General features: G+C 58.0%; 40 protein-coding genes and 1 tRNA gene (1 of these 41 running past the window's edge). 17 read left to right on the forward strand and 24 right to left on the reverse strand.

The features are described 5' to 3' along the window. Positions 1–311: 311 nt before the first annotated feature. The 6 genes from ACP7AJ_RS19380 to ACP7AJ_RS19405 all read right to left on the reverse strand — a co-directional run bounded on the left by ACP7AJ_RS19380 (position 312) and on the right by ACP7AJ_RS19405 (position 5,947). Complete coding sequence (locus ACP7AJ_RS19380; RefSeq protein ID WP_426061856.1) at positions 312–740, reverse strand: hypothetical protein; 429 nt, start codon at positions 738–740, stop codon at positions 312–314. Positions 741–926: 186 nt separating this feature from the next. Beyond that, positions 927–2,195: an adenylosuccinate synthase gene (locus tag ACP7AJ_RS19385; protein WP_426061857.1), complete on the reverse strand. Its 1,269-nt coding sequence runs from the start codon at positions 2,193–2,195 to the stop codon at positions 927–929. Positions 2,196–2,319: 124 nt separating this feature from the next. Further along, a complete protein-coding gene (locus ACP7AJ_RS19390; RefSeq protein WP_426061858.1) occupies positions 2,320–2,670 on the reverse strand; it encodes an STAS domain-containing protein in 351 nt (116 codons plus the stop codon). After that, positions 2,667–3,272, reverse strand: a complete 606-nt coding sequence (locus ACP7AJ_RS19395; RefSeq protein ID WP_426061859.1) for a Fur family transcriptional regulator — start codon at positions 3,270–3,272, stop codon at positions 2,667–2,669. Before ACP7AJ_RS19395 ends, ACP7AJ_RS19390 begins: the two co-directional genes overlap by 4 nt. A 132-nt stretch (positions 3,273–3,404) precedes the next feature. Beyond that, positions 3,405–3,737: a CHY zinc finger protein gene (locus tag ACP7AJ_RS19400; protein ID WP_426061860.1), complete on the reverse strand. Its 333-nt coding sequence runs from the start codon at positions 3,735–3,737 to the stop codon at positions 3,405–3,407. Further along, positions 3,734–5,947 carry a RelA/SpoT family protein gene (locus ACP7AJ_RS19405; protein WP_426061861.1) on the reverse strand — a complete coding sequence of 738 codons (2,214 nt, stop codon included), beginning with the start codon at positions 5,945–5,947 and terminating at the stop codon, positions 3,734–3,736. The genes ACP7AJ_RS19400 and ACP7AJ_RS19405 overlap by 4 nt, the downstream gene beginning before the upstream one ends. A gap of 140 nt (positions 5,948–6,087) precedes the next feature. On the opposite strand from ACP7AJ_RS19405, the gene ACP7AJ_RS19410 reads away from it, so the two are divergent. From ACP7AJ_RS19410 to ACP7AJ_RS19420, 3 genes are all read left to right on the forward strand, one after another. Beyond that, positions 6,088–6,169: transfer RNA gene (locus ACP7AJ_RS19410), tRNA-Leu, on the forward strand. An 87-nt stretch (positions 6,170–6,256) separates the two neighbouring features. Further along, a complete protein-coding gene (gene tig / locus ACP7AJ_RS19415; protein WP_426061862.1) occupies positions 6,257–7,585 on the forward strand; it encodes a trigger factor in 1,329 nt (442 codons plus the stop codon). Positions 7,586–7,731: 146 nt separating this feature from the next. Next, a complete protein-coding gene (locus ACP7AJ_RS19420) occupies positions 7,732–8,439 on the forward strand; it encodes a ClpP family protease (RefSeq protein WP_092677162.1) in 708 nt (235 codons plus the stop codon). Positions 8,440–8,559: 120 nt separating this feature from the next. Here the strand turns inward: ACP7AJ_RS19420 and ACP7AJ_RS19425 are convergent, their stop codons facing one another. Next, positions 8,560–9,312, reverse strand: a complete 753-nt coding sequence (locus tag ACP7AJ_RS19425) for a hypothetical protein (protein WP_426061863.1) — start codon at positions 9,310–9,312, stop codon at positions 8,560–8,562. A 387-nt stretch (positions 9,313–9,699) separates the two neighbouring features. Here ACP7AJ_RS19425 and clpX point away from each other — a divergent pair, with 387 nt between their 5' ends. Then, positions 9,700–10,923: an ATP-dependent Clp protease ATP-binding subunit ClpX gene (clpX, locus tag ACP7AJ_RS19430; protein WP_092677166.1), complete on the forward strand. Its 1,224-nt coding sequence runs from the start codon at positions 9,700–9,702 to the stop codon at positions 10,921–10,923. An 89-nt stretch (positions 10,924–11,012) separates the two neighbouring features. On the opposite strand, the gene ACP7AJ_RS19435 is transcribed toward clpX, so the two are convergent. From ACP7AJ_RS19435 to ACP7AJ_RS19460, 6 genes are all read right to left on the reverse strand, one after another. Further along, complete coding sequence (locus tag ACP7AJ_RS19435) at positions 11,013–14,762, reverse strand: reprolysin-like metallopeptidase (protein WP_426061864.1); 3,750 nt, start codon at positions 14,760–14,762, stop codon at positions 11,013–11,015. 323 nt (positions 14,763–15,085) lie between these two features. Further along, complete coding sequence (gene lpxB / locus ACP7AJ_RS19440) at positions 15,086–16,198, reverse strand: lipid-A-disaccharide synthase (RefSeq protein WP_426061865.1); 1,113 nt, start codon at positions 16,196–16,198, stop codon at positions 15,086–15,088. Positions 16,199–16,334: 136 nt separating this feature from the next. Next, complete coding sequence (locus ACP7AJ_RS19445) at positions 16,335–16,751, reverse strand: 6-pyruvoyl trahydropterin synthase family protein (protein ID WP_426061866.1); 417 nt, start codon at positions 16,749–16,751, stop codon at positions 16,335–16,337. A 96-nt stretch (positions 16,752–16,847) separates the two neighbouring features. Continuing rightward, positions 16,848–17,849 carry a FecCD family ABC transporter permease gene (locus ACP7AJ_RS19450; RefSeq protein ID WP_426061867.1) on the reverse strand — a complete coding sequence of 334 codons (1,002 nt, stop codon included), beginning with the start codon at positions 17,847–17,849 and terminating at the stop codon, positions 16,848–16,850. A gap of 32 nt (positions 17,850–17,881) precedes the next feature. Continuing rightward, complete coding sequence (locus ACP7AJ_RS19455) at positions 17,882–18,946, reverse strand: serine hydrolase domain-containing protein (RefSeq protein WP_426061868.1); 1,065 nt, start codon at positions 18,944–18,946, stop codon at positions 17,882–17,884. A gap of 98 nt (positions 18,947–19,044) precedes the next feature. After that, entirely contained in the window at positions 19,045–19,959 is a 915-nt protein-coding gene (locus tag ACP7AJ_RS19460; protein ID WP_426061869.1) for an ABC transporter substrate-binding protein, read from the reverse strand. Between the two features lie 74 nt (positions 19,960–20,033). On the opposite strand from ACP7AJ_RS19460, the gene rfaD reads away from it, so the two are divergent. Both rfaD and ACP7AJ_RS19470 read left to right on the forward strand, forming a co-directional pair. Beyond that, positions 20,034–21,002, forward strand: coding sequence for an ADP-glyceromanno-heptose 6-epimerase (gene rfaD, locus ACP7AJ_RS19465; RefSeq protein WP_426061870.1), 969 nt, complete (start codon positions 20,034–20,036; stop codon positions 21,000–21,002). 143 nt (positions 21,003–21,145) lie between these two features. After that, entirely contained in the window at positions 21,146–22,540 is a 1,395-nt protein-coding gene (locus ACP7AJ_RS19470; protein ID WP_426061871.1) for an FAD/NAD(P)-binding protein, read from the forward strand. Positions 22,541–22,637: 97 nt separating this feature from the next. Here the strand turns inward: ACP7AJ_RS19470 and ACP7AJ_RS19475 are convergent, their stop codons facing one another. From ACP7AJ_RS19475 to ACP7AJ_RS19490, 4 genes are all read right to left on the reverse strand, one after another. Continuing rightward, complete coding sequence (locus tag ACP7AJ_RS19475; RefSeq protein WP_426061872.1) at positions 22,638–22,922, reverse strand: hypothetical protein; 285 nt, start codon at positions 22,920–22,922, stop codon at positions 22,638–22,640. A gap of 167 nt (positions 22,923–23,089) precedes the next feature. Further along, positions 23,090–24,097, reverse strand: a complete 1,008-nt coding sequence (locus ACP7AJ_RS19480; RefSeq protein WP_426061873.1) for a zinc-binding dehydrogenase — start codon at positions 24,095–24,097, stop codon at positions 23,090–23,092. Positions 24,098–24,214: 117 nt separating this feature from the next. Then, complete coding sequence (locus ACP7AJ_RS19485) at positions 24,215–25,087, reverse strand: rhomboid family intramembrane serine protease (RefSeq protein ID WP_426061874.1); 873 nt, start codon at positions 25,085–25,087, stop codon at positions 24,215–24,217. Between the two features lie 138 nt (positions 25,088–25,225). Continuing rightward, positions 25,226–26,071, reverse strand: coding sequence for a hypothetical protein (locus ACP7AJ_RS19490; RefSeq protein WP_426061875.1), 846 nt, complete (start codon positions 26,069–26,071; stop codon positions 25,226–25,228). 150 nt (positions 26,072–26,221) lie between these two features. Here ACP7AJ_RS19490 and ACP7AJ_RS19495 point away from each other — a divergent pair, with 150 nt between their 5' ends. From ACP7AJ_RS19495 to treF, 3 genes are all read left to right on the forward strand, one after another. Further along, positions 26,222–26,491: a hypothetical protein gene (locus ACP7AJ_RS19495; RefSeq protein WP_426061876.1), complete on the forward strand. Its 270-nt coding sequence runs from the start codon at positions 26,222–26,224 to the stop codon at positions 26,489–26,491. Between the two features lie 329 nt (positions 26,492–26,820). Next, positions 26,821–28,638 carry a family 10 glycosylhydrolase gene (locus tag ACP7AJ_RS19500; protein WP_426061877.1) on the forward strand — a complete coding sequence of 606 codons (1,818 nt, stop codon included), beginning with the start codon at positions 26,821–26,823 and terminating at the stop codon, positions 28,636–28,638. A 325-nt stretch (positions 28,639–28,963) separates the two neighbouring features. Then, positions 28,964–30,586 (forward strand): alpha,alpha-trehalase TreF, encoded by a 1,623-nt coding sequence (treF, locus tag ACP7AJ_RS19505; protein WP_426061878.1) that lies wholly within the window; start codon positions 28,964–28,966, stop codon positions 30,584–30,586. Positions 30,587–30,695: 109 nt separating this feature from the next. On the opposite strand, the gene ACP7AJ_RS19510 is transcribed toward treF, so the two are convergent. From ACP7AJ_RS19510 to ACP7AJ_RS19520, 3 genes are all read right to left on the reverse strand, one after another. Continuing rightward, positions 30,696–31,964, reverse strand: coding sequence for a hypothetical protein (locus ACP7AJ_RS19510; RefSeq protein ID WP_426061879.1), 1,269 nt, complete (start codon positions 31,962–31,964; stop codon positions 30,696–30,698). Between the two features lie 70 nt (positions 31,965–32,034). Next, positions 32,035–33,588, reverse strand: a complete 1,554-nt coding sequence (locus ACP7AJ_RS19515) for a SusD/RagB family nutrient-binding outer membrane lipoprotein (RefSeq protein ID WP_426061880.1) — start codon at positions 33,586–33,588, stop codon at positions 32,035–32,037. A gap of 102 nt (positions 33,589–33,690) precedes the next feature. Next, positions 33,691–36,825: a SusC/RagA family TonB-linked outer membrane protein gene (locus tag ACP7AJ_RS19520; RefSeq protein WP_426061881.1), complete on the reverse strand. Its 3,135-nt coding sequence runs from the start codon at positions 36,823–36,825 to the stop codon at positions 33,691–33,693. Between the two features lie 377 nt (positions 36,826–37,202). On the opposite strand from ACP7AJ_RS19520, the gene nagB reads away from it, so the two are divergent. Further along, on the forward strand, positions 37,203–39,137 hold the full coding sequence (nagB, locus tag ACP7AJ_RS19525; protein WP_426061882.1) for a glucosamine-6-phosphate deaminase: 1,935 nt from the start codon (positions 37,203–37,205) through the stop codon (positions 39,135–39,137). A 223-nt stretch (positions 39,138–39,360) separates the two neighbouring features. Beyond that, the gene (locus ACP7AJ_RS19530) at positions 39,361–40,572 is read left to right on the forward strand and encodes an anhydro-N-acetylmuramic acid kinase (protein WP_426061883.1); all 1,212 of its coding nucleotides are present in this window, start codon (positions 39,361–39,363) and stop codon (positions 40,570–40,572) included. 90 nt (positions 40,573–40,662) lie between these two features. On the opposite strand, the gene ACP7AJ_RS19535 is transcribed toward ACP7AJ_RS19530, so the two are convergent. Continuing rightward, positions 40,663–41,955, reverse strand: a complete 1,293-nt coding sequence (locus ACP7AJ_RS19535) for a RagB/SusD family nutrient uptake outer membrane protein (protein WP_426061884.1) — start codon at positions 41,953–41,955, stop codon at positions 40,663–40,665. An 86-nt stretch (positions 41,956–42,041) separates the two neighbouring features. Continuing rightward, positions 42,042–45,251 carry a SusC/RagA family TonB-linked outer membrane protein gene (locus tag ACP7AJ_RS19540; protein WP_426061885.1) on the reverse strand — a complete coding sequence of 1,070 codons (3,210 nt, stop codon included), beginning with the start codon at positions 45,249–45,251 and terminating at the stop codon, positions 42,042–42,044. Positions 45,252–45,592: 341 nt separating this feature from the next. Between ACP7AJ_RS19540 and ACP7AJ_RS19545 the strand changes: the two genes are divergently transcribed. Both ACP7AJ_RS19545 and proC read left to right on the forward strand, forming a co-directional pair. Then, positions 45,593–46,774 carry an acyltransferase family protein gene (locus ACP7AJ_RS19545; RefSeq protein ID WP_426061886.1) on the forward strand — a complete coding sequence of 394 codons (1,182 nt, stop codon included), beginning with the start codon at positions 45,593–45,595 and terminating at the stop codon, positions 46,772–46,774. A gap of 88 nt (positions 46,775–46,862) precedes the next feature. Next, a complete protein-coding gene (gene proC / locus ACP7AJ_RS19550) occupies positions 46,863–47,663 on the forward strand; it encodes a pyrroline-5-carboxylate reductase (protein WP_426061887.1) in 801 nt (266 codons plus the stop codon). 55 nt (positions 47,664–47,718) lie between these two features. Here the strand turns inward: proC and ACP7AJ_RS19555 are convergent, their stop codons facing one another. Together ACP7AJ_RS19555 and ACP7AJ_RS19560 are read right to left on the reverse strand one after the other, a co-directional pair. Beyond that, the gene (locus ACP7AJ_RS19555) at positions 47,719–48,384 is read right to left on the reverse strand and encodes a hypothetical protein (protein WP_426061888.1); all 666 of its coding nucleotides are present in this window, start codon (positions 48,382–48,384) and stop codon (positions 47,719–47,721) included. A gap of 22 nt (positions 48,385–48,406) precedes the next feature. Continuing rightward, positions 48,407–51,319 (reverse strand): glycoside hydrolase family 3 N-terminal domain-containing protein, encoded by a 2,913-nt coding sequence (locus ACP7AJ_RS19560; protein ID WP_426061939.1) that lies wholly within the window; start codon positions 51,317–51,319, stop codon positions 48,407–48,409. 717 nt (positions 51,320–52,036) lie between these two features. Here ACP7AJ_RS19560 and ACP7AJ_RS19565 point away from each other — a divergent pair. From ACP7AJ_RS19565 to ACP7AJ_RS19580, 4 genes are all read left to right on the forward strand, one after another. Further along, positions 52,037–54,385, forward strand: coding sequence for a T9SS type A sorting domain-containing protein (locus tag ACP7AJ_RS19565; protein WP_426061889.1), 2,349 nt, complete (start codon positions 52,037–52,039; stop codon positions 54,383–54,385). A 223-nt stretch (positions 54,386–54,608) separates the two neighbouring features. Next, positions 54,609–56,429: a DUF885 domain-containing protein gene (locus ACP7AJ_RS19570; protein ID WP_426061890.1), complete on the forward strand. Its 1,821-nt coding sequence runs from the start codon at positions 54,609–54,611 to the stop codon at positions 56,427–56,429. Between the two features lie 49 nt (positions 56,430–56,478). Further along, complete coding sequence (locus tag ACP7AJ_RS19575) at positions 56,479–57,264, forward strand: DUF3575 domain-containing protein (RefSeq protein WP_426061891.1); 786 nt, start codon at positions 56,479–56,481, stop codon at positions 57,262–57,264. 337 nt (positions 57,265–57,601) lie between these two features. Next, on the forward strand, positions 57,602–57,671 hold the beginning of the coding sequence (locus ACP7AJ_RS19580; RefSeq protein ID WP_426061892.1) for a DUF885 domain-containing protein. The gene runs 1,607 nt beyond the window's last position; the window shows 70 of its 1,677 coding nt (coding positions 1–70); the start codon lies at positions 57,602–57,604; the stop codon falls past the right edge of the window.

Raw genomic sequence — 57,671 nt, forward strand, 5'->3', positions numbered from 1 at the left:
TTCATCCTGAGCCAAGATCAAACTCTCCATTGTAAAATATTCCTACACTCATGCGAACATGAGCTGATGTCGAGTGCTGACCTTGCTCACATATTTGACGTTATCGTCTAATTCGTTTTGCTTGGTTTGTTTTACTGTAATTATCCCGGAGGAGAATCAACAAGTGAAACACTTACTATTTTGTTTGTTTCCGTCATTCAAAGAACGTTTGTTACTCCCATTTGAAGTAACAGTGCGAGTTTGTTTCAACTCTTTTTGTCGCTATTGCAGCGCCCTACGTGATTTGGGAGTGCAAAGGTACGAGGATTATTTTACTTGTCAAGTTTTAACCGAAAAAATTTAATGTTTTTTCTTTCGGCTTTTTCAAGTTTAGCCGCCTCCTTTTGAAGCGGGTTGCAAAGGTACGGTTGCTCTTTTCTGATTTGCAAGCTGTTTGAAAAATAAATTTTTCGTAAGCTTTTTTTTAAGAGGTCGCAGGTGATAGACATTGCTATCAAAGCAGGAGTTCCGACGTTTTCAAAATTTTGCTCGAGACTTTTGCTTCGTTGTGCCCCGTAGTCCGTTTGACGTTTTGGGACTGCAAAGGTAGGATGAGTTTTTGGCGCAGCAAGAGGAGTTCTAAGAAATACTTCAGGGATGGTTGTAAGTCGCTGATTGATGCGACGAAAGATTTTGGGTGATAATGATGGTCTCCCCCTTCCTTCCGTGTCACCATCTCCTTTACCAGCTTTTGACTTCACCTACCCGTTACCTTAAACTACTTATCCGTTTCAAAAAACATCGGTCCGTCACCTTATTAACTTCAGATTGGCTTGTTTGCTTTATCTATGAAAAAGAAGGAAGTGTTGCGAGAAGCGCTTCCATTACTTTGGCAGGCGCTTCTGGCAACACTTCCTTCTGGGTGGCACTTCGTTTTTTGGCTCAGTTTAGCGATGGAGGGTGCTTACTCTATCAGGACCAACGCTGACAATGCGGATGGGCACTTGCAACTCTTGCTCGAGGAAATCTAAGTAAGCCTTGAGGTTGATGGGGAGGTCTGCAGCGTCGTTAATGGTAGTGAGGTCGCTGTTCCAGCCTGGTAGAGTAATATACTCAGGGGTAACACTGGTGAGTTCACCGGGGTCAGGTAGCTGGGGAGTACTTTCGCCAGTGGCGGTGCGGTAGTGGGTGCAGGCTTGAATTTCAGTGAAAGCATCGAGAACATCAGCTTTCATAAGGTGAAGTTCGGTGACGCCGTTTAGCATGATGGCGTAGCGCAGGGCGGGTAGGTCAATCCAGCCGGTGCGACGGGGGCGGCCAGTGGTGGAGCCAAACTCACGGCCGGCCTGGCGAATTTGCTCGCCTACTTCGTCGTGGAGCTCGGTGGGAAAAGGGCCACTGCCAACCCGGGTGCAATAAGCTTTGGTGATGCCGTACACCTTATCGATGTGACGAGGGGCGATGCCTAGGCCAGTACAGGCGCCGGCGGCAATGGTACTGGACGAAGTGACGTAGGGGTAGGAACCGAAGTCGATGTCCAATAAAGAGCCTTGGGCCCCTTCGGCGAGGATGCGCTTGCCTTGGGAAAGTAGGTCGTTGAGGAGGTATTCGGTGTTGGTGAGCTGAAGGGTACGGAGGAAGTCGACTGCGGAGAAGAAGTCAGGCTCGAGGTCTTCTACTTCCAACTCCCTATTATAGTGGGAAGCAAGCGAGGCGTGCTGCGCGACGGCTTCTCTATAACGGGCTTCGAAATCCGGAAGAAGGATATGACCGACGCGGAGACCGACACGGCCGATTTTGTCGGAATACGTGGGGCCGATGCCTTTAAGGGTGCTGCCGATTTTGGAGCCGCCGCGGGCTTCCTCATTGATGCGGTCGAGGGCGCGGTGCGACGGGAGGATGAGCTGCGCCTTTTTGGAGATATAAAGGTTTTTGGCCCAGTCTACTCCCCTATCGGTAAGCTTTTGGAGCTCGGCGCGGAATACAACGGGGTCGAGTACGACGCCGTTGCCTACTATATTGAGGATGTGAGGGTGAAAAATGCCGCTGGGCACTTGGTGCAGGACGTGCTTGAGGCCGTCGAAGGTGAGGGTGTGGCCTGCATTGGGGCCGCCCTGGAAGCGCGCTACGGCATCGTAGGTGGGTGCGAGTACGTCTACAATTTTGCCTTTGCCTTCATCGCCCCATTGGAGGCCTACTAATACGTCTACTGGCATGTGTTTTTGTGTTCGCCCGTGGTATAAATCCTATCGCCTGCCCCATTCCAGAAAGGAAGGAGTAGGATGACTGGGTTATGTCGGGGAAATTGAGGTTTAAATTATTAACAAAAAAACAGCCGCCCTATTGGACGGCTGGCATAAGTTGTTCGCGGGCGGCAGTTTCATTGGCAGCCACGATGAAGATGTTGTTGAGTTTGGTAAGCGCTAGCATCTTTTTAGGATGGTCGGCGGGGTTGATGAGAACCATCTCGCCGCCACGACTGCGAAACTTGGTGAGAAGGGAAACTAGGACGCCAATGCCGGTGCTGTTGATGTAGCGAATTTCGGAGAGGTCAACGGCGCAGTTGGTGACGGATTCGCCGAGGTGTTGATTAATCGAAGCAACAAGTTGCTCGGTGTCGGGGCTGCCAATAAGGTCGCCGGTAAGGCGGACGAGCAGGACACCATCTTGTAAGGAACTGGTGGAGGTCATGCGGGAAGGGTGGGATTGCGGACAGCAGCTTGGGCGCGACAATCGCCACAAATACCGTAGAGATTTAAAGAATGGTGCAAGATATGGAAGTTCAGGAGCTCGCCCACCATGGTCTGGATGCCATGGATGCGAGGGTCGCAGAACTCCACCACTTTATGGCATTCGGTGCAGATAACGTGGTCGTGCTGGCGGTAGCCGTAGCTCTTCTCGTATTGAGCAAGGTTACGACCGAATTGGTGCTTGCTCACGAGGCCTTGTTCTACCAACAGGTCTAGGGTGTTGTAGACGGTGGCGCGGCTTACCTGCAAGCCTCTTTCCTTCATGCCGGCGTAGAGCTCGTCGACGTCGAAGTGCCCGGAGCGAGCATAAATTTCTTCGAGAATGGCATATCGCTCGCCGGTTTTGCGCAGGCCTTTGTTTTCGAGGTGGGCCGTAAAAAGCTTACGAACCTCGTCGAGCTTATCGGTATTTAGTGTAGCCTGCGAGGCTGCGCTGGGCGTGTGCTTGGCAGCGTAACCCGTTTCGGACGAGCCGCCTACCTCCTGCCCTGCCGTTTTGGCGGAGTCTGGGTGAGCGTGAGAAGCTGCTTGAGGGGAATTCACTGTATATATAAGGTGTAACTAGGACAAAGGTAAAATAATAGAGCGCGTCTAGGCGGTGCATTTTATTTAATACACGCATATGTTGCAAGCCAAAGACCCGCTAGGTAAGCAGCATCGGCAGCTTTAGGTTTTCTACTGCTCGAAATAAAGGTGATAATGATTGGCACAGCCCGGGTTGAAAGCGGCCTGGCACAAGGGGCAGGTGTTATTGCATTCCAAATACGCTGTGATGCTGAGGGTGCTTTTGCAGTTGCCGCAGTAGATGGCTTCCTGGTTGAATTCAGTTTTGGGCCAAACCACTGGGGCGTGGTCCGTGGCTTCTTGGTGACATTCGATGCAGGCATAGAACGCGTCGCAGCACTTGAACTTGATACCAATTATATCGCGCTCGGAATGATAATGAGCACATTGGGTGCGTTCATTCACCTCAGTACCGAAGCAGGTAGTGGGAGTAGCGTCTTTCACTTTAACGAGTCGAACCGTTCTACTTGAAGCACGCCATTTACCTTGCTCAAACGGTGAATGAGCTTATTCAGGTGGTCGGTGTCATTAACAAACACCATTATTTGGCCTTCGAAAATGCCGTCGTTGCTGTCTACGGTGATGGCGCGCATGTTCACCTTTAAGCTGGTGCTGATGATGCGAGTCACATCGTTAACCAAACCAACCCGGTCGGTACCCTTTATGCGGATGCCAGCCAAGAAAGCCAACTCAAGTTGCTCCGTCCATTTGGCCCGCACAATGCGATTGCCATAATTAGACATTAAATCAACCGCGCGTGGGCAGCTAGTTCGGTGGATGATGATGCCAGTATCGGTTTCGAAGCCAAACACGTCATCGCCAGGAATGGGGTTGCAGCAGCGGGCAATACTGTAGTTAAACTTGTCGGTGTGCTCCCCTACCACGAGCATGTCGGGCCGTACACCACGGATTTTCTGCACCTCGTGGTCGAATGTCTTTGGTTCGAGCACGGAAGGCAAACTGGTAACCGGCTTATCAGCGTGAAACAGCGGCTCCCGAATGGCACGGCCATCAACCTGCCCTATGGCCAGTCGATAATAAAACTCCTGAGCCGTGGGAACATTGAAATAAGCCAGCAGCCGGTTAAAATTCTCCTGGGTGAAGGGCACACCGATAATTTCCAACCGTTTTTCCAACATCTGGCGGCCGTCCTCTGCTTTGGAACGTTTGTCGTCGCGGAGGAAATCCTTGATTTTAGAGCGCGCCTTGGTGGTAATCACGTAGTTCAGCCACTCTGGGGTGGGCCGTTGCTTGTGCGAGGTCAAAATTTCAACCTGGTCTCCGTTGTGCAGCTGATAACTGAGCGGCTCCAGCTTCTGGTTGACTTTGGCCCCGAGGCAACGCAGTCCTATCTGGGTGTGAATTTCAAAGGCAAAATCCAGCGCCGTGGCCTTATCGGGCAGAATAACAAGCTTGCCCTTGGGTGTGAAAGCATACACCTCCTTTACGAACAAGTTCTGGCGAAACTCATCCATGAATTCCAGCGCGCTGGAGTTATTCGACTCCAGCATCTCGCGCACCTTATTTACCCAGCCCTCGAGCGAGCTTTCGGGCTGAATGCTGCCGGTGTCCTTGTATTTCCAGTGCGCTGCGTAGCCTTTCTCAGCGATGTCGTCCATGCGGCGCGAGCGGATTTGGACCTCCACCCACTGCCCCGCGCGCGACATTACAGTGGTATGCAGGCTCTCGTAGCCGTTGGCTTTGGGCGTAGATACCCAGTCGCGCAGCCGGTCGGGGTTCGGCTGGTAAAAGTCGGTCACGATGCTATACACCTGCCAGCAGGCGGCCTTTTCCTGCTCCGGCGGCACGTCCAAAATCACGCGGACAGCAAACAGGTCATACACCTCATCAAAGGTGATGTTCTGTTTTTTCATCTTTTTGAGGATGGAGTAGATGCTCTTGGGCCGCCCTTTGATTTCGTACTCAAATCCCTGTGCCTTCAGTTCATCATCAATTGGCTGCACAAACTCCTTGATGAAGCGGTTACGCGCGCTTTGGCTCTGCCGGACTTTGGCCTTGAGGTCGTTATAAGTTTCCGTATCGGTAAACTTCAGATATAAATCTTCGAGCTCACTCTTTATAGTATAGAGGCCGAGCCGGTGGGCCAGCGGCGCATATAGATACAGTGTCTCGGAAGCAATCTTGAGTTGCTTATGCCGCGGCATCGAGTCTAGCGTCCGCATGTTGTGCAGGCGGTCGGCAATCTTGATAAGAATAACCCGTACGTCCTCACTCAGCGTGAGCAGCATCTTGCGGAAATTCTCGGCCTGCTCGCTCGTACCGTACTCGAAGACGCCCGAAATTTTCGTCAGCCCATCAATAATTTTGGCCACTTTGCTGCCAAACTCGCGCTCGATGTCCGAAATCTCGGTCGGCGTGTCTTCTACTACGTCGTGTAGCAGCGCAGCCACAATGCTGGTTGTACCCAAGCCGATTTCCTCCACCGCAATCTGTGCCACCGCCAGCGGGTGCAGAATATATGGCTCCCCTGACTTCCGGCGCATCTCCTTATGAGCCTCAAGGCTCTGATTAAATGCCTTTTTAATCAGCTTGGGGTCACCATCCTTCAGATAAGGCTTGGCAGTGCGCAGCAGTCGGCGGTAATGGCGCAGGATTTCCTGGCGCTCGGCTTCGGGAGAGATAACGGGAGGCATAATAGGTAAAGTAACAAAGCACGGGCGGAAAAGGTCACTCCAAACCCACTACGAAGACTACTTACACATGGGCTTTGCATGCAATGGTTTTCCCGAGTACCTTTGCGGGCCCGTAGCAAGTGGCCGCGTGGCGCTCATATGCGGATATGGCGAAATTGGTAGACGTGCCAGACTTAGGATCTGGTGCCGCAAGGCGTGTGGGTTCGAGTCCCTCTATCCGCACTTTTTTGATGTAGGCCTTCAGTCGCATAGGCTGGAGGCTTTTTTTTCAACTTTTCAACCTAGCCAGCGGAAGCCGGCTCTCCTGTTTTGAACATTACCCTCGACAAGAACGACGAGCAGCTGACCGGGCTGCTGACTGTGCACCTGACCGAAGCCGACTACGCGCCGACGGTCGACAAGCAAATCAAAGAGTACACTAAGCGTGCCCAGGTGAAAGGCTTCCGCCCTGGCATGGTGCCCGTGGGCATGGTGCGCAAGATGTACGGCAAAGGCATTCTGGCCGAGGAAATCAACAAAATGCTGGGTAAGGCTGTGGACTCCTATATTAAGGAGAACAACATCAAGCTGCTCGGCGAGCCCCTGCCAGTACAGAGCAATGTAGATTTTGACACCGACAAGGACTTCGACTTCCAGTTTGAGCTAGGTCTGTTGCCCGACTTTGAGCTGCCCGCCGAGGGTGCGCTGCAAGTGGAGCGCCACCAGGTAACCATCGACGAGGACACGTTGACCCAGACCAACGAGCAGATTGCTCGTCAGTACGGCGAGACGACCAACCCCGACGAGTCGGAAGCTGGTGACTACCTGTTTGGTAAGTTGAAGAAGGCTGATGAGGAAGGCGAAGGCCGCACGGTGTTGCTGCCCATCGGCAAGGTGACCGGCGATGCGTCGCAGTTCATTGGCAAGAAGGCTGGCGACAGCATCACGTTTGACCTGCAGGCGGCTTTCGGCGGCGACGCGGCTTCGATTTCGAACTTCTCGGGCTTGAGCAAGGACGAGGCAGCGGCGGCTACCGGCGACTACGTGTTCAACGTGGAGAAGGTGAACCGCACGGCGGCTCCCGAAATGAACCAGGAGTTGTTCGATAAAGTGTTCGGCCCCGAGACAGTTTCGACCCAGGAGGAGTTCGACGCCAAGGTGCGCGAGACCATCCAGTCGAATTATGACCGCGAGAGCGACGGCGCGCTGAACAACAGCATCGTAGAACAGCTTGTGAGCACTGTTGACATCAAGGTGCCCACGGAGTTCTTCAAGAAGTGGCTCGTGCGCGCCAACGAAGGCAAACTGACGCCCGAGAAGGTAGAGGAGCATTACAGCGACTACGAGAAGGAGTTGAAGTGGAGCATGATTCGCAACAAGGTGGTGGAAGACGCTGGCCTGAAAGTGAGCAACGAGGAAATCGTGAACCGCACCCTCGACAAAATCATGGGCCAGTTCAACATGCCCAACATGCCCGACGAAATGCGCGAGTCGATGCGTCAGTACGCTGACCAATTCCTCAAGCAGGACAACGGCAAAAATTACGTGAGCGAGTACGAGGCCATTCTGGCAGAGAAAGTGCTCGAAAACCTGCGCGGCAAAGTTGTTGTTACGGAAAAGCCCGTAACGGCCGAAGAATTCCGGACTCTGCACAGCTAGTATTAGCCGAGCAGTTGCCGCTTTTTCAAAAAGCCCTTACGGAGACGTAGGGGCTTTTTTGTTGGGTTTCCGACAACATTCCTTTACTTCGTCCGTCTTTCTAACCTCACCCGCGCAAGCTTCGGCGGGCGCCTCATTTTCTTCAAATGCTGAATAAACAAGAGTTTCGCAAGTTTGCTGTTAAGCACCAGGGCCTCAGCGGGCTGGGTGTCGACCAATACATCCAACACGTGGAAGGCCAGACGCGTGGCGGTCTCATTATGCCCACCGGAATGACCCGCTCGGTAATTGAGGAGCGCCCCACGCGATTTGCTGAAATCGACGTGTTTTCGCGCCTTATCATGGACCGGATTGTGTTCCTGGGCACGGCCGTGGACGATTATATCGCCAATATTCTGACGGCGCAGATGCTGTTTCTGGAGTCGGCTGATGCCAAAAAAGACATTCTGCTGTACATCAACTCACCCGGTGGCTCGGTGTATGCCGGCTTGGGCATTTACGACACCATGCAGTACGTAAACCCCGACGTGGCCACAATTTGCACCGGCCTTGCGGCTTCGATGGGTGCTGTGCTACTGGCTGGTGGTGCTGCCAACAAGCGCTCGGCCCTCCCCCACGCTCGCGTGATGATTCACCAGCCTTCGGGTGGCGCGCAGGGTCAGTCGTCGGACATTGAAATCACGGCCCGCGAAATTCTCAAGCTCAAGAAAGAGCTGTATGACATTTTGGCCCAACACACCGGCAAAACTTATCAGGAAATCCACGACAACTCGGACCGCGACTATTGGATGCGTGCTGACGAAGCCAAAGAGTATGGCCTGATTGACGAGGTACTGGAGAAGAAGAAAGACTAATCACGGCTTTAGCCGGATTCTTCAGATTTCACAGATTTTGTTTGCAACAAAAAGCCCCTGCTTCATCAGCAGGGGCTTTTTGTTTTTCCTTAGTGAAGAGGAATGACGTGATTATGAAGGCTAAAACTTTCCTGTGATGCCCACTTTGAGGTAGGTTTGGTCGTAGCCCAACTCAGTGAACACCCCAAGATTTTCGAGCAGGAAATAACGGCCACCCACGAAAATGCCGGGCCTTAGCTTGACGCTATTTCCGGCATCAGGTGAGGCGATGCTCCCTTCAAATGAGGCTCTGGTGTAGAGCAAGCCAACTCCCAGGCCTGCGTAGGCATCGAACTCCGGCAATACTGGATAGTGAAATGCACCACGCAGGCCAAGCAGCACGTCGGTATACTTCCATTTACCACCATTGCTCAGGGAATAGGTGGCGCCTTGATAACCCGCCAGAATACCTGCTCCCAGCACACCCGGTCCTATCGTGAGAAGGCCGCGCTCGTACGACAAGCTAAGAGATGGAGAGGCCGATGGGCTCCCGCCAATGGCCTTTGTTTCATAATTGCTGCGGCTGCCCACGCCAATGCCGAGGTTCAGCACTTGGTCGCCGGCCACAAAAGGGCCATCCGTGAAAGTGGTGGGGAGCACTGTTTCCAAGAGAGAGGGCTCGGGTTCTGCGGCAGGCTCGGGGGGAGTAGTGGGGCGCGCAGGGGGCGCAGGAGCGGGCTTAGGGATGGGCTTGGCAGCGGGCTTGGGCGCGGTGCTGGTGGGCCGAGTGGTGGACTTGGGGGTCGGTTTGCGGGTGGTTTGGGCCTGAGCCCCAATGATGGGAAGAGCAGCTACTGATGCAGCTGCTACTAAAAGGTGAAAGACTCTTTTCATAGAACTACAAAGTAAAAGGTTCGAGAATGAAAAGAGCGAGGCTAAACAGGTTCTGGTAGCTGTTGACAAAACCAGATGATAGAAACAGCGGTTGTGCTTGGAAAATAAGGCGTGCCTGGTACCTCGTAGGCCCTTAAGCAACCCTCCGCAATAATTGGTGTCCCCGATAATATCCTGGTTGAGCAAACAGCAGCAACAGACGACAAAATCATCACCTATTAAATAGGGCTGGTCTTACGAGTTGAAAACCCTTAATATCCAGGGAATAGCTTATTTATGCTTTTTAAGATGGCACCATTTTTCTCGCTACAGGCGTTGGCCTTGTTGTACCTTTGAGCCCGCTTGTTTCAAAACTAGCCCTCCACCTACTATTCTATTCCTCTTTCCGTGGCTGAAATATCCTGTTCCTTTTGCAATAAGAGCAAGCGCGAAGTCGCCGTCATGATTTCGGGCATCAACGCCCACATCTGTGAAAAGTGTGTGGGTCAGGCTCAACACATTCTCAACGAAGAAGCTAAAGCTCAGGACGCCAGCAAGCAACCCAAATTTAACCTCATCAAGCCCAAGGCCATTAAGGAGCACCTCGACCAGTACGTGGTGGGCCAGGACGAGGCCAAGCGCGTGATGTCGGTAGCGGTATACAACCACTACAAGCGTCTGATGCAGAAGCCTTCGGAGGACGAGGTGCAGATTGAAAAGTCCAACATCATTATGGTGGGCGAAACCGGCACCGGCAAAACCTTTCTGGCGCGCATGCTGGCCAAGATTCTGCAAGTGCCCTTCTGCATTGCCGATGCCACCGTGCTGACGGAGGCTGGCTACGTGGGCGAGGATGTGGAAAGTATCCTTACGCGCCTGCTGCAGGCGGCCGATTACAACCTTGAAGCCGCGGAGCGCGGCATTGTGTACATCGACGAAATCGACAAGATTGCCCGCAAGAGCGACAACCCCAGCATCACACGCGACGTGAGCGGTGAGGGCGTGCAGCAAGCGCTGCTGAAGCTGCTCGAGGGCACTGCCATCAACGTGCCGCCGCAGGGAGGCCGTAAGCATCCCGAGCAAAAGATGATTTCGGTGAACACCGAGAATATCCTTTTCATCTGCGGGGGCGCTTTTTCGGGCCTAGACCGCATCATCAAGAGCCGGCTCAATACCAAGCCCATGGGCTTCGCCAAGACCAACCTTGACGATCAAGTGGACACCGAGAACTTTCTACGCTACGTGTCGGCTCAGGACATCAAGTCGTTCGGCCTCATCCCTGAGCTTATTGGTCGCCTGCCAGTGCTCACGCACCTCAACCCACTGGACCGCAGCACACTGCGCTTGATTCTGACCGAGCCGAAGAACTCGCTCGTTCGGCAGTACAAGCGCCTGTTTGGCATGGAGAACATTGAGTTGGACTTCACCGAAGAAGCGCTCGAATACATTGTGGAGAAAGCCGATGAGTACCGCCTGGGGGCCCGCGGCCTGCGCTCCATCTGCGAGAGCATTATGACCGATGCCATGTTCGAAATGCCTTCGGAAGAAGGTGCCGATGCCCTGCTTATCAACTTGAGCTACTGCCGCAGCAAGTTTGAGAAATCGACGCTGCGCCACATGCGCGCGGCTTAATACTACAGCTGAATGTATAAAAAAGGCATGCCAATTGGCGGGCCTTTTTTATGAGCAGGATGGCCGGGGCGCTGGCCGCCCCGGCGCTATTATTCTACTACCACGCGCTGAATACTTGGGGCTCGGCTGTCCATTTGCACGGTGAGCAGGTAGGTGCCGCTGGCCAAGCCGGCGGTGCTTAGCTCAGTGGTGTTGCCGCTGAAGCTGCGGGTGGTGATGGTCTGGCCCAGTACGTTGCGCAGAGTAAGCTGGGCCTTGCCAGTAGAAGCTGCCAAGCGCACGTGCAGAATACCCTTGCCCGCAACCGGATTGGGCCATACGCTGAACTCGCTCTTGCTGGCATTGGCAGTAGCAGTGACAGTCGTTACGGTGAAAGCGGTGCCAGTGGTAACGCCATCTGCGGTGGTCACAACTACGTCGCCGGTGGTAGCTCCAACTGGAACTGTGAAGGTGACGGTGGTACCGTTAACTACGGTGAAGCCGGTAACAGCCAGTCCGTTTAGGGTTATGGTGGTGGCACTGGCTAGGTCGGTACCGGAGAGAGTGACAACTGTGCCAACCGGACCGCTACTGGGGCTGAGGCCGGTAACAGCGGGTGCGCAGGTGGCAGTGAGCGCAAACGGACCCGTTTCGGAGCTATTGCCGTTGTCATAGCCAGTCACGAAAATGCGATATACGGTGCCCGACACCGAGGGGAAAGTGACGGTAGAAGCCGTGGACCTGTCACTGCAGACTGGCAACGAATCGTCGTTTCCGACAACGCAGGTGTAAGAACCGCACGCGCCCGTATAGACAAACAGCATGGTGTCGAAACCAGTGGCAGCGTTGCAGGTAGATAGGGTAATGTTGGTGCCGGTGCCCACAATGGTGTAGAAAACGCCGCCGCCCTCAATGATTTCGTCGCAGGTGCCGGTAGGGTCGCCGGTATCAGTAGCCCCCTCGGTGGTACCCATAACGGTTTGGCCGCAGGTCAGCGCGATGGCATTGGCACACAAATCGTTCGCGGGCGGCACCGCAAAGGCAGTGCTGGAAACACCTACACCGCCGGGAGTTGTAACGGCAATAAGGCCCGTGGTAGCGCCACTAGGTACGGTCGCGGTTATCTGCGTAGCCGAATTCACGGTGAATGTAGGAGCAGCAGTGCCGTTGAAGGCTACTTGCGTTGCACCGGAAAAGAAGCTGCCGGTTATTACCACCACAGTGCCTGCTCCCCCGGCAGTGGGCGTGAACGAGGCGATGACAGGGGCCGGGATTACCGTGAAACTGGCAGCTGAAACACTGGTATTGATGGGCGTGGTGACGGAAACAGGGCCAGTGGTCGCGTTCACTGGCACAGTGGCCGTAATTTGGGTGGCTGAATTAACCGTGAAGCTGGGCGCATTGGTGCCGTTGAAACTAATAGCAGTAGCACCTGTGAAGTTAGTGCCCGTGATGAGCACGCTAGTTCCCACGGGACCGGAAACCGGTGAGAAACTGGTAACAGCAGGTGGAGGGCCAACCACAAATGAAGTGGCGGAGGTAATCGTACCAGTTGGGGCCGTGACGGTGATAGGGCCGGTTGTAGTGCCAGCCGCCACGGTAGCCGTGAGCTGGGTAGCCGAGTTTACCGTGAAGCTGGCCGCCGCAGTGCCATTGAATCTAACAGCAGTGGTGCCCGTGAAATTCGAGCCCAGCACGGTAACCACCGTGCCGGCTAGCCCCCCCGTGGGCGTAAAGCTGGTAATGGACGGCCCCGCCGTGGGCGGCGTGATGGTGAAGTTGGTGTTGGAGATGTCAAAGAAATAGTTATCGGCGGCCTCTACCATTACGCGGGCCCGGGTTTGGGCCGAAGCGGGGCTGGGGGCTACTACTACGGCAGAGCCGTCATTGGGCTCGTTCAGGGCCAGCACCACGGGGTAGGTCAGGCCGCCGTCGAGGCTCAGACGCAGGTTGACGAGGGCGCAGCTAACTGGGGCATTGGTGGTGCCGGCAACGTCCCAGGTCACGGTTTGAGCCGCGCCGCCGGTCCAGGAAACGGCGGTGTTGGGAGCGGTTACAACAAAAGGGCCCGATGTGCTGCTTACCCCCAGGTTCACGAAAGGGCTGAAATCGACACCGCCAATCACGCCGGCCGGGCCACTGTGCTCATCGCGGGCCGTGCAGCGAAACCGCATCGTACGCGTGACAGCAGGCAGCCGCTCGCCAAGGGTAGTGGTGTTATTCACCAGGTTACTCAGGCGAGGAAAATAGCGCGTGGCCGAAGCAGTGGGGCTGAAAGAGCGAAAGAGAGGCACATTCTGACCAGCCACCTGAGGGGCCATGGGCGAAGCCTGGGGGCCGACGTCCATCTGTTCCCATGAATACGTGAGGAGGTCGTTTTCGGCATCGGTAGCCGTGGCCGTGAGCTTAAAGGGCGTGCCAATGGGTAAGGTTTTGCCGCTGGCCGGGGCCGTTACCACGGGGGCTGTGTTGCCGGTAGGCAAGTTGGCGGTGCTGTTGCAGGTGGTGCTTTCGATGAACGTGCGCATTTCCTGAAAACTACCCGTGTGAAAAAGCGCATCGGAAAAGGCCTGCAGGTTGTTGCTGGGGCCGCAGATACCCGCATAGGCCATAATGGTGGTACCCGAACCTGGCTCCCAGGCCGTAGGGGCATTGCGGTTGCCACCGGCACAGTTGTCGGCGTCGCCGTTGAAGGAATGACTGCCGCCGAACTGGTGCCCCATTTCGTGCGCAACAAAATCGATGTCAAAGGCATCGCCCACAGGGTCTGGCAAGCCAGTCACGCCACCGGCTTTCAGGGTGGGGCTACACACCGAGCCCTGGTAGGCCACGCCCCCCGCACCCGTGCTAAATACGTGGCCGATGTCGTAGTTGGCATTACCAATAATGGCGTCCAGATTGGTCTTGTTCTCAGCCAGCATAGCGCTGGCGTTGTTATCGGAGTAGGCCGGGCTCGGCTGAGGGCCCGTGCCACTCAAGAAAATAAGCTGGTTGTTGTTGGGCACCAGCACCATGCGCACGGCCAATTCTCTTTCATACACGCCCACCACACGGTTGACTGTTGACACCTCACCGGCCATCACGCCAGCAACAGTGTTGCCCTTGGTAAGCGCGTATTCGGGCGTGCAGGCCAGCGCCAGGCGATAAGTACGCAGCACGGAGCCGCTGGGAGCAGCCAGACGGGCACTGCCGCTGGTGGCTGCGCTGGGCTGCTTGGCAGCCCCTACCCCTAGCTTCGCCGGCGTGCTGACCGCGCTACAGAGAGCTCCCGAGGCCGCCGCACGGTTCATGTCGTGCCGATAAAAACTCAAATAGTGCCGGGTATCGGTCTGGCTTACGGGGTCGATGTAGAAGCTATTGCCGGACGCAGTAAGCACCTGTGCGTGAAAGCCCTGCAGCGTCATATCGAGGCGAACCGAAGCCGAGGGGTCATCGAGCCCAACGCCGGCGTAGGTTTTAATCTCGGGAAAGCGGGCGGCCAGGGCCGGTGCCATTACCAACGTTTGACGAAGGGCGAAACGACGAGTGGTACCATCGGGCAAGGGCAGGGCGAGCACCAGCGGCGCGGCGCCGGCCTGGACTTCGGCTGGCGCCAGCGCCAGCGCGGCACGCATGGCGGCCACATCGAGGGTCAGGGCCTGGGAGCGAAACAACGCCGACGCCAGCGGCGAGGCCGCAGCTGCCGTGCGGGCCTCGGCATTGGCCTGGAAAAGCGGAGCCACCCGCTGCTGGGCCCGAGCACCTGTCGTGAGACCTAGGGCTAAAAGCAGACAAGTACCAACCCAACCTAAACCGCTTCTGAAGTTGGCGCGCTCCGATGACGGAGGCGTGACCGGCTTGGGCGTATAGTTTTTTTTCATTCAGCGGTGGCGGAGGGTGCAAAAAGTAAAACTAAGAAGAAACCACTAGTCATTTTCCCAGATTTAAGTTCCGGAGCAGTTGATGTAAAGAAGCTTACTCCTAAAGTATAACTCAGGAACATTTCTGTTTCCTGACAGCTAATCATTCCAGAAGTTCAAAAATGGATTTTAGTTTTTAGAGTGGGCTAACGCGACCAACAAAAAAGCTCCGGGTTATTACCCGGAGCTTTTGCACGTTTATATGGATACGGGTTGTAGTTAAGAATTCCTACAATCTCTTACTCTAGTGCTCAACCCTAGCTCTGGCGTCAGAGCGTCGCGGCTCAGCCGGCTTTCAGGTATTTCACCATCAGCTCGGCCGTTTTTCTGGCGGCTTGCTGCTGGCCTAGCTTTTCGCGCAGCTCAGCATAGCCGGCCTTCATGCGGGCCATGTAGTCTTCGTCCGTCAGCATAAGCCTCAACTCATCGAGGAGGTTGCGGGCGTTGAAATCGTTCTGAATCAATTCCTTCACCACAGCCCGGCCCGCAATCAGGTTCACGAGGGATATAAAGGGCACTTTGATGACCATTTTGCCAATGGCGTAGCTCAGGTTGCTGGTGCGGTAGCACACAATCTGGGGCACGCCAAATAAAGCCGTTTCGAGCGTGGCCGTGCCGCTGGTGACCAGAGCAGCCTTGGCGTGGCTGAGCAGATCGAAGGTTTGCTCAAACAGGAAGCGGATGCCGTTGCGCTCGAAGTGGCGGTAGTAGTTCGGGTCGAGGTTGCTGACGCCGGCCACCACAAACTGGTATTCCTGAAAGCCGGGCAAAATGGCAATCATTTCGTGCAGCATCTCCTCAATCTCCTGTTTGCGCGAGCCCGGCAGCACGGCGATAATCGGCTTGTCAGGGTTGAGGTGGTTGCGCTCGAAGAAATCGGGCGTAGGCTGAAACTCGGCTACTGCGTCGGCCGTGGGGTTGCCGGTGTAGTCGACGCCGTAGCCAAACTTGTTGTAAAACTCTTCCTCAAAAGGCAGGATTACGAACATCCTGTCTACCCGGGCCTTTACTTTTTCGACGCGGCCCTGGTTCCAGGCCCAGATTTTGGGCGAGATGTAGTAAAAGACCTTGATGCCGTTGTCTTTGGCCACTTTGGCCATGCGCAGGTTGAAGCCGGCGTAGTCTACCAGAATCAACACGTCGGGCTTGTAGGCCAGCAAATCGGCTTGGCATTGCTTCAGGTAGCCCCGAAACTTGAGGACGCTGGTGGCAGCTTCCACAAAGCCCATAATGGCCAAGTCTTGGTAGTGACGCACCAGCTCGCCGCCGACGGCCTGCATTTGGTCGCCGCCCCAGAAACGAAACTGCGCGTTGGCGTCTTGCCCCTGCAACTCGCGCATGAGGTGGGCAGCGTGAAAGTCGCCTGACCGCTCGCCGGCAATTAGGTAATATTTCAATTTGTTACGTCATCCTGAGCGCAGCGAAGGACCTCATCACGTCCGCGCTACTTGGTTAGTAATTCTGACAAAAGCGCCCGTGATGGGATGCTTCCTTGGCTGACGCCGACCTTCGGTTCGTCAGCATGACAGGCGCTTAGCCTCCGTAGTATTCCACGAAGTTGCGTGGGGTCTCGTAGAGTTTCACGCAGTGTAGCTTGGCCTCGGTGATGGTAGGCAGCTCGCGCTCCAGAATCTGCCAGAAAGCGAATACCAGGTTTTCGGTGCTGGCCATTTGGCCGGCCATAAAGGGCACGTCGAGGTTGAGGTTTTTGTGGTCGACCTGCTCGGTGATGTGGGTGCGCAGGAGGTCAGACAGGGCTTTGAGGTCTACTACGAAGCCGGTTTCGGGGTCGGGCTGGCCTTTCACGGTGACGATGAGGTCGTAGTTGTGGCCGTGCCAATTGGTATTGGCGCAGGGGCCAAATACCTCGCGGTTGCGCTCGTCGCTCCACTTGGGGTTGTGCAGCTTATGGGCGGCGTTGAAATGTTCCTGACGGCTAACGTATATCATTTGGATTTTGAGCTTTTAGCTACTGGCTGTCAGCAATTAGCTTTCAAACAGTCCTTCTAAAAAGTAGCTAACAGCTACTAGCTAAAAGCTAGTAGCTTAATTATTTTTTCGCAGCAAATATACGAAGAAGGGTACCCCGAACAGGGCCGTGACCAAGCCCACTGGCAAGCCAGCTGGTGGGTAAAGCACGCGGGCCAGCAGGTCGCAGGCCAACAGAAAACACCCGCCCAATAGTGCGCACACCACCAGATTGTAGCGCCCCGTGGTGCCCAGCAGCCCCCGGGTGAGGTGCGGAACAAGCAGGCCCACAAACCCTACCGGGCCGCACAGCGCCACCACGCCACCGGTGAGGCCCGCTGCCAGCAGCACCAGCAGCCAGCGCCGTTGGGCCACGGGCAGGCCCAAGGCAGCGGCCCGCTCCTCGCCCAGCAACAGCAGGTTGAGGTCTTTTTGCAGGAAGGCCAATAAGAAAAGGCTAACGCCCAAAACGGCCGCCGGATATGGCAGCACGCCCCAACTAGCCCGCTCGAAACTGCCAAAAGCCCAGAATACGATGCTGCGCAAGTTGCCTTCGGAACTGGCCAGGAAGGTGAGCAAGCTGCCAATGGCCGCCGCCAGCGCCCCAACTGCCACGCCGGCCAGCAGCAGCGGCGCGGGCAAAATCTTACCCCGCCGGGTGCCCAGCGCTACCACCACCAGGGTGGCTGCAAATGCCCCCACCAGTGCTGCCACGGGTGGCAGGTACACGCCCGCCACTGTGAGCGACGGCACCAGCACAAACGACATAATAGCGCCCAGCGAAGCCCCTGAGGCGGTACCCAGCAGGTAAGGGTCAGCCAGTGGGTTGGTTACCAGCGTCTGCAGCAGATAGCCGCTCACGGCCAGGCTAGCCCCCGCCAGCAACGCCAGCACGATGCGCGGCAGGCGAAGCTCCACCAGGGCCAACTGCGCAGGTTCGGTGGGGTCGTAATGACGAAACGTGTTGAAAATAAAGCTGTAAGAGGTAGAATAACTACCTACGCGCAAGCCCGACACTACCAGTACTAAAAGCAGCAGTACGCCAATTATTAACCATAGAATGGGCCGGGAGTTCTTCAAGCTAACGGATTATGCATAGCGAGGACAATTGCTTACTGTATTTCGGCGTAAATTTTATCCCCGATTAGCTCCAGGTCGCCAGTATCGGTGTTAGTCAGCAGAATTACTATCTTCCGAAAATCCTTGTCTGCCAGCAAAACCGAGTTAAAGCCGTTGATGCTGCCACGGCGCTCGAGAACGGGGCCGGGAAATGTCTTGCCGTTGTAATAAAACCCGATGGTGGGGATGCCGCGAGCGTATTCTATAAAGCTGTTTGTCTGAGGAGCAGTTAACAGCTTGGCCGTCGTCTCAGCAGTCAGGAGTTTGTTTGCTTTCAGGCTCTGTACAAGTTTGTACAAATCATCCGGGGTTGAATAACCCCCTCCTGCTCCAGCGTAATTAGAGAGGTAAATCAGCGGGTCATTTTTAAGTGGCTCAGCTTTTTTACTGTTTCCGAAGCTATAATTATGGTAGCCATAGGCCAAGCCAGGAATCACTGTGCCTTCGACAACCATACCCGAATTGACCATATCCAGTGGTTTGAAAATATTGTCATGCAGAAGCTGCGGGTACGTTTTCTTCGATACCACCTCCAGCAGATGCGTTAGTACGATGTAATCGACGTTGTTGTAATTGAAGGTCGGCCTAGATGAGCTCTCTTTTGCTGCTACAAACTTGTTGAGAAACTCAGCCGTTGAATAAGGACTGCTATAGGCTTGAGCGGGCTCATTTTTCAGGCCGGAGTAATGAGTGAGCAAGTCCAAAATAGTGATGTTTTGGCAGTTGGTAGGCAAGCCGGCAATATATTGACTCGCTTTGTCTCCCAGCTTTAGCTGTTCCTTTTCTAGTAGTTGAAGCGTCAAAATTGCCGTAAGAAGCTTCGTCATTGAAGCAATAGGCAGACGCGTGTTTTTATCGATGGGAACTGCGAATTGCAGGTTTGCGAAACCCTTGCTGGCCCGGGCTACGACTTTGCCGTCATTCACCACGAGCATCGTGCCGTTGAAATGTCCAGCCTTGTGTTCCGCTGCCAGAATAGCATCAATCTTGTTTTTTTGACCCAAGGCATTACTGCTGAGCGACAAGCTGAATAAAATCGAGAACAACAGACGGAGCATCTTTGAGAATACTTATGAGGAAGGTCGGGAGCTGTGTGAGCGGTAACCAAGCCCCTGCTGGGGTGCAACGAACCACAAGAATGGGCGGTGGATGGTGGTTAGCGGGCCGCCGACGAATGGGTTGCATGGTGCGGCACGGCCCGAAGTAGCTTTTGTAGCTCGCGCACTGCCTCTACTACACGCGGACCGGGCCGCTCCATCAGGTTGCCGGTGATGGGGTAGACTTGGCGGGTTTGGTAGGCGCGAATGCGGCGCAGCTCGGGATAAATCCGAAAGAATGTGCTGTCCAGCTTGTCGAAGCTGCCGCCGAGGAGCACATCGGGGTTGAGCTTGAGAATGTACTCGCGGGTAAGGGCCGGATAGGGCTGGGGAAAGGTTTCGGTAACGGCGTTCTGGCCGCCAGCCAGCCGAATTTCATCGGTGAATAGGGTATTCTGACCGTAGCAGTAAATGGGGTCTTGCCAGGTAATGGCCAACACCTTGGGGGTAGTGGAAGGGTGGCTACCGGATGTACTAAGGGCTTTTAATGCTTGGCGCAGGGAGTCGGCTACGTGTTTGGCCTGGGGCACACGGCCGAGTAGCCGCCCCATGTCCTCGATGCCGGTGAACACGTCTTCGACCCGACGGAAGCGCTGGTAGTAGACCGGAATTCCCAGTTCTTGCAAGCGTTGGGCATCGTCGACGGAGGTGATGCCTTCGACGGTAAAGACAATATCGGGGTGCAAGAGCACCAGCTTTTCCATGTCGACGGGGTAGTTGTTCACGACCGGCTTTTGGCGGACGACAGCGGGGTAGTTATCCTGCGGCACGCGGGCCACGATGGTGGCGGTATCGGCCACGGCGTAGAGCATTTCGGTCATGCTGGGAGCCAGGGCCATTACGCGGCGCGGATTGGCCGGCAGGTTGAGGGTGCGACCCAGGCCGTCTGTCGCCGCCACCGTGTTGGCTTGTTTAGAGCGAGATTGGCAGCCTACTAGCAAGCCGAGGAATAAAAGCAGAGAAAGGAAGCGCATGGGACAAAGGTAGGCCCGATGCCCATCGGTCAAGCGCAACGGTTTACCTTTGCCCCGTTCAAAACCCGCCTCCTATGATAGTAGTCACCGGCGCGGCCGGCTTCATTGCCAGCTGCCTAGTTTCCCGCCTCAACGCCGCCAATTTCAACGATGTGGTGGTGGTTGATAATTTCTCGGTTGAAAAGAAGCTGCCCAATATCCGGGGCAAAAAGCTGCGCGAGTATGTAGACCGGGAAACGTTCTTCGACTGGCTCGACACTAACCATGCGCAGGTAGAGTTCGTGTTTCACCTCGGGGCCCGCACCGACACCACCGAGATGGACCCGGCCGTGTTCGACCTGCTCAACCTCAACTACTCCAAACGGATGTGGCAGGCCTGCTGCCAGTACCAGCTGCCGCTGGTGTACGCCTCCTCGGCCGCAACCTATGGCGATGGTACCCTGGGCTACACCGATACCGACGAGGCCCTGTTTCCACTCTACCGGCCGCTGAACCCATACGGCGACTCCAAAAACGACTTTGACAAATGGGCGCTGGAACAGAGCGAGAAACCTTATTTCTGGGCCGGCCTGAAGTTTTTCAACGTGTACGGCCCCAATGAGTATCACAAGGGCCGCATGGCGTCAGTTATTATCCACGCCTTCAACCAAATTCAGCAGACGGGTTCGATGATGCTCTTCAAATCGCACCACCCCGACTACACCGACGGCGGGCAGATGCGTGACTTTGTGTATGTGAAAGACGTGGTGGAGGTATGCTATTTCCTGCTGCACCACCGGAAAGATTCAGGCATCTACAACCTGGGCAGCGGCCAGGCTCGCACCTTCCTCGATTTGGCCATGAACACTTTCAATGCCCTGGGTCGCACGGCCGACATCCAGTTTAAAGCCACGCCCGAGGACATTCGCGACAAGTACCAGTACTTCACCGAGGCCGACATGAGCAAGCTGAAGAACATTGGCTACGACAAGCCCTTCACCCGCTTGGAAGACGGCATTGCCGATTACGTGCAGAACTACTTGGTACCGGGCAAGTACATGTAGGCTGATTTCTTTAGTTTGCGCGGAGGAAACGGCCCCAAAACCATCTGGTCAACCAGCGGTTGCCACTCCTCCTCCGCTCCAGACTTCGGTGCCGAGCGCACCGGCGCTTTCGGACTTCTACTGCTCCTTCCATTCTGACCCACTTGACATATTCAGGCCCACCCGTTATTACAGTTGTGGGGGGCGGCTTCTCGGGCACGGCATTGGTGTTGCAGCTGCGGCAACAGCCAGCCCTGGCGCAGGCCCAAATTCACTTGGTCGAGCCCCGGGACATTCCCGGGCCGGGGCTGGCATACACTGCTCGCCGACCCGAATATCTGCTCAACGTGCGCCCGGGGGGCTTGAGTCTTTACCCCAACAAGCCCAGCCACTTTGCTACTTGGCTGCAAAGCCAGCCCGAAGGAGCCCCTGGCTTGCCCGACTTTGCATCGCGGTCCAGCTACGGCCGCTACCTGAACGAGGCGCTGACGGAAGCCTTCACGGCTCCCCAAACTGGTAGCGGCAGCCTTACATGGCACCACACCAGCGCGGTAGTGGCACGGCTCCAACCCGATGGCCGCCGCGGCGTACTTCTTGCCAACGGCACCACGCTGGTGAGCGACTTCGTGGTGCTGGCGCTCGGCAACTTCCCACCTCTCCCACCGGCTGGGCCCGACCACCGCTACCTCCACCACGACGCCTACCACGCCGACCCGTGGGCGGCGGGCAGCCTGCGCCGCATTGGCCCCGATGATTCTGTGCTACTCATCGGCTCGGGTCTGACGGCTGTGGACGTGCTGCTGGCCCTGCGCAAAGACGGCCACCGGGACCCGGTGGCCGTGGTAGCACGCCACGGCCGCTGGCCCGCCGCGCACGGCCCGGCCGCCGTCGATTATCCCAACTTTTACCCGGAAATGGCGGCCGAAACTACCGTAACGGGTGTGCTGGCCGTGTTTAAGCGGCATCTGCGCGCCGCTGCCGCCCAAGGCATCGACTGGCGACCGGTGCTGGATGCCCTGCGGCCCGACCTGGGGCGCATCTGGGGCGCATGGCCGCTGCAGGAGCAGCGCCGGTTTCTGCGCCACCTGGCCGGGCTATGGGCTGTGACACGGCACCGCAGCCCGCCGCAAAACGCCGCCGCCGTAGCAGCCCTGGAAGCCGCCGGCCTGGTGCAGCTGCACGTGGGCACGGTGCGCGAAATACTTCCCGACGGACCTATGCTGCGAGTGCGCGTGCGGCCCCATGGCGCCTCGGGCAGCTGGCACGTGGCCCAACATGTGGTGTGCTGCACCGGCCCCTTGCTCGACTACAACCGCATTGCCGACCCACTGGTAATGAGCCTGCGCGACGCTGGCCAGCTTACGGCCGATTCTCTGCGGTTGGGCTTGCTCACCGATGAGCACGGGGCCCTGCGCGGGGCCGATGGCCAGGTTTCCAACACCTTGTTTACCCTGGGGCCCAGCCGCCGGCCGGCATATTTTGAGTCGACGGCCGTGCCAGAACTGCGGCAGCAGGCCATAGCCCTCGCGGTGGAACTGGCCAAGCGAGTTTCTTCCTGAGAAGATGAACCCAATGAAAAGCCCCAATCGCCAAGCATGGCAATTGGGGCTTTTTGTATAGTGTGTGACTGCCAAGCAAGGCACCGACACGGCCAATTTAGGCGGCCATGCGCTCTGAAGTGGAGTAAAGCGGCAGCACAGGAGCCGATTCTGTGAAGAAAGAGGACGCGGGGGCAGTTGCCTGCGTTGGGCGAGTCAAGGCCGCGTCATCGGCGTGGCGGCGCAGGGCGCGCATCAGCAAGTACTTATATTTCTCAGCATCGGCCAGAGCCTGCTCAATGGCTTGCACGGCATCAGAATAAGCCACCACCGGCTGCAACTCGCGGCGCGGACGGCGGGCTTCGAAAACATGGGCTTCGAGGTAATCGGCAGCAGACTTCATGGCAAATAGTTGGGCTGTATTGTCGTCAATATCGGCGTGCTATATTAACCCAAAAGGCCTTGTTTTCATTCCTTCAAGCACATGATTTACAGCAATTTTTCGTGCTATAAATCAATCAGTTGAAAACAAATTTTCAGCAATTTTGTGCATCATCTTCAAGCAGGAAGCTAGACGATTTTCAACACCACTTTGCCAAACTGAGCGCCGGCATCAAGACGGCGTAGGGCGGCTTCGCCTTCGGCTAGTGGAAACACCTCGTCCACCACCGGAATGATGCTTTTTTCGGCAACCAACTGGAGCATATCTTCAAAGTCCTGCTCGGTGCCCATGGTGGAGCCCAAAAGGCTGAGTTGCTTCCAGAACACTTTAGCGGGCGGCAGTTGGGGGATGTTGCCCAGCGTGCCGCCGAAGAACACAATGCGGCCGCCAGGAGCCGCGGCATCGAGCAGGGAGTTGAACGCGTCGCCGCCCGCGCTGTCGATGATGACGTCGAACGGCCCGCCAGCTTGCTGCACCAAAGTTTTCACCCAGTTCTCGGCGTTGTAGCTGATGCCGCCTTTTGCGCCCAGCGTTTGGGCCCGGGCCAGCTTCTCCTCGGAGCTCGATGTAACCCAGACCTCGGCCCCGCGGGCGGTGCAGAACTGGGCGGCCAGCAGGGCCACGCCCCCTCCTACCCCGGTCACGAGCACGCGCTCGCCGGCTTGCATCTGCGCACGGGTAAACGCGGCACGGTAGGCGGTGAGGCCCGCCAAGGGAAGCGCAGCCGCTTGCTCGAATGTCAAGTGCGCTGGCATGGGACGGATGTAGCGGGCTGGAAGCGTGATGTATTCGGCGAAAGTGCCGGGGTCGGGCATGCCAAGCACCACAAAGTCTTTGGCCTGGGCGCGCGGGTTGTCGCCCCAGCGCAGGCCGGGGTTGATGAGGACCTGCGTGCCCACGGCCGGAGCTTCAGCTGGCACGTTTTCGCCATGCGCCGCTACTTCGCCGGCGCCGTCGGCACCCAGGGTGCACGGCAGCTGGATGCCCGCGTATTTGCCTTGCTGAATAAACACGTCGCGGTGGTTCAGGGCGGCGGCATGGAGTTTCACCAGGATTTCGCCGGCGGCGGGCGTAGGGGTTGGAACGTCGCGAACTACCGCGGGCTGATTAATGGCGTCGAGCTGGAGGGCTTGCATGGATTCAGTGAGTAGAATAATGAGCAATGAGCAGCGGTAAACAACAAGACAACTCGTTGTTTACCGCACACGGTGTACGCAGAAAGTGCTGAAGAATGGATAACCAACTACCAAGGGCTAACCATCATTTCTCTTCAGCCCCGCCAAAGCCAGCGGGCCGGCTACCAGCAGGCCCGTGAGCAGCCCGCCAAGGTGAGCCGCATTGTCGATGTTGCCCGTGAGGCCCGACAGCAGGTTGCTGAGCACTAGGTAAACCACCAGCCCCAGCATAGCCCGTCGGTCCGACTTATTGAGCACTAGCTTTTTACTTACCAGCAAGGCCAGCAAAAAGCCGTACAGCCCGAAAATTGCCCCGCTGGCTCCTACCGAGTTCACTCCCTGAGAATGCCACCACAAACTGGCCAAACTGCCTCCTACCCCGCTGGCCAAGTACACCAGCGCCAGGCGCAGAGGGCCCACTCGGTCTTCTACCAAAAGACCCAGGAGCCAAAGCGAAAACATATTCATGAGCAAGTGGGTGAGCCCCGCATGCACAAACAAAGAACTTACCAGGCGCCACGGCTCGCCGTGCAGCGTGCGTCCCGACACATTGGAGCCCCACTCCACCAGTTCCCGGCTGGTAGGCTCGGAGGCGGAAACGCCGCTTAATACCATCAGGGCGAATATCAGCAGATTGAGGTCGAGCAGAATGGGCGTAGCCAGGAAGCGACGCGACGGAATGAACAAGCCCTTTACCAACTGCCCTAGGAGCTCGGGCCATGTTTCGTGGGAGGTATCCGGGGGCGGCAAGGATGGTTGGGCAGGGTCGGGCAGCAGACCGCGGCGCCTGAGCTCGGCTACCGCGGCCGCGCCCACGGCGGGCGGGAAGCGGGCAGCGTTCTGCGCCAGGTACAGCAGTTCGGCTTCGGGCTTTTGGGCAAAGAGCTGGGCTGCCAAGGCAGCGGTAGAGCCCGAATCAAGAGAGCCATTTTCAGGGGCGGGTGCTTCCATAAGCGCGTTGCGCGGCAAGGAATGCGCCACCCTTGCCAATCGGTCAGTTTGCCAGTCATGGGCTGACGGCACTCCAGGTAAACGCGGTGCTCGCGGGATTGTTAGTTCGTCACCGCGCTAATGAGTGGTGAAGGGACACTACCGCGGCGACTTCATCTTTAGCAGGGTGCGCTTATACGGCTGGCCCGTAACGGGCGAAACCGGCGTCAGACCGCCCACCAAATCCTGTACTTCATCGGTGCGGGTAGTCATTTCATCGTCTTTCAAAAACTGACGATTGGGCAGCAGCCCAGGCAGGATGTCGAGGATGTGCTGCTGACTGCCGGCGGCTTTCTCCATGCGGGAGTACCGCTCCCGCATCTGCGGACCAAAGCTGTAGGTATACACGGCGGACTGGTTCCAGGCATCCCATGTCTGGCGGACCACCAACGCTTGGTCGGCAAAATTGGGGGATGCCTTGCCTTCGTAAGCCTGGTTAGTGAGGTATTCGGTTTGGGTTTGGGCCGCCCAAAAAAGCTTGCTCAACAGCCGAAACTGGCGCAGGTGCTGCTGGTTGGCTTTTTCCGAAGCCGGCACTTTGCTCAATTGCTCGGTTACCATGCGGGCTACCACACCGTCATAGTTGGGAATGGCGCTGGTGGCCACTTCGGTGAGCTTAGGCGGGGGCAGCCGACGGCGGGCTTCCTCACGGGCCCGCAACACCGCTTGTTGGGCCTCGCTGCGCTGTTGCAGCCAATAGCTGCCGCCGCCCAGCGCCAGCAGGCCCATGGTCAGCGCTACCATTTTGCCCCAGGAACGAGATGGCACTACCTCTTCTTCAACCATCAAGGGCGCTGGGCTGGCTACCGGCGCAATGCCCCTGCGCAACAATTCGCGCCGGGCCGCATCGACCAGGCTTGGCTGGTACTGCTCGGGGTGTTGCAGGAAATACTGCAGCTCGGCGTCGGTTTTCTTTTGGTAGAAATCGGAAACAGTGTCAGACACGAGAGTATGTGGGGGCTGAAGAATGGATGCAGCAAGCAAGTTCGCGAATGCTGACCAATAAGCCTCTCCCAACCGTTGGGCCCTGCTGCCGTAAAGCTTAACAGGGGGCCGCAACCGTGCCCCGAAGCCCATTCCTTATTTCCATACCCTATGTCTCCCGAAGAAACTCCCACCGACCCCCGTCGCGACCAGGCCAGCACCGGCGGCGTAACCACTTCGCAAAACGCTGACACGGACCAAAACGCCAGCGGCAACCCCGAGGCCGGCACCGCAGCCGATGGCGCCATCCCCGAAAGCACCCAGGAAAACATGGGCGACGGCGCCGGCATCCGCGGCGAATACGGCAACGCCAGCCAAACCAATGGCATGGAAGGCGGCCCCGACTCGCCTGAAACCGACACCGAGCTGACAGGCTCCTGATTCAGCAAGCAAAAGCACTTTACTAGCTCGCACTACAGAAGTCAAACGTCATGCTGAGCTTGTCGAAGCATCTCTACCGCGCACCTAAAATTGATTAGTTGGGCGGTAGAGATGCTTCGACAAGCTCAGCATGACGTTCTGTTTTACCCAATGACATTCTGTTTTACCCAGCAGCATCACGCTCTAATGCTCCTAGCCAAAACAAGCCTATCTGCTTCGTAAAACGGGAAGTCTTGCGGCATTCACGCATGCAGTTGATGCGTTCTAGCTCCTCATTAGGTGCGGGGTGCCGTAATTTGCAGCAGTTTTCGTGTTGTTGATTTTCCTAGATGCTCCGTTTCCTCTCTGCTAGCCGCTGCCTGTTTGTTTTATTAACTTTTGCCCTGAGTGGCCTAGTGGCCTCGGCTCAGGCTCAGACTGCGGAGGAGGAAGATGCCCCGCTGCCCCCTAAGCGCGAGTTGCGCGGCATGTGGATTGCCACCGTGGAGAACATAGACTGGCCCGCCCAGCGCGGCCAAACGCCCGAGCAGTACCGCCGCGGCTACTTGCGCCTGCTCGATGCAGGGCAGCGCGCCGGCCTCAACGCCGTATTTGTGCAAATCCGGCCTGCTTCGGATGCCTTTTATAAGTCGGATATCGAGCCCTGGAGCAAGTGGCTGACTGGCATGCAGGGCAAAGCCCCTGCCAACGGCGATGACCCCCTACCCTTCCTCATCACGGAGGCGCACCGGCGCGGCATGGAGTTCCACGCCTGGTTTAATCCTTACCGGGCCACCATGGACTCGGTTACGAGCCGGCTGGCTGCCAACCACCCTTACCGCCAGCACCCGGAGTGGTTTCTGCGCTACGGCGGGCAGCTGCTGTACAACCCCGGCCTGCCGCAGGTTCGGTCGCACATTACCCGCGTGATTCTGGACGTGGTGCGGCGCTACGACATCGATGCGGTGCACTTCGACGATTATTTCTACCCTTACCCCGCGCCGGGCAAAGTATTTCATGACGAAAATGCTTTCCGCGACCACAACCCTGAGGGGTTCGACAAGCTGGCCGACTGGCGCCGCAACAACGTGAACGTGCTGATTCACGACCTGCACGACAGCATTCGGCTGGCCAAGCGCTGGGTTAAGTTCGGCATCTCGCCCTTCGGCGTTTGGATGAATAAATCGGCCCACCCGCTGGGCTCCGACACCCGAGCCGGGCAGCCTTCCTACGCCAACCTCTACGCCGACTCGCGGCTGTGGCTGGAAAAAGGCTGGATTGACTACATCGTGCCGCAGCTGTACTGGAGCACCAATTTTAAGCTCGTGCCCTACCCCATTCTGCTGGAATGGTGGACCCGCAACCACTTCGACCGCCACCTCTACATTGGCCACGGCACCTACCGGATGTTGGAAAGCACCCGCTCCGACACCACCTGGCGCAATCCGCGCGAGCTGCCCCGCCAAATCCGCCTGAACCGCTCTTACGAGGACGAAGTAACGGGCAGCGTATTCTTCTCGGCCAAATCGGTGCTGGCCAACCCGCTGCACACCACCGACACGCTTCGCCAGGACCTGTACCGTCACCTGGCCCTAGTGCCCACCATGCCGTGGATGGATGCCCTGCCGCCCCAGCCCGTGGTCAACCTCGTGCTGCGCCGCTTAGGCCAGAGCGTGACGCTGACCTGGCAGCCGGGCCCGGTAGCGGCCGATGGCGACGCCGTCACCTACTACGTGCTCTACCGTTTTGGGTCCAATGAGCGGGCGACGCCCAACGACCCGCGCCGCATCCTGGCGCTACCCCGGCCTGCGCCCGGCTTCCTGGCTACTTACCTTGATACCACGGCCGTACCCGGCCAGGCCTATGCCTACTACGTAACGGCCGTGGACCGCCTGCACAACGAGAGCCGGCCGGTGCGCGTCATCACCAATGGCCTGCAGTCGCCTGAATTGGTGCAGGGCCAACTGCCGGGGGCGGTGGCAGGTCAGCCTTCGCCGACTACGGCCCCAGCCGGCAGCAGCGCATCTCAGCCCAGCATCATCTTCCGCCCCGGCGCTGCGAACGAGGCGCCTGACGGCTCCAACCAGCTTCTGAAAGTCAAGACTAAAGAGAAGTCCAAGGATAAAACCAAACGCAAGAGCTTCTTTGGCCGGTTGTTCGGAAAATAAAATATTCGGCTGAAACTGCGCAAAGGGTACGCTTTCCGAGGGAAAGCGTACCCTTTCGTTTACTGCTTAATGCCTAACCGAAAAAAATTGAGAACGTCATGCTGAGCGCAGCCAAAGTATGACGGCCTATCTTTTTTGCGGGGTGGTCATTGTTTGAAAAGCTCTAAGTGGCACCTGGAATTAACTTGGTAGGCATCTTTTTGCTCAGAATTCGTACCTGTTTACGGGTTGAGGTTGGAGAAATAGGCGGGAATGGGAGTAACCATATTAAACACCAGCTTATTAAGCTATGCGTACAAAATTATCTGGCTGGCTCTTGGGAATTATGACGGCGCTATCCCTGCCGGGCCGCGCCCAGGTAGAGCTAGCTGTCCCTACTGCCACACCAAAGCCAGTGGCCGAACAGGCCCTGGCCGCTGTGACCAATCGGGCCTCGCCGCGGCAGCTATTTCCGGGCCTATTTGAAGCGGTGCAAACGGGCCGCGTCTTTGCTGACAACAAAACGTTTGTTGACGCCGCGCCCCGGCAGCGGCCAACCACTATTCTGGCAGCCTGGAACCGCGAAAAGAAGCTACCCGGCTTTCAGTTGAAAGCGTTTGTGGAGGCCCATTTTGACCTGCCTGCCGATGGAGGCGTTGTCTTTCAAAGCAATGTGCAGGCGGGCCTGCGCCGCCACCTCGACACCCTCTGGACGGTGCTGGCGCGCCCTGCTGCGCCAGCCGTTGACCCCAACGATTCGCTGGCGGAATACCGCTCGCTGCTGCCTTTGCCCAAGCCTTACATTGTGCCCGGCGGCCGCTTCCGCGAGGTATACTACTGGGATTCGTACTTCACCATGCTGGGCTTGGCCGAAGCTGGCCGAAACGAGCTGGTGCAGGACCTCACCGATAATTTTGCCTTTCTAATAAACCGCTACGGCTTCGTGCCAAACGGCAACCGAAGCTACTATCTCACCCGCTCGCAGCCGCCGTTTTTTGGCAGCATGGTGGCCCTGCTAGCCAAAGACCAGGGCAACGGGCTCCTGCTCCGCTACCGCGCCGCCCTGGAACGCGAATACCGCTACTGGATGCTGGGGGCTGATAAGCTAGCGCCCGGCACCGCGGCCCACCGCGTGGTGAAGCTACCCGACGGCACCGTGCTCAACCGATACTGGGACGAGAGTACGCAGCCGCGCGAAGAATCCTATGTGGAGGACGTGACGGCGGCCAAGGGCAGCAAGCAGCCGCCCGCGCAGTTCTACCGCAACATGCGGGCGGCCGCGGCGTCGGGCTGGGACTTCAGCAGCCGGTGGTTTGTGCCGGGCGGCGGCCTGGGCACAATCCAAACCACCGATTTGGTGCCTGTGGACCTCAACTGCCTGCTCTACCAACTAGAGCAAACCCTGGCCGAGGCCTGCCGCACAGCCGGGCAAACGGCACTAGCCCGCGACTACACCGCCAAGGCCACCCGACGCAAAACCGCGCTGCTGGCCCTGAGTTGGGACCCCAAAGTCGGCTGGTTTCAGGACTATAACTGGCGCACCCGCCAGCGCTCCAGCATCCGCACGCTGGCGGGGGTATTTCCGCTGGCCTTCGGCCTGGCCACGCCAGCGCAAGCCAAGCGCCTTGCTACCAATTTGCAATACAACTTTATGAAGCCCGGCGGGCTCGTCACCACCCTAAGCAAAACCGGCCAGCAATGGGATTCGCCCAACGGCTGGGCACCGTTGCAGTACCTGGCCATCGAGGGCCTGCGTCGCTACGAGCAGCGCCCATTGGCTGACACCATTGCCCGCCGCTGGGTCAATCTCAACCGTCGCGTATTCGCCCAAACCGGCAAACTGCTCGAGAAATACGACGTGGTAAACCCCAACCGGCCCGCTGGCGGCGGCGAGTATCCGCTGCAAGACGGCTTTGGGTGGACCAACGGGGTGCTGCTGAAGCTATTGGAATGGTATAAGCTAGAGTAAGGGGTGGCGAATGAAACTCGCTGCTTACTAAACAAAAAAGGGACGCTTTCCTCACCGGAAAGCGTCCCTTTTTATGGGAGGCTAAGGAACCAGGCCTACCCCGGCGCTGCTACAGGGCCTTAATATTTAAGGAAACGGTTACATCCGTAGTAGAGGTGCGGTTGATACCCGTCACCTGCACAATGGCGTACTGGTCGAGGCCGCGCAGTTTCGTGATGATGACGTCGCCCACCACAATATTGTCGAGGGTGGTTACCTGAGACGCTGCGGCGGTGGCATTGTAAGTCTGCCGGATGCTGGTGAGCGTGGCCGCGTTGTAGATGGCAGCGGTGGAGCGAACCAAGCGCGTGTTGGTGCTCAGGGTGCGAAACTGCACTTGGTTATTGGCCGTGCTGCTGATAACCAAGTCTTTGCTCGTGACAGGGCCAGCAGCCGCTACGGTTGCGAAGGTGGTAAGGTCGTAGGCAGCCAAGTCGCCACCAGCGGTGCCAGTGTAGGTGAGCGTAGCCGTGCGCACCGTGGCGCTGAAGGGCGTAGGAGCAACTGGTGTGATGGACGCGGCTGTAACCGAAGCCGTACGTGCCGGGGTGCGCACCTTGGCTTCGAAGCGCAAGACTACCGGCTGGCCGGCACTGCCTGCGGGCAGGGGCACGTCCACATTTTGGGTGAGCTGTGCCCCGCTAGCGGCTGGCTTGATGCGCACCACCCGACGCTCGGCGGCGGTGCCTACCTTGGCGTACACCACCAGGCTGTCAAGGTCTTTGTAAAGCGTGCCGGCGGGCACGGCGGTGGTTGCCGGCGGTACGGCCGCAGTGGTGATGCCCCCGGCGTTCAGGGTCACATTGTAGCGTACGACGTCGCCGGGAGCTGGCGAGCCACCCACGGGTACCGTCACGTTGGTGGGCCCCGAGTTGATGACGATGGTAGGAGTAGCTTCGGCTAGGCGGTAGTAAAAAGTTCGGATTTTGCTTTGGCCGTTGGTGCTTTCCACGCGGGCATCCACGCGCACCAGCGCCTTATTGGCGCCAGCGGGCACCGTGTAGCGGACCACAAGCGTGTCGGCTCTTTTTATGCGGGAATAAGCCCGAGCATAGGGAATGGTTTGCACAGCCACCGAATCGCGTGAAGGCTCTACTTTTTGCACAATTACAATCTGTTTAATAGGGTCGGTTTGCTGAGCAAACTGCAGCTCGAACGTTACGACTTCGCCGGTGGCGTACTTGGTAGCAGTGTTGAGCGCATTGCCGAGGAAGGTGGGAAACTGCGGTCCAACCTCCGTATGAAAATCATCAAGCTTGTCTTTCTTGCACCCCGTAGCCAGCACGGCCAGCAGCAGGAGCAAGCGGGGCCAAGGCCCGGTTTTTAGGAATCGATTCATATGGCTTGTTCAGTTAAGGTATAGGCCCGGGGGCCAGAAGGAAAGACCGGCCACCACGCCGGCAGGCCACTCAGGGCATGTCAAACCAAAGGGGGCGCGTGATGTAGTCGGGGTCATTGCCGCCGACGCGGGCCACTTCGTTCGGGTTCGCAGTTACTTCGGTAGCGCCCGGCAGCAGGCGGCGCGGGTAGCGGCGCTTGGGGTCGCTCTGGCCGGATAGGATGCTGTTGGCGCCCACCGGGTACAGGAAGTTGACGTAGATGTTCTCGTCGTAGTCGAGCCGGCGCAGGTCCGACCACGACTCCGGATTCAGGAACATGGCAATGTATTTCTGCTCCATGATGGGGCGCAGGCTGGTGAGGGCGGCCTCCGTCTGGGGCATGGCCGCGCTGGCCAGGTAGGCCGTAATCTGCGCCTCGGTGATGGCCGGGAACGTAACGTTGGGTGGGCCGAAGCTGCCTCCTACCCCAATTTTGCGCATGTGGGCCCGCACGCCTTCACGCAACGACTCCAAGGCCCGGACCCTGTCGCCGGCGCGGAAAGCGGCTTCAGCCTCAATGAATTTTACTTCGTGGTAGGTGATAACCTCGTAGTAGCCCAAGTCGCGGGCGTACCAGCTCGCATAGAAATCGGTGGTGGTGCTGCTGCCGGGAGCCACGTTGGTGCCGGCCGGAGTGGTGACCCCAGGCCGCCCGCCGGTGCTAGTGGTGGGTGCAATGATGCCGAAACGCGGGTCAACTACGCCGGGAAAAGTAGTGCCGTTCAGGTAATTGATGAGGTTAGTCGAGAACGTGGCACCGCCAAAGTTGGCCCGTGTGATGCCATAGATGTTGGTGGTGTTCACGAGCGGCGCCACGGGCGACTGGAACTGCAGCTGGGCGTCGTCGGCGCTCGACTTGAAGGCCTGCGCGCAAAGGGCCAGCACGGCGGCGGGGCTGTAGCTGGCTTTTTTGGTGAGGTGCTGGGCCTGGCGGGCCTTCAGAGCATAAGCCAAGCGCGTCCACTTGCCGGGGTCGCCTTTGTAGAGAATGTCGCCGCTTTCGCTGGGTGAGGTGCTGTAGAACGGGCGCTTCTGGCTGCTGGCAGGCTTGGCCATTTCCACTACGCCTTCGTCGCAGAGGCGGTTGATGTCGCCGTACAGCTTTTCCTGCGGGTCGTACTTGGGCGTGAAGTTGGCCCCGCCCTGGTAGGCCTCCGAGAAGGGCACGTCGCCCATCATGTCGGTGAGGTGGGCCAGAATCATGGCCTGCATGATTTTGCCGGCCCCCACAAAGTATGAGGAGCCTTCTTCTTCGGCGGCCTTTACCATGCCGGGGATGTTACCGCCCGACTGGAAGTAGGAGAAGTTGAAGGTATTGGTGCTTTGGGCGTTCGTGAAAAAGTACTGGTCGTTGGCGCTGGTGGGCGTCCGGTTCACGATGTACTGGGTGATGAAGTTCACGCGCAGCGCCGAGAACATCTGGGTTTGGATGCCGTTGGAAATGATGCCCGGCAAAATGAAGTTGGGCGTGGCAACGGTCGGGTTGTTGGGGTTGGTGTTCACGTCGAGAAACTTCTCGCATGCTGTGAGGGCGCTGCCACCAAGCAGCAGTCCCAGCCCAAGCAGGTATTTTTTGGCTATCATATCGTAGTTGTCAATTATTAGTTGAAGGTTGTCAGGATTAGGAGTTGAGGGGCGTAGCTGGGTAAAGTCATACCCGCGCCACAGACTGTCAACTGCTGACAACTAAAAATTTACCCGCAGGCCCATGTCAACTCCGCGCGTGGCCGGAACGTTGCCATAATCAAAGCCGCCCGAGCCACCGCCGCGCACACCGGCACCGGCCGCTGAAGTTTCGGGGTCGGCACCGGTGTAGTTGGTCAGCAGCACCAGGTTGCGGCCGGTTACGCTCAACTCCACGCTCTTGATGAACTTGGTGGCGCTCAGCCAAGAAGCCGGCAGGCCGTAGCTCAGGGTTACGTAGCGCAGGCGGGCCCACGAGCCGTCCTCGATGAAGGCCGTGCCAGCGGCGCCTAGAATGCTGGTGTAGTAAGCCTGGGTAAGCTCCACGGGCCGGGTGTTGGGCGTGAAGGTGCCGTCGGAGTTGCGCACCACGCCGTCGAATACTACTTGCTTGTAGCGGTCGGCGGTGCGGGGCGAGGTACCCACGGTGGTCTGGTACCAGTCGTTGCCGTTAATCACCACGCCGCCCACGCGGAAGTCGAGGAGCGAAGTCAGCGACAAACCTTTGTAGGTAAAAGTGTTAGTGAACTGGGTGGTGAAGCGCGGGGCGCGGTTGCCGGCGTAGGTAAAGGCCGGGTTTACCACCGGGTAACCCGTCGCGCCGTTGATAATAATCTTGCCGTGATTGGGGCTGTTGGGGTCGTTTACACGGCTGAAGTCCGAAGCGCCCACGCCCGAAATGGGACGGCCGGGGAAGGCGCCGCCCTGGTGCACGTTGGTGATAAAGGCGTCGGACTGAAACACCACCGTGAGGGGATTCGGCAGTTCTTCTACGCGGTTGGTGTTGTGGTAGAAGTTAGCAATAACGTCCCAAGTGAAGCCCGAGGGCGTTTTCACGGGCGTGCCAGTGAGGGCAATTTCTACGCCTTTGTTGGTCACGATTCCACCGTTGATGTACTGCAGGATGAAACCGGCGGCCTGGCTCACGCGGGGAGCAATAAGCTGGTCGCGGGTGCGAGAGTAGTAATAGTTTAAGTCCAGCCCGAGCCGATTTTTCAGGAACTGCAGCTTCACGCCTGTCTCATAGGTGCGGGTACGCTCCGGCTTCAGGTTCGGGTTCGAGCCAAAGAAGTCGTTGCGGAAGCCACCACCGATAAACTGGTTCTGCGTCAGGGCCGACAACACGCGGTAAGGGCCGGTGTCGCGGCCTACTTCGGCCACCGAGGCCCGCAACTGGCCGTAGTTGAGGATGTTGCTTTGCTCCAGGCCCAGCGTTTTGCTGAACTCATAGCCCAAACCGGCCGAGCCGTAGAGGAAGCCCTTGCCGTATATTTTGCCTTCGTCGGGACGGGGCAGCGTCGACGACCGGTCGTAGCGGCCCTGCAGCTCAAGAAACACCTGGTTGAAGAAGGTGGTACTCAGGCGGGCAAAGTTGCCGATGAGGTGGCGCGTCGCGTCGCGCTGCAAAGCATTGCGAAACACCGTGTTGTTGAGGCCGATGAAGTTCGGGTTCTGGAACACCAGGCCGATGTAGTCCACGGCCTGGCTCTTGTTCTCCTCAATGGTGTTGCCCAGTATGAGCGAGCCACTCAGGTTTTCGTTCATGGTGTGCGTGAGCGTGGCCAAGGTGGTGGCCGTAATCAAACGGGCCTGGTCCACGGTTTCGGCCAGGCCGCCGTTCTGGTTGCCCACCTGCGAGGTACCCACGGCCCGCACCGAAGTGGTACGCGTGGTGTAGAGGTCGGTACCGATGTTGTGGCTTAGCTGCAGCCATTTGGTGGCCTTGAAGCCCAACTGCACGTTGCCGATGAAGCGGTTGGTGCGGTCGGTTTGGGGGTTTTTCTCTACCGTCCAGTAGGGGTTGTCCGCATCGGCGTCGGTGCCGTTGCCTAGGGCCAGCAGGCGGCGGCGGCTGCCGTCGGGGTTAAGGTAGTTGCGGGCATCGTCGTCGCGCGGCCAGTTCAGCAAGCTCAGCATGAAGCCGCCCGACGAGCCAAACAGGCCCGGACCTTGAATGGGCCGCAGCCCGCCCGAAGTTAGGTACTGGCTCGAGCCGCTCACGCTCAGCTTGGGCGAAATCTCGGCCGTGCCCGACAGCCGCACCGTGCTTTTGTCGTATGCGCTGTTGGGCGTCACGCCGGTTTGCTGTAGGTTGGAAGCCGACACAAAGAAGTTGGCCTTCTCCGACCCGCCCGACATGTTCAGGAAGTTCTGGAAGGCATGGCCCTTCTGGTAAAAGTTTCGCAGGTTGTCGTACACCTCCTGGCCCGGCGCAAAGCGCGGCCCGTAGGAAATGCGGGTGGTGGCGTCAAAAATGCCGTTGGAGCCGCGGCCGTACTCGCTCTGCATTTTGGGCAAGCGGTTCACCTCATCCACCGAGTATTGGGTACGGTAGTTGAGCGTGGTGCGGCCGGCCACCCCTTTCTTGGTGGTAATCACTACGGCACCATTGGCAGCGCGCAGGCCATAGAGGGCTGCCGCAGCGGGGCCTTTCAGCACCGTGATGCTGGCAATATCTTCGGGGTTGAGGTCGCCGGCGCGGTTGGAAGCACCCACCGAGCGGCCCAACAGGCCGTTGAAGGCCGAGCCGCCGCCGGGCGCCGTGCTCTCCTGAAATGAACTGTTGTCCATTATCATACCATCGATGACGAACAAGGGCTGGTTGTCGCCGTCGAGCGAGGTGCCGCCGCGAATGATGATGGACGCGCCTTCGCCCGGCGAGCCGCCCGAGGAGGTGATGCTGACACCGGCCACCTTGCCCTGCAGCGCGTTCACCACGTTGGTCTGGCGCGAGTCGATGATGTCCTTGGCCTTTACTTCCTGCACGGCCGTCACCAGTTCGCGCTTGTCCTGGGCAATGTTGTAGGCTGTCACCACCACCTCTTCCAAGCCGGTGGTGCTTTCTTTTAGGGACACATTAACGGCGTCATCAGTGCCAACAGTGCGCTCCTGGGGCGCGTAGCCGATGAAGCTGAACACGAGCACGGCGCCCGGCGCGGCCTGCACAGTGTAGCGGCCGTCGCTGCCGGTGGTGCTGCCCGTGGTCGTGCCTTTCACCAGCACGGTTACGCCGGGCAGGGGGCTTTGGTCGGTACCAGATGTTACGATGCCCGTTACTGTTCGGGCCGTTTGGGCCCAGCCGGGGGACGCCAGCAGCACCCCAAGCAGTAGGAAGAGTAGCCAGTAATTTTTTGTCATTGGGAAGAAGTATTAGGTGGGAAAAGCGAAAAAACAGGGCCAATTAAAAAAGCCGGAACCTCAACCGGGCGCACCGTCGGGTTCCGGCCACTTGGGTCGGGAGGAAGCCTTACATTGCTACAACAGAAGGCGCTGAAAGTCATATAAAGTGGCAGAGTTCGAGTAGAGAAGTTACTGCTGAGTCAAATGTGCATAAGATTCTCTGAAATACCGCACCCTTATTGTTATTGAACGTAGTAGCTTTTTAATATTAAAATCGTGCGTTTACGGCGTTTTGGGGCTTCATTTCCGCTTTCCCACCGCTTAGGTTTTGATTCCCGCGAGGGTTTCACCAACTTTCCACCTACCTCCACCACCGGTTCAGCCCACCTTTTCCTATGGCCACTCCCCTCGCTACGTTGCCCGCCACGGCCGGCGCCCGCCTGCCCGTCAGCATCTACGCCGACTCGGAAGAAGCTTCTGCTTCAGTAGCGGCCCAAATCGCCGACCTCATCCGGGCGCGGGCGGCAGAAGGCCGGCCCTGTGTGCTGGGCTTGGCCACGGGTTCGTCGCCCACCCGTGTGTACGAGGAGCTGGTGCGCCTGCACCGCGAAGATGGCCTGAGCTTTCAGAACGTGGTCAGCTTCAACCTCGACGAGTACTACCCCATGGCGCCCGGTTCGCTGCAGAGCTACGTACGCTTCATGCGAGAATACCTGTTCGACCACATTGACATTCGGCCCGAAAACGTGCACATCCCCGATGGTACTGTGCCCAAGGAGCAGATAAACGAGTATTGCCGCCGCTACGAGGAGCAGATTCAAGAGGCCGGCGGCATCGACTTGCAGCTGCTGGGCATTGGACGCACCGGCCACATTGGCTTCAACGAGCCCGGCTCGGGTCCAGCCTCGCGCACCCGCCTCATCACCCTCGACCACGTGACGCGCACCGACGCGGCCTCTGACTTCTACGGCGAAGAAAACGTGCCGCGCCGGGCTCTCACCATGGGCGTGGGCACCATTCTGGAAGCCCGCAAAATCGTGCTTCTCGCCTGGGGCGAAGGCAAAGCCGCCGTGGTGAAACGCATGATAGAGGGTGAAGTAACCGACAACGTGCCAGCCACCTACCTGCAAAGCCACCCCGACGTGCAAGTGGTGCTGGACGAAGCCGCTGGCGCCGACCTCACGCCCCGCAAAACCCCGTGGCTCCAAGGGCTCCCCTGCGACTGGCAGGATGCGGCCCTGCTGCGCAAATCCGTGACCTGGCTGGCCCGTACCGTGAGCAAGCCCATCCTCAAGCTCACCGAGGAAGACTACAACGAAAACGGCCTCTCGGAGCTGCTGGCCGAATCAGGACCGGCCTACGACATCAATATCCGGGTGTTCAATGAGCTGCAGCACACCATCACGGGCTGGCCCGGCGGCAAGCCCAATGCCGACGACACCTACCGGCCCGAGCGCGCAGCGCCCTTCCCCAAGCGCGTGCTCATCTTCAGTCCTCACCCCGACGACGACGTGATTTCGATGGGCGGCACCCTGCTGCGGCTCGTCGACCAGGGCCACGAGGTGCACGTGGCTTACCAGACCTCCGGCAACATTGCGGTTTTTGACGATGAAGCCATCCGCTTCGCTGAGTTCGTGGCCGATTACGACCACGCCTTTCGCCTCACCTCCGGTGAGCCGGCCGATAATATCTACCACCGCGTAGCCGACTTCCTCAAGAACAAGCAGCGCGGCCAAGTCGACTCCGACGAAGTGCAGCAGATAAAGGGCCTCATCCGACGCGGGGAAGCCAAAAGCGCCTGCCGCCTGGCTGGCCTGCCCGAAGGCAACGCCCACTTCCAGGACCTCCCCTTCTACGAAACCGGCCGGGTACGCAAAAAACCGCTGGGCGACGAGGACATCCGCCTCACCATGGAGCTACTGAACCGCATTCAGCCCCACCAGATTTATGCGGCCGGCGACCTGAGCGACCCGCACGGCACGCACCGCGTGTGTTTATCGGCCATTTTCCAGTCTATTCAGCAGTTGAAAGCCTCCGGCACGCCCTGGCTCGACGACTGCTGGGTGTGGCTTTACCGCGGCGCCTGGCAGGAATGGGACATCGACCAGATTGAAATGGCTGTCCCGCTCTCGCCCCAGGAGCTTACGCGCAAGCGCCGCGCCATTTTCAAGCACCAGTCGCAGAAAGACCGGCCCCTGTTTCCCGGCGCCGACCAGCGCGAGTTCTGGCAGCGCAGCGAGGCGCGCAACCGCACCACCGCGAAGCTGTACGATGAATTGGGGCTGCCGGAGTATGAAGGTATTGAGGCCTTTGTGCGCTGGGGATTTTAAGGGATGAGGTCGAACGACCAACTCCCCTCCTTTCTTTCAAGGAGGGGATGTTCGAGCCCCAGGCTTGGACGGGGGTGGTGAAGTCGTTGAACTACACCCGAACAATAAATACCCGAATCGTTCGCCCATCGCGCAACGACTCAACCACCCCAATTTTGCCTGCGGCAAAAGGTCCCTTCCTTATTAAGGAGGGGAGTCTGTCGTTCAACATTTCCCATTGCCCATGAATGCCCACCTCGACCGCCTGCACCAAATCGCCAGCCAACCCAGTCGGCGCATCATCGGCCTGATGTCAGGCACCTCGCTCGATGGGCTTGATGTGGCGCTGTGTCGGCTCACGGGCCACGGGCCCGGCACGCAGTTGGAGTTGGAGCAGTTCCGGACCGTGTCGTATAGCGACGACACACGGGCCCGCATCCGCACAGTGTTTGCAAAAGAGCAGGTGAGCCTGGAGTACCTCACGCTGCTCAACCCCTGGCTGGGGCGCTTACACGCTGCCGCCATTCTGGATTGCTTGCGGGCGTGGCAGATAGCTCCCGCGGAAATCGACCTAGTGGCCAGCCACGGCCAGACCATCTACCACGCCCCGCAGCACCAGCACCAACACCCCGACTTTACTATCCACGCCACCCTGCAGCTCGGCGACGGCGACCACATAGCCGTGGGCACGGGCATCATTACCCTCAGCGACTTCCGCCAAAAGCACATAGCCGCGGGTGGCGAAGGCGCCCCCTTGGCTGCCTACGGTGACTTCCTGCTCCTCAGCAGCCCCGACGAAGAACGGCTGCTGCTCAACCTAGGCGGTATTGCCAACTTCACCTACCTACCGCGCGCCGACGGCAATGCCCACACGGCGTTCAGCACCGACACCGGCCCGGGCAACACCCTGCTCGATGCCACCGTGCGCGCCTTCCGCCCCGGCCTGCAGTACGATGAGGACGGCCGGCTGGCCGCCGCCGGCCGGGTGCATCAGGGCCTACTTTCGGCGCTGCTGGCCCATCCGTTCTTCGCGGCTCCGCTGCCTAAAACCACTGGGCCCGAGCTATTCAGCACCGATTATCTGACGGAAGCGCAGCAGCGCAGCGGCACCATTACCTTGCCTCTGGAAGATACCCTGGCCACCTTGGCCGAGTTCAGTGCCATGGGCGTGGCGCGGGCCGTAGAGGCTGCTTTTGCCGAGCGACTCGCCCCCACGGTCATCTACACCAGCGGTGGCGGGGCCCACAACCCCGTGCTGATGGCGGCCCTGAAACGCCATTTGTCCTTGGCCGACTTTGCGCCCACCGATACGCTGGGGGTGCCCGGCGATGCCAAGGAAGCCATCCTGTTTGCAGTGCTGGCCAACGAGGCGGTGGCGGGCCAGCCCGTGGCCATTGGGGCGGGGCGGCAGCGGGTGCCGGCGGTGGGCATGGGTAAAATTTCCTTTCCTGGATAACTGATAAACCAACGGCACCGAAAAGCCCCGTTGGCCCCAAACTAGTTGGGCCCAGCGGGGCTTGGCTGAATATAAGCTACTGGGTTAGGCCTAAATGATAGGGTCGGCGGGTGTAGACGAATTGTTCTCCCGCTCTACCCTGGGATAGGGAAAGAAGTTACGGTTGCGCTCGGCGCCCGCCGTGCCCGGGCCCGGCCGGTTGAACCGGCGGCTGTCGCTGAGACGGAAGCCCTGAAAAGCCAGCTCGATGAGGCGGTTCCGGTAAATTTCCAGCAGTACGGCATTGGCCGTTACCGGTCCGGAGTAAGCCGGCAACGACGCGCCAATGCCAAAAACATCGGTGGCTGGGGTTTTGGTGAGCACCCGGTTCAACTCGGTGATGGCGCTGTTCAGCTCGCCTTTTCGAGCGTACGCTTCGGCCCGAATCAGCAGCATTTCGCCCGGCAGATACACGGGAATGGGCGCGTTGTTGGCAGTGTAGAAGCCCGTGCCCAGGTTTTGGGTAGCGGCGGGGTTGCTGCGGATGTAGAACGGCAGACGTCTATCGGCGGGGTTGGGCGCCAGGTCGCCGGTTAGGCCAAGGTTGGCGTTGGTGGGCTCAAACACGTTTTTGTTGCCGAAAGAAGTTTCAAACAAGGGGTTGCGGGTGTTGTCGTCGAAGTTGAACACCGACCGCTTGGTGAGGTCGACCCGACCGGCGGCGGCAATGGCTTTGTCGTAGTCACCGGCTTCCAGGCTGTAGCGGGCTATCAGCGCCTGTGTGGTATTAACCAGGTCGATGCCCGGCACGATTTTGCTGTTGAAATCGGCCGAAACTGGCGCTGCAGCTAGCTGGGCGGCAGCGGCTTCCAGCTGCGCCACGGCGTCGCGCAGCAACACCAGGCGGTCAACAAACGGGGCATTCTCCTGCACGGCCAGGGGTGCCTGCTCGAAGAATTCGGCCAAAGTACCCAGAGACAAGGCCCGGAAAATAGAAGCGTACGCCACAATGCCGCTACGGGTGCCCGGCTCGGGGGCGTTGCCGGCATTCTTCAGTATCAGGTCGGCGTTGGATTTCACGAGCTGCGACTGCGTCCAGAGGTTGCGCACCACGCCGTTGCTGTTATTAACGTTGCCAGCGCCCACGCTCACGTTAAATTCCTCAATGTTGCCAACGTTGAGTACCGCCAGTTCGCGGGAGCTCAGCCCACCCAAGGCGACGCGGTTGTAGAGCACGCTCACAAACGCGCCCGTGGTGTAGCGCGACTGCAGCCCGTTGGCGAGCGTAATCAGGCCATCGGAGCTTTGCACCACTTGCTCCTGGGTAGTGGTGCTGGGGTTCACGTAGTCCTTATTGCAGGCACCCAGGGCCAGCAGGGAAGTAACTAAAATTAGCTTTTTCATGATGATAAAGTCTGGGGGTGGAGTTGGCCGGGGCGGCGTGGCCAAACGGTGGTTTGGCGCGGGCCGCGGGCCTGAACACTTAACAACTAAAAAGTGGCCGCCAGTTTGACCTGGTAAGTGCGCGGAATGGGCACGTTGCCAAAGTCGATGGCGCGTAGCAGGTCGCTGGTGCCACCAGCACTGGTTTCGGGGTCGAAGCCGTTGTAGTTGTCCCAGGAGTAGAGGTTGCGGCCAATGAGCGACAGGTTGAGCGCACTCACAAACTTGAAAAAGGTAGGCAGGGAGTAATTCAGGGCCACTTCGCGCAGCTTCACAAAAGAGCCGTCGTCAATCCGGAATTCCTGGGTGTTGTAGATGGCGAAGATGTAGCCGCGGGGCAGGGTGCCGCGCAGCTCTTGCTCGGCCATGTCGCCCAGGCCCACGCCCTGCCGCGTCCGCTTGTCGGCATTGAACACGTCGACGCCCTGCACGGCATCCAGCAGCACGTGCAGGCCCAGCTTTTTATAAGTCAGGTTGGTGTTGAAGGAACCAGTCCAATCTGGGTTGGGGTCGCCGATGACGACGTTGGCAATGGTGGAACCGGGGGCGTAGCTGGGCTGGCCTTCGCTGCTGCGGGCGGGCGTGAACTGCGTTACGCCTACGGCCTGACCGGTGGTGCGCTCGTCCTGCGGGAAGCCTTGGGGCGTCAGCAGCAGCGAGCCATCGGGGTTGCGGGCGTAGGCCGAGCCGTAGAACACGCCGGCGGCCTGGCCTTGCAGCAGGTACACGGGCGCACCGGCCACGTTGTCGACGGAGATGGCCTGGGTGAGGCCGTTCGAGCCGGGCAGGCTCAGCACCTTATTGCGGTTGCGGTTGTAAATAAAAGAAACGTCCCAGGTGAAGTTCTTGGTTTTCACCGGCACGGCGCTCAGGATGGCTTCGAAACCGCGGTTTTCCATCGTGCCCACGTTGTTCACAATGCTGGCGCCTCCGCTGGACGGGGCCAGATTGCGACGCACCACCAAATCTCTGATTTGCTGATGGTAGGCTGTTAGGCCCAGGCTCAGGCGGTCGCCCAGAAAACCCATGTCGGCGCCGCCTTCTATTTCGGCCATGCGCTCGGGCTTCACGGCAGGGTTGGCTAGCTGGGTACCGGGCGTGATGGTGTTGCGGCCCAAAAAGCCTACTGGGTTGAACTGATAAAACCGCTCGTAGGAGCCAATGCCGGTGAGGTTGCCCGCTTCGCCGTAGCTGGCGCGCAGCTTCAGGCTGTTGAAGGCAGTAGCAAACGGGCTGCTTTGCCAGACGGCCAAATCCGACACCACCAGCGAGCCGCTGATTTTGGGGTACACTTGGTTGGTTTCGGTGGGCGAAAACTTGGAAGACCGGTCGCGGCGCACGGCGCCGGTCAAAAAGGCCAAGTTGCGGAAGCCGATGGTGGCCTGGCCATAATAGCCACTCAGGTCGAAGCGGTCGAGGTTGTAGGCCGACGTCACGGTGGTGTTCGATGCTCCGGAAATGGTTTCGATGAACGGTGCCAAGTTCTGGCCCTGCGAGGCGGAGTAGTCCTGCTGGCTGTACTGATAATTGTAGCCGGCCAGCAGATTTACCTTGAAGGCCTCGTTAACCTGATACTCGTAGCCCAGGTTCAGGTCGGAGTTGAGCTGCAGCACGACGTTGTTGCCATTGGCAGCGTAGCCAAGCGGGTAGCGGGCGGCAGGCAGGCCCGCTGCCGCCTGGTAGGGATACGGCCGGATATAGCTCCGCCCAGTCTGCGAGAAAGCATCAACGCCCAACACGTAATCTACTGACACGCCTTTCACTGGCGACAGATTCACCTGAAAGTCGCTCACCGTCCGGTTCACGCCTTGCGTGAACTGCATGTCCTCAATGGTCGAGAGCGGGTTGACGCGGGTGGGCTCTACGGCCAGCAGGTTGCCGCTGGCATCGCGCCGCCTGATGTCGTAGATGTTGTTGGTGATGTTGACCGAGTTGATGGGGCTGTAGAATACGTTGCCGTTGGCTTTCTCATTCGAGAAGCTGTTGATGTAGCTCAGGCCGGCCGAAACTTTGGCCCAGTTGGTGAGGCGCTGGTCTACGCGGGCCCGCAGGTTGTAGCGCGTGAAGTCCGTGCCCTTGATAATGCCCTGGTTTTTCAGGTGGTTGAGCGACACGTAGTACTGCGTCCGCTCGCTGCCGCCAGAGATGGCGGCGGCGTTGTCGGTGCCGTAGGCCGTTCTGAAAATTTCGTCGAAATAGTTGTAGCGCTGAACATCGACTAAGTTGGTAGCCAGTTGCGTGGTGGCCCCGGCCCGGGTAATGCCCACGGTGGTGGTGCCGGGGTTGGCCGTCACCTGGGCCGGCGAAACACCACCGATGGTGTAAAGCCGCAGGCCCGGAAAGCCAAACTGCTTGCCATAGGTATTCACCGGCACGGATTTGCGCAGCTCGTTGATGTTGAAGCTGGTAGAGAACGAAACCCGGGGCGCCCCGGCCTGCCCGCGCTTGGTGGTAATGAGCACCACGCCGTTGGCCGCCCGCGACCCGTATTGCGCCGCCGCCGCGGCTCCGTTGATGATGTTGATGCTGGCAATGTCGTTGGGGTTAAGGTCGGCCAGACGGTTTTGACCGGGGTTGGCGCCGCCCACGTCATTGGCCACGGCCAGCTGCGACACGTTAGTGCTGGCGTTGCTTACGATAACGCCATCGATGACGTAGAGTGGGTCGGAGGAACCGGCCAGGGAGTGAACACCGCGCAATCGCACCGAAATGGAGCCCGAGGGGTCACCGGAGTTCTGAGTAATCTGGGCACCGGGCACCTTACCCTGCAGCGAATTGATGAGCGCACCCGAGCCACTCTGCACCAGGTCTTCGCCCTTAATGGTGCTAATAGCATTACCCAGCTCGCGTTTGGGTGCGCTGATGGTTGAGCCCACCACCACCACTTCGTCTAGTGCCTGGCGAGCGGCGGCCAACGACACATTCGTGGTAATGGTAGCGTCGGCCCCCAAGTTCACGGTGCGAGACTCGGCCTTGAAGCCCACCGACGTGAACGTGAGCGTATGCGTCCCGGGCGACAAGGTCACCTCCAGTGAGTAGTCGCCATCGGCCCCGGTGGTGGTTCCCAAGCTGGTACCTCCTACTAGCACGGTGGTGCCGGGCAATGTCTGCCCAGCAGCATCCGTGACGCGGCCCGTTAAAGTATAACGCCGGCCTGCGCTGCTAGTGGGCTGTGCCCCAGCCTGAAATGCCAGCACGAGCAGAAACAGCAAGCTGGCCCAATGAAGGGGCAGCCTGCCAGAAAGGTAAGTTTTCATCAAAAGAAGAGGATTAAAGCGGTGAGAAAACAGTCAAAATGTACCACAATTAATTGGCAAACTTTAAATAAAAAATAAAATTTAGGTAGTTGAATACACTCTTATAATTGATTGGGCTCTTTAGTCACCTTGAAGCATATCTGCGTTGTGATGAAGTCCGCTGTCCTTTCGTTATCTGTTCTTACTCCATAATTGCCCTTTGCCACACAATCTCAGCAGCTTCTATCCTTTGTTGGTTAGTGACCGAGGCATTCAGCCAAGCCCTGGCCATTAATGCCTGCCACGTTCTTTTAAGAACATAATGGCGCTTTTTAAGCAAGAATAATTAACGACCTTGGGGCATGCAAACGACCACCCAAGCCGCAGTGAGCACCACCGGCGCGGTCCCTTTAGCCGAAGCCTCTCAGCCCGGCCGCCTTATCTCGCTGGACGTGTTCCGGGGCATCACGGTAATGGCCATGATTCTGGTGAACAACCCCGGCGACTGGGGCCACATTTACCCACCCCTGGAGCACGCCGAATGGAACGGCTGCACCCCCACCGACCTTATCTTTCCATTTTTTCTATTCATTGTGGGCGTAAGCCTGGTATATGCGCTCGACGGGGTGAAGCGCCGCAGCGAGCCGCAGGGCGCCGTAGTGCTACGGGTGCTGAAGCGCGCAGCAGTGCTGTTTGGCCTGGGCTTGCTGCTGTCGCTCTACCCGAAGTTTGACTTCTCCACGGTGCGGATTCTGGGCGTGCTGCAGCGCATTGCCTTGGTCTTTTTGGGCTGCAGCATCATCTTTTTGAAAACCACCTGGCGCACCCAGCTATGGCTGGTGGTCGCTTTTTTGGTAGGCTACGCGGTGCTCATGCAGCTAGTACCCGTGCCCGATTTTGGCCCCGCCAACCTGGAGCCCAGCACCAACCTCGGCGCCTGGCTCGACCGGCTCATCTTCACCGAAGCCCATCTCTGGAAGCAAAGCAAAACCTGGGACCCCGAAGGCCTGCTCGGCACCCTGCCAAGCCTGGGCACGGGGCTGCTGGGCGTGCTCACGGCCCAAGGGCTGCGCTGCCCCAGTCCGGAGCCCGCTGCCAAAGTGGCGTGGCTGTTTGTGGCCGCAGGGGCCGTCATTATTCTGGGCCTGTGTTGGGCGCCGTGGTTCCCCATCAACAAGGCGCTGTGGACCAGTTCCTACGTGCTCTACACCGGGGGCCTGGCCATGGCTGGCCTAGCTGCCCTCTACTGGATTTGCGACGTGCAGGGCTACCGCTCCTGGACCCAGCCGGCGCTGGTGTATGGCGTGAATGCCATCCTGGTGTTTTGCCTTTCGGCTTTGCTTTCGCGCACCTTCGCCCTGTTTAGCCTGCCCGGGCCCAGCGGCAAAACAGTGGGCCTGAAAGAGTGGCTGTACCAGTGGGGCATCGCGCCCTTCTTCTCCGACCCCCGCATGGCTTCGCTGGTAGGGGCCGTAGCACTGGTGCTTATCTGGCTAGGAATTTTGAGCTGGATGTATAAAAAGAGAGTTATCCTAAAGGTCTGATTTTATCCCACTACCCCGTCGGGTTCGTCGCTTCTGCTCCTCCCCGGGCGAAGGATGGCGTTCTTGCAGCTGACTTCGACCCAACTTTATGAAAATACTTATCATTGGTGGCGGCAATATGGGCCTGACCTATGCCCGCAGCTTTGTGCGGGCCCACATCACTTCGCGGCTCGATTTGCGGCTGCTGGCCCGCTCGCCCGAACGGATACCGGCGCTGGCAATCCACGAAATTGGCACCGTATGGGGCCACCCGAATGACTGCGTGCCCGGCGCCGACATCCTGATTCTGGCCGTGAAGCCGCAAGACTCGCCGGCCCTCTTCGAAACGCTGCGCGGCTTGGTGCAGCCGCAGCAAGTGGTGCTCAGCATCATGGCTGGGGTGCGCATTGCCACGCTGCGCGAAGCCTTGGGCACCCCCAAAATCATTCGGGCCATGCCCAACCTGCCGGCCCAAATCGGCATGGGCATGACGGCCTTCACCAGCACCGACGAAGTGACCCGAGCCGAGCTGGTGCAGGTGCAAAACCTGCTTTCGACCACTGGCAAAACCGTTTACGTAGAGGAAGAATCTGCCATTGACGCAGCCACGGCCATTTCGGGCAGCGGCCCAGCCTACGTGTACTACTGCATGGATGCCCTGATGGCTGCCGCCACGCAAATGGGCTTCTCCCCTGCCGAGGCCGAGCTGCTGGTGAGCCAGACGTTTCGGGGGGCCGTGGAACTCTACTCCCAATCGGGCCTGAGCTGCACCGACTGGATTGCCAAAGTGTCCTCCAAGGGCGGCACCACGGAGGCCGCAATGCGGGCCTTCGGGGCCGGCGAAGTGCGCGAGGGGCTTATGGCCGGTGCCGGGGCCGCCCGCAACCGCGCCGAAGAGTTGGGGAAATAAGTGAACCAATCCGAAAGGAAGTAGAGGGCGCTGCCTTAGGCTAAAGGCTTCCGGTCTACGGCAGCCGGTACCACAAACCGCTGCCGGTTTCTTTGGAAGCCACCACGCCCTGGCCGCGGGCATAATACAGCTGGCGCGTGTTGCGGCTGAGAAGCGCTGCTCCCGGCATCGAGCGGTTATCTGCTTGAATAACGGTTGAGTAGGTTACCGACCCAAACGTAGCACCAAGCAACAGCCGGGTGCCAGGGTATTGGTATTGGCTGGTGTCAATTGGTGTTCCTTTGTTCACGTCATCAATTGGCAGCCTGGCAAAATAAAACGATTCCCATTCGGCTATGGCCCGTAGTGCACCCTCCTCTGTTGGGTATTCAGATAATGCCAGTTCAAGCACTTCCTGTGGCGTAGTAACAGAATCCGTGCGTTGCACCATCACGCTGATGCGCTGGTATTCTGGCCGGGTTCCAATGTAGAAGCCGGACCGGGTCTGCATCTCGTCCTCAATCTTCATCACCCCGTATTTGCGCACGTCGTTGTTTTGGGCGTGGCCAAAGCGCAGTACCTCGCCCAATTGGTAGCCTTGCCAAGCCCGCTGCTCTTTTGAAAGACGGTGCTGAATCGGGTCTTTGAGCAGGCCGTTAACATCAGCGCCAGCAAGGCAGGAGCTACCACGTGGCTGATGCGATACATGAACAAGGGGTGAAAAGGGTGCGAGTGCAATCAAAGGATATGGCAACAGCCGTCTTCTACTTTCGCACCGCTTCCAGCGCCAGCTGCAGCAGGCTGGAGCGCACGCTCATCTCCGTCAGCTTATTGTTGTTCCGCGAAGGATGCACCCGGTTGGTGAGCAGCACCACCACCAGTTCCTCTTTGGGGTCGACCCAGAAATAAGTACCGGTGTAGCCCGTGTGGCCGTAGCTGCTTTGAGAAACACTCTTGGCCGAGTTCACGGTGGGGTTAGCGGCGGGCCGGTCAAAAGCCAGGGCCCGGCGGTTGTCGGGACAAAATTGGCAACGGGTCCAGTCGGCCATTATCTCCTTGTTGAACACCTGCTGATTGCCGTAGCGCCCGCCCCAGGCGTAGGTCTGGGCGAGTTTGGCCACGTCGGTGGCACTGCCAAACAAGCCGGCGTGGCCCGACAGGCCGCCGAGCAAGGCCGCGCCCTCGTCGTGCACAGTGCCGTGCAGCAGCTGACGCCGGAAAGCCGAATCTACTTCCGTGGGCACAATGCGGCGCAGCGTGAAGCGGTTGGTGGGCCGGAAGCCCATGGTGCTGGCGCCCAGCGGTCGGTACACCTGCTGCTGCAAGAAGGCGTCGAACGTTTGCCCGGTCCGGGCTTTCACCAGCTCCGGGTAGAGAATGAAGGACAGGTCGGAATACACGTAGCCGGGCTTCTCATTCAGTGGCGACTCCCCTATCTCTTTGTAAAGACGCGCTGGCAGGGTCTTGCGCGCCCACAGCTCGTCGGCAACCTGCAGGGGGAAGCGAGCCGATGAATCGGCGCGGAAATAGCGGCGGCGCAGCTGGCCGTTCTTCTTCGTGAGCTCCTTCCAGAACGGAATCCAAGCCTTCAAGCGGGCCTGGTGCGTCAGCACATCGCGCATGCGCAGGTCGGCTTTGTTGGTGCCGCGCAGGAAGGGAAAATATTGGCCCATGGAGCTGTCCGGGCTGAACTTGCCCTGCTCCTGCAGCTTTAGCAGAGCAGGTGTCGAGGCCATGAGCTTGGTGAGGGAGGCCAGGTCGTAGATATCACCGTCGCGCACCGGGCGCGGTACGGTAGTGGGCGCAGCCACCGAAGTGGGGGGCACGGCTTGGTCACGCTTTTTGCGCTTTCGGTCCCTGCTCGTTTCTTCTTCCTCGCTCACATTGCCGAAGCCGGCGTAGGTATGGTTACCATAGCTTTTGCGCAGCACCACCGTGCCGCGCCGGGCAATGACCACCTGGGCGCCGGGAAAGGCCTGGGCCGCCAGAGCCCGGCCTATCAAGCTATCTACGCGCGCTTCGAGGCGACCGTCGAGGCCCACGGACTCGGGAAAGGCATAAGCTAGGCGCTGGCCACCAGCCGTGCGCAGGCCGAAGCCGCGGGCGTACCGGTCCGACACTGTAACGGGCAGCTTGCCCGTGGTTGCTATGCCGCCGAAAATGGCCTGAGCGGCCAGGCTCTGGGCATTCGGGCTTTCCTGGTAGGCCAGCACCACGCCGGCGGCGCGGTCCAGGTCGCGCACCTTGGCCACGGCGTAGGCCGAGCCGAACACGCTAAGCACCAAGGTCTGTTTTTGGCTCACCAGCTCGCGCAGCAGCAGGTTGGTTTCGGGCGAGATGCCGAAGTTGGTGGCGGGCAGCCGGCCCAGGCCTTGCAGCGACACCAACACTAAGTTGTAGGGCTTCAAGGCATCGCGCAGCTTAATCAGCTCGTCGAGCGTGGGCGAGGCCGCGGCGTGGAAGTGGGCCGCCGGCGCGTAGTCAGCCACGGTTTTTTGGAAGTCGGAAGTATCGGAGGAGCCGCCCAATACCAAAGTGGCAATGCGCAGGGTGTCGAGGCGCTGCAGCGGCAGTAGGTTCTTCTGGTTGCGCAGCAGCGTGATGCTCAGCTCCGTGAGCCGGTGGCTGAGGTACTGCGCATGGGGGTAGTTGAGGTCCTCGTAGAGGTTCTTGGTCTCGATGGGCCGGTAGCGGTTCAGGCCAGCCCACTGCTTGAGGGCCAGCACCCGGCGGCAGTGCTCGTCGATTTCCTTTTGCGAAATTCGGCCGCTGTCCACGGCAATGCGCACCATTTTAATAGCCAGCGGCACGTTCTTGCTGAACTCCAGAATGTCGTTGCCCGCCATCAGGGCCCGCACATCGGCCTCGCCGGGCGGATACTTCGTGATGACGCCCTTCATGTTCATGGCATCGGTAAAAACCAGCCCTTTGAAGCCCATTTCCTTGCGCAGAAAATCCGTCACGATGGGCCTCGACAAGGTGCTGGGGCCCGGCACCGTGTCCAGCGAGGGCACGTTGAGATGGGCCACCATCATGCCGCCCAGCCCGCCCGCAATCAGGCTGCGGAAGGGCGGCAGCTCCAGGGAATCGAGGCGGCGGCGGTCGACGCGCACCGTGGGCAGCGCCAGGTGGGAGTCGGCGTCTACGTCGCCGTGGCCGGGGAAGTGCTTGGCCACGGCCAGAATGCCCGCGTCCTGCATGCCGCGCATGTACTGGCGGCTGTCGCGCGACACGGCCGCCGGGTTTTCGCCCCAGGAGCGAAAGCCAATCACGGGGTTGGCGGCGTTGTTATTGACGTCCACCACCGGGGCAAAGTTGACGTGCATGCCCAGCCGTTTGAACTGCCGGGCTACCTCGTGGCCCATGTCGTAGAGCAGGGTCGTGTCAATGCCTCCGCCCAGGCTCATTTGGTAGGGAAATTTCACCACGCTGTCGAGGCGCATGCCCACGCCCCACTCGCCGTCCATGGCCACCAGCAGGGGCACGCGGCTCTGGCTCTGATAGCGGTTGAGCAAGCGGGCCTGCCGGCCCGGGCCGCCCTGAAAGAATATCAGGCCCCCAATGCCATACTGATTGATGAGGGCCGAGATGGAGTCTTCGTCGACCCGGGTGCGGTTAGAATACGCCGCCACCATGAACAGTTGCGCCGCCCGCTGGTCGGGAGTAAGCACGCGCATCAAGCTGTCGACCCAGGGGGAATGCAGGTATTGGGTGAAGGCTGGGGCATCGGGAGCCGCTAGTGGCCTGCGAGCTGTTGCTAGACTAGCGGGCCCTCTTGCCTGCTTAGGCGAAGCCTTCAGGCGCTTATTAGGCTGGCCTTTGGTGCTGGTTGAGGCAGTCTTGCGCTGTGCCAAGGCCCATGTGGGGGCACACAATAGCAAGAGCAGGAGAATAATTTGGGAGAATTTAGAAGGAAGCAAGGGCAGAGCTAGATTTTAATACGAAAGTAGCATTTACATCAGCAGCGCCCACGCACTCAGGTACTAATGCATATAGTGAGCCGCACAAGGTAACCTTACGAACGCATCATACTTTGAATAGAGGTTACCTTATAAAGTCCTGTTATGTCGCAGGACTTTTGTTTTGCCCGCAAAATATGTTGCTTCAATATCTATGCTTTTAGGTGATAACATCAATTAATTTTAATATTTGTTTGTTCAATTAATGAAGTGGGTAAGGATAGTGAAAAAAATAATTTATAATTTTTTGGGTACGAACCATCGATTTAAATCATTTCAAGAATTATTGTTAGGACTGGAGTAAAAATCAGCATGCGCTAAGTCAAAATCTAGTAAAAATATCTCGTAGATTGCGTGCTAAAGCAATTTAGCAGCCTTATGCGAAACATTACGGTAACATTGAAACACTCCGGCCTAAGCCCATTGGGCTCTTGGATGACCAAAGCAGTTTCACTGCTAGTTCTTCTGCTGGTTTTAACTGGCACGACTGCCCAAGCCCAGACTACCTATTGGTGGCGTGGTCAAAATACTAATAAGGTAAACGACTGGAACGACGGGGCAAACTGGAGTACTTCTCCAACCAGCGCGGTCAGGGGCCGGACGCCCAACCCATCTGATATCCTAATTTTTGATGGTAGCATAGGGGCTCTCTTCCCTTCAAGTACAAGTGGTCCGCTTCCAATTGTAGTTGACTTTGGTGGCAATGAGTCTCTCCAGACAATAGGTCGGCTGCGATTCATCAACAATGTCAACGTAATCTTATCAGGCCCAACCACTGGTAACAAACCAAGCCTTCTTACCATTGGGGGCACAGCTGCATCGCCCAACAATGATGATTTCTTTGTACAAGTCGGGTCAAGCTTAGACATTACCTTCTCCGGTAATACGGATAACCGCTTTTTGATTCTCAGCATCGCGACTGGAAAAAAGGGGCTTGTTACCGGTAATATTACCGTTAGAACAGATGCTTCAATCACCTCCCGAATCTTAGCAGCAGATGCCGGCGGCTTGGTGTTTACAGGCAACTCTTCTTTCATAGCTACTTCCCTAAGCGGCAGCCCTTTCGGTACTTCCACTAATGCCAGCACTTTACGGACCGCCAGCTTCAGTGATGTTACTACACCCCTCTCGGTCATTTTTCAATCGGGCACCAATTTCGTGCAGGGAGGTGGTGTACATCCCTTCAGTGAGGGTGAAGTTCCTGTTGCTGTATTCAACAGTGGAAGTACTTACACTTACTCAGGAGGCACTTTTTCTACTGTTGGCCAAACCTACGGCAACCTCATATTTAACGCCACCGCCACCGTTGGCGGTACTCGTCCTATGGTTATTGCCAATAACCTAACCGTAAATACGGGCTCGATTGGTCTCAATGCCGCGGTGTCCGGTGTTAATCCTGGCGAAGGCACCACCATTGGTGGCAACGTAACCGTTGTTGTCGGCAGCAGCCTTGAATTTGCACCAGTGTCGCTTACCAAAGTAACATTCAAAAGCCCGATTGGTACAGCCGGCACCGCAGTTGCCCAAACCATCAGTGGAGGAGGCAGCTTGAGCTTCAGTGCCACTAACGCCATATTTGAAATCAACAATCCAGCCGGATTGACATTGGAGCGTCCTGTAACTATAGGCAGAGAATTATCCCTAACCCTGGGCTTAATTAATACCTCTAATGCTGCTACACTCACCATGCCTGTGGGCTCTACGTTAGCACCCAGTGCCAATGGCAGCATTGAGAGCTTCGTGAATGGTCCTATTGCTCGCGGTACGGGTATTGTTAGCGCGCTAACTGCTGTGAAGTTTCCAATAGGCAAGCTTGGTTCTGGTGGTGTAAGAAACTACCGACCCATGTTCCTAAACCTAACAACCCAGTCTTCTGCCATTACCTATACTGCGGAGCAACTAGAGACCCCGCCTACCCAAGATGTAACCCCCCCCTTAGAGTACGTTTCCTACCGCCGCTCCTTTAACTTGGTTCCCAATGCTACGATTACGGGTACTTACAGTGCAACCGTAGAACTTACTTTCGGCCTTGATGACTTCGTGAATGACCCCTATGACAACGACTTTGTGGTAGCTCGGCGCGATTTTACCGCCACTCCACCCAATTGGTTGAGCATCGGCCGTTCCAATGCAACTGGAGTGTTAAACAATGGTGCTTCAACAGTCGGCACCCTTATTTCTGGGGCATTCGAAACCTTCACAACGACCAACACCAACTTCGCGTTGGGCAGCACCAGAAGAGCCACGTTCCCCCACATAAACCCGCTACCTGTCGAGCTTACGCGCTTCTCGGCCACTGCTAAAGCCAAAGGCATCAGCCTGGATTGGGCTACGGCCACCGAAAAGAACAACGACCGGTTTGAAGTGCAGCGTAGCGCCAACGGCGAAACCTTCCAAACCATTGGCACCGTGAAGGGCCAGGGCAACAGCAGCAGCGCCCACAGCTATGCGTTCACCGATAGCCGTCCGCTCGCTGGCCTTGCTTACTACCGCTTGCGGCAGGTTGATACCGATGGCAAAGGGACGTTCTCGACCGTTGTAAATGCTACCTGGATGGATGCAGCGTTTGCTGTGTACCCCAACCCTAGCACTGGTATCGTTACGCTCCCAGCTTCCCTAGGCGCCGTGCAATACCGCGTATTCAACGTGATGGGTCAAACCATGCTCAGTGGCCAAGCTAATGGCAATGACCGCCTCGACATTACGACTCTTCAGAAAGGGACGTTCTTTCTGGAGCTGACCGGCGCTGCCGGACGCAGCACCCAGCGCCTCGTGCGCGAATAGCTTTCCAGGGCGCTGGCTCCCAGTTCCCTCCCTGCTAGTAAAAGCCCTGCGCCCTATGAAAGGACGCAGGGCTTTTTTCATTCTCGCGAAATAGCAAGCACTCCCGCACCAGCTATCAAGCCGCCTTTTGCCTTACCGACGTTTCAGCCGGCTGCGCCATGCAGCTACCTCGATATTTTCCCGTTATTTGAGTTACTATTCCGTTTTCCTGCCTAAACACTTCATGAAAAAAATTGCCCTTGCCGGCCTAGTCGCCGCGGCACTCATTTCGGCCTGCAACCAAACCAAAACCACGGATTCTGCTACTGCCGATGGCAGCTCCGCCTCGGGCACTGCGGCCGACTCTGCCACTGGGCTGAACGGGCTCTTCGGCAGCTTTTGGGAAAAGCAGTCGCGCCTCGACCCGCTGGCGGCCACGGCCCAGGGCGACAACCGTTTCAACCACCTGCTGCCCAATGACCAGACCCAGGGCTACCGCGATACCCTGCGCACTTTTTACCAGGACTACCTGACGCGCCTAGGTAAGTTTGACCGCGAACAGCTCGCCGACAACGACAAAATCAGCTACGATATTTTCAAGTATGAGATGGAGCAGCGCCTGGCTGGCCTCAAGCTCAATACCTGGATGATACCGACCCAGCAGTTTTGGGGCCTACCCATTACCATGGGCCAGTACGGAGCTGGCGAAGGCAACCAGCCCTTCAAAACCGTGCAGGACTACGATAACTGGCTGGGCCGGATGCATGGCTTCACGGCCTGGACCGACTCCGCCATTGCAAACTTCCGGCGCGGGATGAAAGCCGGCGTGGTGCTGCCCAAAGCTTTGGTGGCGAAAATGCTGCCCCAGATGCGCGGCGCCGACATTCTGGTGAGCGACCCCGCCAAGAGCCTGTTTTATGGCCCCATCACGCGCTTCCCCAAAGACTTCTCCGACGCCGATAAGACCCGCCTGACCGAGGCTTACCGGAAGGCCATCAGCACCGAGCTGGTGCCCTCGTACAAGAAGTTAGGCAACTTCCTGGAAAAGGAATATATGCCCAAAGCTCGCACTACGAGCGGCATCACGGGCGTACCCGGCGGGGCTGAAATCTACAACTACTACGTGGGCTACTGGACCACCACGACCAAGAAGCCGGCTGAAATCTACCAGACCGGCCTGGCCGAGGTGGCGCGCATTCGCGGAGAGATGGAGCGAGTGAAAAACGAAACCGGGTTCAAAGGCGACCTCAAGGCATTTTTCAACTACTTGAAAACCGACAAGAAGTTTATGCCCTTCAAGCAGCCCAAGGAGGTTCTAGACGCCTTCCGCAAGATTCAGACGACCATCGACCCCAACCTGAAGAAGATGTTCGGCCGCACGCCCAAGACGCCGTTTGAGATTCGCCAGACGGAGGCGTTCCGCGCCGCTTCGGCTTCGGCCGAATACAACCAGGGGTCGCCCGACGGCTCGCGGCCGGGCATTTTCTACATCCCCATCGTGGATGCCACCACCTTTAATACCACCTCGGGCATGGAGTCGCTGTTTCTGCACGAAGCCATACCGGGGCATCACTACCAGACATCGCTGCAGCAGGAAAATAACGACCTGCCCAATTTCCGCCGCTTTGCCTGGTACGGGGCCATGGGCGAGGGCTGGGCACTATACTCCGAAAGCCTGGGCAAAGAGTTGGGCCTCTACACCGACCCCTACCAGTACATGGGCGCCTTGGGCGACGAGATGCACCGCGCCGTGCGCCTGGTGGTAGACACCGGCCTGCACTCGCGCAACATGAGCCGCGAGGAAGCCATCAGGTACATGCTGGAAAACGAAGCCATTTCGGAAGACGGGGCCACGGCCGAAATCGAGCGCTACATGGCCATTCCGGGCCAAGCGTTGAGCTACAAAACCGGGGCTCTCAAGATTCAGGAGCTACGGGCTAAGTACCAAGAACAACTGGGCAGCAAGTTTTCGCTGAGCAACTTCCATGATGAGCTGCTGAAGGATGGCGTGATGCCCCTGGCGGTACTGGAGAAGAAAATGGATGCCTGGGCAGCCAAGCAATAACCTCAGCGGTTAAATTGTTTTAAATTTATATAATCTTACTACCCATGGTGTGGCGCAACTACTGTTGCGCCACTTTTCTACCCCCTTCACTTCATTCTTTATGTTGCGTTTTTACAGCTGTCTGGCTATTGTTATAGCCTGTTCTAACAGCGCCATGGCTCAAGTGCCCGACGACGAAATTCCGGTTCCAATCGTTTACGAAAACCGGCAGGCCAGCTTTGCGCCGGCACTGGCCCTGAAGTTTTCACCACTGGCTACCCAAGACCCCATGGCCAGCACTTTATTAGGAGGCATCGAGTATCGAGTATCGCCCCGCTTCGGTGTAGAAGCCAGTTATGGTCATCAGTACACTGCACTACGGCTCAGCACCTTGGGCCTGATTGATGGTCGGAACGATTACAAGTACAGCAAATTCAAGCTGGAGCTTCGTCGCTACCTGGAGCCTCGTACCAAGAACCCCAATCAGGAGACATTCTTCTCCCTGCAAACATTTGTTACGCCACAGCGCTACACCCGCTACGGAAACAATTTCTACCGGTATGGCCGCTATGTAACCTATGACCGTGCCTTTGTGGAAAAAGACATTGCCGGATTCAATCTCAAACTAGGTTCCCAGTGGCACGTGTACACCAACTGGCTTATTGAAACAGCCATTGGCGTAGGAGCACGCTACGTTGATACCCGCTATGATATGCTCAACGAACGTAAAGCTTCCGAGCTCGGCAAGTCACAGTCCAATATGTTTAATCAGATTGAAAAACCAGGCACCAAAGCCAACATTGACTTTGAACTGGCCTTCAAAATTGGGTATATTTTGCCTTTCCATCGTGACTAGAGCGATTTCCTCGTCAGTTTATAGGTAGATGTCTGGGAAATTGCTCTTGTGTCGCGTACCCTTTCCTTCGATGGCTTTGGAGCGAACCAACCAAAGTTTTTTCCTATAGGCTCGTGCTTGCTGTGGCGTTGACCGCCCGCTAACCCAGTCAGCCCGACGCAACAGCTTTCAAAAACCAATGGATAAGAACTCGTTTTCATTAGTGGTGGCCTTTAGCTTCTTAGCTAGCGCTGGTGTTGCACTAGCTCAACCAGCTAAGCAGCCAGCTGCAAGTGCTACCAAGGCGTCTGCAAGAAGCGCAGCCGCTCGGGTCAAAGCATCGGCTCCGCTGTCCACCTTGTTTGAAAGCTACTGGGAAGAACGGGCCAAGCTATTCCCGCTGGGAGCCACGGCCCAGGGCGACAACC

This window comes from Hymenobacter sp. B1770 (assembly GCF_049896385.1).
In the GTDB taxonomy this organism is placed as follows: Bacteria; Bacteroidota; Bacteroidia; order Cytophagales; family Hymenobacteraceae; genus Hymenobacter.

Excerpts from the sequence above, each read along its gene's own strand:
- ACP7AJ_RS19390 (WP_426061858.1), bottom strand. The coding sequence starts at position 2,670 with ATGACCTCCACCAGTTCCTTACAAGATGGTGTCCTGCTCGTCCGCCTT.
- nagB (WP_426061882.1), top strand. The coding sequence starts at position 37,203 with ATGGCCACTCCCCTCGCTACGTTGCCCGCCACGGCCGGCGCCCGCCTG.
- ACP7AJ_RS19535 (WP_426061884.1), bottom strand. The coding sequence starts at position 41,955 with ATGAAAAAGCTAATTTTAGTTACTTCCCTGCTGGCCCTGGGTGCCTGC.
- ACP7AJ_RS19510 (WP_426061879.1), bottom strand. The coding sequence starts at position 31,964 with ATGAATCGATTCCTAAAAACCGGGCCTTGGCCCCGCTTGCTCCTGCTG.
- ACP7AJ_RS19495 (WP_426061876.1), top strand. The coding sequence starts at position 26,222 with ATGTCTCCCGAAGAAACTCCCACCGACCCCCGTCGCGACCAGGCCAGC.
- proC (WP_426061887.1), top strand. The coding sequence starts at position 46,863 with ATGAAAATACTTATCATTGGTGGCGGCAATATGGGCCTGACCTATGCC.
- ACP7AJ_RS19545 (WP_426061886.1), top strand. The coding sequence starts at position 45,593 with ATGCAAACGACCACCCAAGCCGCAGTGAGCACCACCGGCGCGGTCCCT.
- ACP7AJ_RS19460 (WP_426061869.1), bottom strand. The coding sequence starts at position 19,959 with ATGCGCTTCCTTTCTCTGCTTTTATTCCTCGGCTTGCTAGTAGGCTGC.
- ACP7AJ_RS19425 (WP_426061863.1), bottom strand. The coding sequence starts at position 9,312 with ATGAAAAGAGTCTTTCACCTTTTAGTAGCAGCTGCATCAGTAGCTGCT.
- ACP7AJ_RS19565 (WP_426061889.1), top strand. The coding sequence starts at position 52,037 with ATGACCAAAGCAGTTTCACTGCTAGTTCTTCTGCTGGTTTTAACTGGC.
- ACP7AJ_RS19500 (WP_426061877.1), top strand. The coding sequence starts at position 26,821 with ATGCTCCGTTTCCTCTCTGCTAGCCGCTGCCTGTTTGTTTTATTAACT.
- ACP7AJ_RS19540 (WP_426061885.1), bottom strand. The coding sequence starts at position 45,251 with ATGAAAACTTACCTTTCTGGCAGGCTGCCCCTTCATTGGGCCAGCTTG.
- ACP7AJ_RS19405 (WP_426061861.1), bottom strand. The coding sequence starts at position 5,947 with ATGCCTCCCGTTATCTCTCCCGAAGCCGAGCGCCAGGAAATCCTGCGC.
- ACP7AJ_RS19530 (WP_426061883.1), top strand. The coding sequence starts at position 39,361 with ATGAATGCCCACCTCGACCGCCTGCACCAAATCGCCAGCCAACCCAGT.
- rfaD (WP_426061870.1), top strand. The coding sequence starts at position 20,034 with ATGATAGTAGTCACCGGCGCGGCCGGCTTCATTGCCAGCTGCCTAGTT.
- ACP7AJ_RS19475 (WP_426061872.1), bottom strand. The coding sequence starts at position 22,922 with ATGAAGTCTGCTGCCGATTACCTCGAAGCCCATGTTTTCGAAGCCCGC.
- treF (WP_426061878.1), top strand. The coding sequence starts at position 28,964 with ATGACGGCGCTATCCCTGCCGGGCCGCGCCCAGGTAGAGCTAGCTGTC.
- ACP7AJ_RS19420 (WP_092677162.1), top strand. The coding sequence starts at position 7,732 with ATGCTGAATAAACAAGAGTTTCGCAAGTTTGCTGTTAAGCACCAGGGC.
- ACP7AJ_RS19570 (WP_426061890.1), top strand. The coding sequence starts at position 54,609 with ATGAAAAAAATTGCCCTTGCCGGCCTAGTCGCCGCGGCACTCATTTCG.
- ACP7AJ_RS19385 (WP_426061857.1), bottom strand. The coding sequence starts at position 2,195 with ATGCCAGTAGACGTATTAGTAGGCCTCCAATGGGGCGATGAAGGCAAA.
- ACP7AJ_RS19560 (WP_426061939.1), bottom strand. The coding sequence starts at position 51,319 with ATGCGCGTGCTTACTCCCGACCAGCGGGCGGCGCAACTGTTCATGGTG.
- ACP7AJ_RS19485 (WP_426061874.1), bottom strand. The coding sequence starts at position 25,087 with ATGGAAGCACCCGCCCCTGAAAATGGCTCTCTTGATTCGGGCTCTACC.
- ACP7AJ_RS19435 (WP_426061864.1), bottom strand. The coding sequence starts at position 14,762 with ATGAAAAAAAACTATACGCCCAAGCCGGTCACGCCTCCGTCATCGGAG.
- ACP7AJ_RS19520 (WP_426061881.1), bottom strand. The coding sequence starts at position 36,825 with ATGACAAAAAATTACTGGCTACTCTTCCTACTGCTTGGGGTGCTGCTG.
- ACP7AJ_RS19455 (WP_426061868.1), bottom strand. The coding sequence starts at position 18,946 with ATGCTCCGTCTGTTGTTCTCGATTTTATTCAGCTTGTCGCTCAGCAGT.
- ACP7AJ_RS19480 (WP_426061873.1), bottom strand. The coding sequence starts at position 24,097 with ATGCAAGCCCTCCAGCTCGACGCCATTAATCAGCCCGCGGTAGTTCGC.
- ACP7AJ_RS19445 (WP_426061866.1), bottom strand. The coding sequence starts at position 16,751 with ATGATATACGTTAGCCGTCAGGAACATTTCAACGCCGCCCATAAGCTG.
- ACP7AJ_RS19515 (WP_426061880.1), bottom strand. The coding sequence starts at position 33,588 with ATGATAGCCAAAAAATACCTGCTTGGGCTGGGACTGCTGCTTGGTGGC.